A 53,990-nucleotide genomic window follows, 5' to 3' on the forward strand; every position below is an offset into this window, starting at 1 on the left:
CCACAACAGCTCGCCACAGCCCGCCGCGAATGGCCCTGCGCCGTCCCAGAGCCAAAATCGCATTGTTCACGGACGACTATCTGGTCGATGGTGCCGGTCGCGACCGAGCGCGTTCAGCTATACCTGAGCGCCTATCGCGGCGCCGACCGCGTGGGCCCGGGGGGCGGCGCGCCGGGCGAGTTCGAGAACATCACCGTGAGGGAGGTTGGCCTCGATGCCTTGCGCGCCATGGTTCTTGCAGGTGAATTGACCGACTCGAAAACCCTTGTCCTCGCCCAGGCGCTGATGCTGCGCCATCCCGGGCTGTGGGACCAGGGGAGCCCGACCAGTCACGCCTGAGGCGTCAGAGTCCGAGAAGACGGGCGAACAGGCCCTTCGGCTGGTCCATCGGCTGGATCGGACCGTAAGCAAGGAAGCGCTGATGCGCGTCGCGATGCGCGCGCGGCAGGATCGATTCGTGCGGTCGACTGGTTCGGTACACAAAGGGGGACATACTGTGCTCTCCTTCAGTTGAGTTGATTGGGACAATGCACAAACGGAGCGAAAGTGCCCGGTCCGCAGCGTTTTTAACCAAGGATATCGTCCGGATCTGAACGAAAGTGACCCGCCGGACGTGGCTCAAAGCCCCGCGCGATGCGGGTAGAGCTTGAGAAGGCTCACTTCGTCGCGGCCGATCGGCGCGGAGGCGATCGGACGGCGGGGCCGCTCGCGACGCGGCGCGGGAGCGCCGGCGCGGGCTGGCTTGGCGACGACACCGAAAAGCATGCCTGCAAGGGGTTCCATGATCGTAGGCTCCAGTTGGCTTCTGTTGCGTTGGAGGTGGAACCGCCTTGGCCCCACCGACGCTCTTCTTATGAACCGGGCGCGGCGATCGCGCTGTGACCATGGGCACCGTCGGCCTGTGATAAAGGTCACAGCCGCATTTTTCTTTCGCGCGCGTCGGCCGCGAAGCTTGGGACTGTTCGGCAAGAGGCCTTGGCAACGCCACTTTCGATCTGTCATGGGCGGCGGGTGACTTCCGCCAACGACCGTCTCGAAGCCGCACCGGCTGCGCCGCCGACCCGGGCGCTGGCCGACGCCCGCGAGGCGCTGCATGCGACCTTCGGCTTCTCCGGCTTCCGCGGCGTGCAGGAAGACGTCGTCGGCCGCGTGCTGGCGGGCCGCTCGGCACTCGCGATCATGCCGACCGGCGCGGGCAAGTCGCTCACCTACCAGCTTCCCGCGGTGATGCTCGAAGGCACCTGCGTCGTCGTCAGCCCGCTGATCGCGCTGATGCACGATCAGCTCCGCTCGGCCCGCGCCAACGGTATCCGCGCCGCCGCGCTGACCAGCGCCGACACCGACCGCGAGACGACGATCGACCTGTTCCGCGCGGGCGAGCTCGATCTGCTCTACGTCGCGCCCGAGCGCGCCAGCCAGCCGCATTTCCGCGAATTGCTGAGCCGCGCGCGGATCGCGCTCTTCGCGATCGACGAAGCGCACTGCGTTTCCGAATGGGGCCACGACTTCCGCCCCGACTACCGGCTGCTGCGTCCGCTGCTCGACGCCTTTCCCGAGGTGCCGCGCCTCGCCCTGACCGCCACCGCCGACCGCGTGACCCGCGCCGACGTTCTCACCCAGCTCGGCATTCCCGAGAACGGGCTGATCGTCGCCGGCTTCGACCGGCCCAATATCCGCTACGCCATCCGCCCGCGCGACAACGTCCTCTCGCAGCTCAGGGCGCTGCTCGCCGAGAACCCCGGCCCGGGCATCGTCTACGCACCGACCCGCGCCCGGGTGGAGCAGCTCGCCGAGAAGCTCGCCGCCGGCGGGCGGCGGGCGCTGCCCTATCACGCCGGGCTCGATCCCGAGACGCGGGCGCGCAACCAGGCGGCCTTCGTCGCCTCGGAGGACATGGTGATGGTCGCGACCGTCGCCTTCGGCATGGGCATCGACAAGCCCGACGTGCGCTTCGTCGTCCATGCGGGCATCCCCAAGTCGATCGAGGCCTATTACCAGGAGACCGGCCGCGCCGGGCGCGACGGCGATCCCGCGAGCGCGGTGATGCTATGGGGCGCGGACGACTTCGCGCGCGCGCGCCAACGGCTCGAGGCCGTCGAGGAAGCGCGGCGCGGCTCCGAACGCGCGCGGCTCGAAGGGCTCGCGGGGCTGGTCGAGACCGCCGAATGCCGCCGCAAGGTGTTGCTGTGCCACTTCGGCGAGGACCCGCCCGAGCATTGCGGCAATTGCGACAACTGCCTCGCCCCACCCAAGGTCGCCGACGTCACCGAACTCGCGCGCAAGCTGCTATCGGCGGTCTACCGCACCGGGCAGAGCTTCGGGCTGGGCCATCTCGAGAAGGTGTTGACCGGCAGCGGCGACGCGCGCGTCGCGCAGCGCGGGCACGATACGCTGTCGGTCTTCGGCATCGTCGGCGGCGAGGAGGCGCCGTTGCTGCGGCCGCTCGCGCGCGCGCTTCAGGCACGCGGCAGCCTGCTGCCGACCGAGCACGGCGGCCTCAAGCTCGGCGGCGATGCCCGCGCGATCCTCAAGGGCGAGAGCGCGGTGGCGATCGTGCTTCCGCCCGCGCGCGAAAAGCGCCGCAGGAAAGGCCAGGGCGAGGCCGCCAACCCGGTCGGCGATCCGCTGTTCGAGGCGCTGCGCGACTTGCGCCGCGAACTCGCGCAGGAGGCGGGCGTGCCGCCCTACGTCGTGTTCCACGATGCGACGCTGCGCGAGATGGCGCAGACCCGGCCCGTCTCGCTGGCCGAGATGGGCGAGATCACCGGCGTCGGCGCGCGCAAGCTGGACGCTTACGGCGACGCCTTCCTCGCGGTGGTCCGTCGGCACTGAGCGCGTGCCGGCGCGCCGCGCTCAGCCGTCGCTGCCCGCGAACCTGACAGGCACCGCGAGGCGATAGGGCAGCTCCGGCGAGGCGATCCGCGATTCGCGGCCATCCTCATGGATCAGCACGACGCGCCCCGAACCCGGCGTGGAGACGACCGCGACGACGCTGTCGACCCACTCGTGCAGCAGCGCGCGAGCGCGGGCGAGCTGGGCCGCCTCGGTGGTGGTGTTGGCCGAGATTTCGAGCTCGGCCTCGAGATCGCTGACGCGGCTCGCCGCTTCGGACAGCTTGCTTTCGGGCTCTTCATGCTCGGACATCGGGGCTCCTTTCGCGATTCGAGGTGGGCTCTTCGCGCGCCTCGCGCAAACCGCCGGGGCGATCGGCGGTTGGGGATTGCAACGCGCGCGCGCGAAGATATGATGCACAGTGTATCATTTGTTGTCGCCATGCGCCGGTCATGGCAGCGCGAATCGGGAGAGAGACCATGGCGACCGCCGCCGAACTGCCGCTCGAAAGACGCGATTATTTCACCGACCGCTCGTTGCTGGTCGATCCCTACGCCTATTTCGAGGCGATCCGCAAAGAAGGTCCGGTGCATCGCGCCGACAACGGAGTCTACTTCGTCACCGGTTTTCGGGAGGCGGTCGATATCCTGCTCGATTCCGAGCATTATTCCTCGTTCTACACCCAGCTTGGACCGATGGCGCCGTTGCCGTTCGAGCCCGAGGGCGACGACATCTCCGACCAGATCGCGGCCGCGCGTGATCCCAATTCGATGAGCGAGCTGCTCGTCGCCTACGACGGTGAACAGCACGCCAACGCCCGCGCCTTGCTCAGCCGATTGTTCATCCCCTCGCGGCTGCGCGCCAACGAGGAATTCATGTGGGCGTTCGCGGGCGAACTCGTCGACGGGGCGGTGGCGAAAGGCGGCTGCGAACTGATCAACGAGATCGCGACGCCTTACGTCACGCTCGTCATCGCCGACCTGCTCGGCGTACCGGCGGAAGACCGCGAGGCGTTCCGCAAGGTGATCGACGAGGGACCGCCGGCGGGCGATCTCGCGTCCAAGGATCAGCCCAAGGAAAGCCAGGCGCTGATGTACATGGCGCAGTTCTTCATGCGCTACGTGGCCGAACGGCGCGCGCAGCCGCGCGAGGACGTGATGAGCGAACTGTCCAACGCGAACTACCCCGACGGCACGCAGCCCGATGCGCTGGAGGTGGTGAAATCCTCGATGTTCCTGTTCGCAGCGGGGCAGGACACCAGCGCGAAACTGCTCGGCAATGCGATGCAGCGGGTCGCGCGCGACAAGGATCTGCAGGCGCGGCTGCGGGCCGACTACAAGCTCATTCCCGCCTTTCTCGAGGAGACGCTGCGGCTCGAAGGTTCGACCAAGGCGACCTTCCGGCTGGTCAAGAAGCCGACCCGGGTGGGCGGCGTCGATCTCGCGCCCGGCGATCGCGTCGTCGTCGCGCTCGCGGCGGCGAACCGCGATCCGATGCGCTGGGAGAACCCGGGGGAGTTCGAAATGGGTCGCCGCAAGATCATGGAGCACATCGGCTTCGGGCGCGGCGCGCACACCTGCCTCGGCGCTCCGCTTGCCCGGGTCGAGGTTCGCGTGATCTTCGAGCGCTTCTTCGAGAAGACGAGCGACATCTCGCTTGGCGAGGAACACCTCGGCCCCGGCGGTGTCGTCACGCTCGACTACGAGCCGAGCTTCATCATCCGCGGGCTGGAAACGCTGAACCTCAGGCTGGCGCCCGCGTGAGGTTCCGAGGCCGGATCAGTTTCCGCCGAGCGTCATGCGGTCACCGTCGATCCTTACGCCGCGTAGCTGCGCGAGGAAGGACTGGCCGAGCAGCGAAACGTCGAGCCCCTCGGGAATGATCGCGGCCTGGACCTCGCGCGCCTCGAACCCGCCGAGTTCGATCCGGTCGAGCACCACCGGCACGCCGTAGACCTCGCCGCTGGCGCCGCGTCCGATCGCGCGCAGATCGCCTTCGGACCACTGCAGGCCGATCGCGTCGGCATCCTCGCCGGTGAGCGCGACAATGCTCGCGCCGGTATCGACGAGGAACCGATAGGGCCGCGATTCGACCGAGACATCCGCGTAGAAGTGGCCATCGGGTTGCCGTTCGAGCACGGTTTCGCCGGTCAGCCAGGCCTCGCGGCTCGTCTGGCGGTGGACCGCGAACCGCTCGCCGCCAGCGGCGGGCTCGTTGGCAGCAGTCGGCGACGGGAAGCGGGAACCATCCGGGCCGCTCGATCCGGACAGATCGGGCGTCATCCAGCCGACCAGGGCGGCGCACGCCAGAAGCACGAGGATCGTCTTGGCCTTCATGGCGGCTAAGCCTATCCGCCAAGGTTTAAGCGCCCGTAAAGTCGCCGCCCGCAGGCTGCTCCCCGCCGAGATAGCCATGGTGCATCGCCGTGCCCATGAACATGGCGATGAGACCGACGACGAGCGAATCCCACACCATGATCGCCCAGACCACCGCCTCGCCCTGCCCGATCGCGAGAACGTGGTTGCCGAGATGCAGCAATTGCAGCGGCACGAAGCCCACCGCGGTCAACGCGATAATCCGCAGGCCCCGGCCCCAGCCGCCGCGATAGACGCGCGCCAGGCTCATCTCGCGATCGCCCAGAAGGCCCGCCATGGCCAGCACCATGAGCGGCAAGGTGAGGACGATCACCGCCAGCGAAAGAACGAGCACGAGCCCCGGCGGCAACCCGAAGCCCGGCGTTAGCGGCACCGAGGCCAGCGTCATCAGCACGAAGCCGACGAGCAGCGGCCGCCAGGCGATCGAAGCCATGCTCCACCACGGCCGGCGGTCGCGCCGGTTCACCCAGCATCGCGCCGCGAGGAAGGTCGCGATCATCAGTCCGGTGATCTTGAGATCGCCCCAGGCCAGCCGAGTCGCATCGCGCGAGAGCCGGTTGAAGCTGTCCGAATCGACGAACAGCCCGATCCGCACTTCCGCGACGTGTTGCGCGAACTCGGTGAGCACCGCGACGAGCGGGATCAGCGGCGCGAGGCGGAACAACTGCAGCGAATCGCGCGAGGTCGCGGCCAGGAGCCGCCCGAACCGCGCGATGCCGCTCACTCCGCCGGTTCGGCCGCCGCCAGGTCCGCCTTGCCGGCGTCGGTCATCTGCGCCTCGATCTCGGCCGCCTTGGCCTCGACGAGACCCACGATATGATCGAGCATCTCGCCGCTCTGGACGTGGTGGTCGGTCACCCCCGAAAGGTAGACCATGTGCTTGCCGTTGCCGCCGCCGGTGACGCCAATGTCGGTCTCACGCGCCTCGCCCGGTCCGTTGACGACGCAGCCGAGCACCGAGAGCGAGAGCGGCGTCTTGATGTGCTGCAAGCGCTCCTCGAGCGCGGCGACGGTGCGGATCACGTCGAAGCCCTGCCGCGCGCACGAGGGACACGAGACCACGCGCACGCCCCGTGTTCTCAGGCCGAGCGACTTGAGGATCTCGAAGCCGACGCGCACTTCTTCCTCGGGCTCGGCCGAAAGCGAGACGCGGATGGTGTCGCCGATCCCGGCCCACAGCAGGTTGCCGATGCCGAGCGCCGACTTGACGGTGCCGCCGATCAGCCCGCCCGCCTCGGTGATGCCGAGGTGCAAGGGGCAGTCGACCGCATCGGCGAGCCCTTGATAGGCCGCCACCGCGAGGAACACGTCCGAGGCCTTCACCGCCACCTTGTATTCGTGGAAGTCGTGATCCTGCAGCAGCTTGATGTGATCGAGCGCCGATTCGACCAGCGCCTCGGGGCACGGCTCGCCGTATTTCTCGAGCAGGTCCTTCTCGAGGCTGCCCGCGTTCACGCCGATGCGGATCGCGCAGCCGTTGGCCTTGGCGGCGCGCACCACTTCGGCGACCCGCTCGTCCGAGCCGATGTTGCCGGGGTTGATGCGCAGGCACGCCGCGCCCGCGTCGGCCGCTTCGAGCGCGCGCTTGTAGTGGAAATGGATGTCGGCGATCAGCGGCACTCGCGCCGCACGCGCGATCTGCCGGAACGCGGCGGTGCTCTCGACATCGGGGCACGAGACGCGGATCAGGTCCGCCCCGGCGTCCTCGCAGCGGCGGATCTGGTCGATCGTCGCCGCCGCGTCCGAAGTGGGCGTGTTGGTCATGGTCTGCACCGTGATCGGCGCGTCGCCGCCGACGGGGACGCTGCCGACCATGATCTGGCGGCTCTTGCGGCGCTCGATATCGCGCCAGGGACGAACGGAAGACATGCGCCGCCTTATAAGCGCTTGGGCGCGCACAGGGAAGGCGCGAACCGGACCTGTCTTCGCACTGCCGCGCTACCAGCTCGGCTTGTGCGGCGGGGGGCCGGGCAGCGCGGCATCCTCGACGACGAGGCGGTCGATGTGCAACTCGTCGATCCGCGCCTTCTTCACGCGCAACCGGCCGATGGCCAGCGCGCCGATCGCGACAGCGCCCATCGCCATCGCGCCCAACGCGAACGCGCCGACCGCGATGGCGCCGGTGCTCATCGCCCCCGAGGCGAGCGCGGGGATGGCGGCGGGGCGGAAGCGGACGAGTCTGTGCGGTTTCATGCTCCGCATCATACGCTGCTCGCGTGGCGCTCGAAAGGCACCATGCGCCCGCCCCTTTCGACGGACCGCCGATGCCGCCAGACGGGCGTATTTGCCCGCGCGGCAGTGCTGCGCCATGCACCGCGCATGGACATCGCGAGGGAAGCAGGCACCATGTTCTCAAGCCGATACTGCGAGTGGTTCGCGCTGCTGCTGGCCGGGACGCTGGCGCCCGCCAGCGAGTCGCTCGCCGCCGAGCCTGCTGCCTGTGCCGCACCGGCCGACCAGAGCGCCGATGCCGCGGCCTGCGAACTCGCCGCGCTGCTCGAACGGCAGTTCATCTATCCCGAGCAGGGCGCGCGCTATGCCGCCGTGCTGCGCGAAGGCGTCGCGGCGGGGCGTTATGCCGCGCTCGACAAGGCCGCCGCCGCCGAGGCGATGACGCACGATCTCCAGACGACCGCGCCCGACGGGCACCTGAGCGTGCGCCTGCGCGAGCCCGACAAGCCGGGCGGGGGATCGCAGGCCGAGGCCAAGGCGCCGTTCCCGATCCTCGAGGAGGCGGACTGGATCGCGCCGGGCATCGCCTACATGCGGATCAACGAGTTTCCCTACGACCCCGCGATCACCGCCCGGGTCGCCCAATTCATGGCCGACCATGCCGATGCGCGCGCGCTGATCTTCGATCTTCGCACGCATCACGGCGGCGGGGTCGAGCAGATGGATGCGATCCTGCCCTGGCTCTTTGCCGAGCCGACGCGTCTGGTGACGATGGAAACGAGCTGGGACGTCGAGCGCGAACTGGGCTCGCCGGTCGCCGACGTCGCCTCGATGACGCTGCTTGGCGACACCGCGATGGCCCGCCGCGAGCACTGGGTCACGCCCAATGCCGACACGCGGCTGCGCGATGCCCGGGTCTACCTGCTGACGAGCGGGCGTACTGCCTCGGCAGCCGAACACTTCGCGCTGGCCCTGAAGCGCACCGGGCGCGCCACGCTCGTCGGCGCGGCGACCGCCGGGGCCAACCACTTCGGCGGCCAGGCCGATCTGCCCGGCGGCTTCTTCGCCTTCATTCCCGTGGGCCGCACTTTCGATCCCGACACCGGCGAGGACTGGGAAGGCGACGGTGTCGCGCCCGACATCGCCGTGGCGCCCGAACTCGCGCTGGAACGCGCGCTCACCGAGCTCGGCTTCGCGCCGGAGGAAGCAAAGCGCCTGTCCGACGCGCACAAGCCGACGCTGACGATGGAGCGCCGCAAGCGCTAGAAGCGGCGGTCGCGCAAGCGTGCTGGCGAAAGCTGCAAGCCCGGCACGGCTTTTCGCCTCGCGCGGATTGGGGCATGGTCGCGCGGATGCGCGATATCGACCAGAATACCGAGGCTGACGACACCCCGCTGCTGTTCGGCCGCGTGCTCGACGGGCATGGCGGTTGCCAGCCCGTGACGTGGGATGAGGCGCGCGAGTGGCGGCCGGGAAAGCCGGGCGAAGTGCTCTGGGTGCACTTGTGCCGCAATCGCCCCGGCGTCGAGGAATGGCTGCGCGAGGAACTCAACGTCCCGGAGCCGACCGCCGAACTGCTCGTCAGCGACGAGACGCGACCGCGCGCCTTCCGCGAGGGCAAGACGATCGTCGGCACGTTGCGCGGGATCAACTTCAACCCCGGCGCCGAGCCGGAGGACATGGTCTCGATGCAGCTATGGTGCGACGGGCGCCGGCTCGTCACCTTGCGCCGCAATCCGCTGCAGACCCCGCGCGAGATCCTCGCCGACCTCGATGCCGGGCATGGCCCGACCGACGCGGGGGCGACGATCACCCAGCTCATCGAGGCGATGGTCGCGCGGATGAACCGCTCGATCGTCGACATGAACGACCACATCGACCAGCTCGAGGATCTCGATCCCGACGACGAGGACACCGAGGACATGCTCGACCGGATCTCGGTGATCCGGCGCAATTGCCTCGCGCTCAAGCGGCACATGTCGCCGCAGCACGAAGCGCTCGAACGGATATCGCGCGACGCGCCCGACTGGTTCGAGGATCACGACCGCCGCGAGATCGCCGAAACCATCGACCGCCTGCGCCGCTACCTCGACGATCTCGACATCAGCAAGGAAAGCGCGGTCGTGCTGCAGGATGACCTGCGCGCCCGCACGCTGGCGAGCAGCGAGCGCACACAATATCTGCTGACGATCGTCGCGGCCATCTTCCTGCCGCTGGGCTTCATCACCGGCCTGCTCGGCATCAACGTCGGCGGCATGCCGGGAACCGACGATGGCGATGCCTTCTGGGTCGTGGTGATACTCTGCTCGGCGATCCTCATGGTGCAGCTCTTCCTCTTCCGTAAATGGAAGTGGTTCTGAAAGAGGCGGAGCTGTCTCCGCCCCGAGCCGGTCATTCCATGCACCAGCCGTGGCTCGCGACGAGCGACTGTCCGGTGAGCGCATTGGTCTCGAAGGCAGCGAAGAACAGCGCGACTTCGGCGATGTCCTCGACCGTGGTGAATTCGGCGTCGACGGTCTGGCCGAGCATGACCCTGCTGACCACCTCGTCCTCGGAGATGCCGAGTTCCCGGGCCTGTTCGGGGATCTGCTTTTCGACCAGCGGCGTCTTGACGAAGCCGGGACAGATCACGTTGGCGCGCACGCCCTTCTTGCCGCCTTCCTTGGCGATGACGCGCGCCAGGCCCAGGAGGCCGTGCTTGGCGGTGACATAGGCGCTCTTGAGCGGGCTCGCTTCCTTCGAATGGACCGAGCCCATGAAGATCACCGAGCCCGAACCCTTGGCGTACATGTGCGGCAGACAGGCCTTCGAGGTGAGGAAGGCGCCGTCGAGATGGATCGCGAGCATCTTCTTCCAGTCGGAGAAGGCGAACTGCTCGACCGGGTTGACGATCTGGATGCCCGCGTTCGAGACCAGCACGTCCACCCCGCCCCACGCCTCGACCACCTTGGCGACGCCGGCGTTGACCGCCTCCTCGCTGGTCACGTCCATCGCGACCGCCATGGCATCGGTGCCGAACCTGGTCTTGATTTCATCGGCGGCGGCCTGCGCGGCCTCGATCTTGATGTCGGCGATCGCGACCTTGCCGCCCTCGCTCGCATATTTGTGCGCGATGGCGTTGCCGATCCCGCTCGCCGCGCCGGTGACGATGCAGGACTTGTCCTTGAGCTTCATTTCAGGTTCTCCTCAGCTTTGCGCGACATGCCCATGCCGCTGGCCGGCCAGATCGAAAGTCGCGATTTCATCGGTGACGCACGCGCGGTTCTTCCAGTCGGGGTGTTCGAGCGAAAAGCGCGCGTCGGCAAGTCCGGTTTCCCAGTGTTCGCGGACCGTCATGCGCGAGAACTCGTAGTCCTTCGAGTTCGATTCGTAGAAGTCGCAGCGATTGATGAGATGGAGGATCGCGATCGCGCCCGGCGTGCGGTTGGCGAGCAGCGCGGCGAGATCGGCGTCGTCGCGCAGCTCGTCGGGCAGCTTCTTCGCCAGCCGCCGGGCCGCCGCGCGCAGCCGCTCGATCTGCTTCGACAGGTCGGTGTTGAGCCGGGTGCGGCTCGAATAGCGGATGTCCTTCTCGCGCTGGAACACGTCGGCCAGCGTCTTGGGCACGTTGCCGCGGGCGCTGAACAAGTCGACCTGATAGATCGCCAGTTCGTCGCAAGGCCTGTGGTCGAGCACGTATTGCAGCGGCGTGTTCGAGACGAGGCCGCCGTCCCAGAACCATTCGCCGTCGATCTCGACCGGCGGGAAGCCCGGCGGCAGCGCGCCGCTCGCCATGACGTGTTCGGGACGGATTTCGCGCTGCCGGTTGTCGAAATAGGCGAAGTTGCCGGTGAGCACGTTCACCGCGCCGACGCTGAAGCGCATCGGGCCATTGTTGAGCAGGTCGAAGTCGACGAGGTCGAGGAGGGTGCGGCGCAGCGGCGTTGTGTCGTAGAGGCTCAGCGCGGAGAAATCGGCGGGCCATTCGGGCAGCACCGGCGGGAAGCGCGGCTGGAAGAACCCGGGAACGCCGACCAGCGCCGCGAGCGCCGCCGAGCTTTCGTTGAAGGCGCGCCGCGCGAAGCCGAGCGGCTCGTCGAGGCGGTACTGCAACTCGGAGGAAACCAGGTCCCAGAAAGCGCGCAGCCGCTCGACGCGACGCCCGACCGGATTGCCCGCGATGATCGCGGCGTTGATCGCGCCGATCGAGATGCCCGCGACCCATTCGGGGCGCAGGTTCTCGGCGGCGAGGGCTTCGTAGACGCCGGCCTGATAGGCTCCCAGAGCGCCGCCCCCCTGCAGCACGAGGACGTGAGTCGAGTCCGGTTCGGGATCGGTTGCGGTGGCCATGGGCCGCGATTCTCCAGCCGTTGTGCAATGCAGCAAAGATGGGCACCACGGCACGCCGATGCAAGCCCCGCGCGAACTGGCGGAAGGGACAGGCGCGCGCGCCGGACGGTCAGGCGACGGCTTCGGGCGAGGTCTCGATCGCGGCTTCGAGCAGCCGCCGCTCGAGCTCTTTCTTGCGGCTCGGCAGAGTGATCTTCTCGCCGATCAGGTCGGTGACGTAGAACGTGTCGGCGGCGCGCTCGCCGTAGCTGGTAATGTGCGCCGAGTTGATGATCAGCTTCGAATCGAACAGTACGTAGGCGAGCCGGTTGAGCAGCGCCGGGCGGTCACGCGCGTTGACCTCGATGACGGTGAAGCGGTTCGAGGCCTCGTTGTCGAAGGCGACGCGCGGCCGCACCTCGAAGGCGTCGGCGCGCGGCCGCGGATCGGGGCGGGCGACGAGCTGGTTGAGCAGCTTGACCCGGTTGGCGAGCGCGTTGCCGATCGATGAGCGAATCCGATCGAGCTGGTCGCCTTCGCGGAACGGGCGCCCGATCGGGTCCTGCACGAGGAAGTTGTCGATCGCCCTACCGCTGCGCGTGGTGTGGATGCGCGCGTCAATCACGTTGCCGCCGGCGAGATGAATGCCTCCGGCGATGCGATAGAACAGCCCGGGATGGTCCGAGGCGATCACGGTGACGAGCGTGGCGCCGCGCGCGGGGTAGTATTCGGTCGCGATCGTCAGCGGCTCGTCGTGCGCGGCCTGGTACTGCGCCAGGTTGCGCGCGATCACGTCGTCGGGCTCGGCGATCCAGTAGGCATCGTCGAGTTCCTGTTCGAAGCGGTCGACCAGCGCCTCGTCGGGACCGAGCAGCGCGCGCACCGCCGCCTTCTTGCTGGCCACCCGCCTGTCGCGGCCATGGTGGACGTGGCCGAGCCGCAGCCGCTCTTCGGTGACCGCGTAGAGTTCGCCGATGAGCTGGCGCTTCCAGCTGTTCCATGTCCCCGGCCCTACGGCGCGGATATCGACGATCGTCAGCAGCGTGAGATTGCGCAGCCGGTCGAGCGACTGGACCACCGCGGCAAAGTCGCTGATCGTCTTGAAGTCCGAAAGATCGCGCTTGAACGCGGTCGCGCTCAGGATCAGGTGCTGGCGCACCAGCCAGCTCACCAGTTCGGTCTCCTCCTCGTCGAGTCCGAAGCGCGGGCACAGCTTCCTGGCGATCTCGGCGCCGAGCACCGAATGGTCGCCGCCGCGCCCCTTGGCGATGTCGTGCAGCAGCACCGAGGCATAGAGCGCACGGCGCGAGCCGACCTTGTGGACGATCTCGTGCGCCAGCGGATGATCCTGCGCCAGTTCGCCCTTCTCGATCCGCGCGAGCAGGCCGATCGCGCGGATGGTGTGCTCGTCGACGGTGAAATGATGATACATGTCGAACTGCATCTGCGCGTTGACGCGGCCGAATTCGGTGACGAAGCGGCCGAAGACCCCCGCCTCGTTGAACGAGCGCAGCACCTTTTCGGGATCGTTGCGGCTGGTCAGGAGCTGTAGGAACAGCGCATTGGCGCGCTTGTCCTTGCGCTGGGGCTCCTTGATCAGCGCCGCGTCGCGCGAGATCAGCCGCATCGTCTCGGGATGGATCTCGAGCCCCTCGCCGTCGGCCAGAACGAAAATCTCGATCAGGCGCAGCGGGTCCTTGCGGAACCAGTCGTCCGACGGCGCCCGGATGCTCCCGCCGAAAACCTTGTAGCCCTTGAGCGTGCGCGCCTTCTGGCGGAACCCGGAAAGCAGGCCGCGCACCGGCTTTGCCGCGAACTGCTCGTCGAGCTGGGCGAGGAACACCCCGGTGAGGTTGCCGACGACTTTCGCCTGGAGGAAGAAGAACTGCATGAACCGCTCGACCGCGCTCTTGCCCGGGCGGTCGGCGTAGTTCATCCGCGCCGCCACTTCGCGCTGGAGATCGAACGTCAGCCGGTCCTCGGCGCGGTTGGTGATCGTGTGCAAATGGCAGCGTACCGCCCAGAAGAAGTTCTCGGCCCGGCGGAACGCGCGGTATTCCTTCTGCGTCAGCAGCCCCGCGCCGACCAGTTCGGAGGCGTTGTGGACGCGGTGGATGTACTTGCCGATCCAGTAGAGCGTGTGCAGGTCGCGCAGCGAACCCTTGCCTTCCTTGACATTGGGCTCGACCACGTAGCGGCTGTCGCCCATCCGCTTGTGCCGCTCTTCGCGCTCGGCGAGCTTTTCGGTGACGTACTGCCGCTCGGTGCCGGCGACGACATCGCTCCAGAAGCGCTGGCGGGCTTCCTCGTAGAGATCCTGGTCGCCCCAGACGTAGCGCCCTTCGAGCATCGCCGTACGGATCGTGAGGTCCGAGCGCGACATGCGCACCATGTCGTCGAGCGAGCGGCTCGAGTGCCCGACCTTCAGGCCGAGGTCCCACATGAAGTAGAGCATCGCCTCGATCACCTGCTCGCACCAGGGCGTGTCCTTGATCGGGGTGAGGAAGGCGATGTCGACGTCCGAGTGCGGCGCCATCTCGCCGCGCCCGTAGCCGCCCACCGCCATGATCGTGAGCCGCTCGCCCTTCGAGCGGTTGCCCGAGGGATAGACCGAGGTGACCACGTGATCGTGGATGATCCGCATGAGCTGGTCGGTGAGGAAAGCCTGCGCCTCGGCCATTTCGTGGCCCGCCGAGGGCTTCTGGAGAAGCCGGCGCGAGATTTCCTCACGGCCGTCGGCAAGCGCGCCGCGCAGCAGATCGACGATCGGCTGGCGCGCCTTCTTGCCGTGCTGTTCGATCAGGGTGGCGATGCGACCGGTCAGGTCGCGCCGGTCGATCACTTCGCGCGGGGCCCGGATGCGGATGACGCTCATGGCGGGGGTACTAGACGCTGCGGGCGGCAGAGAAAAGCCGTCGGACGCCCCCGGGCGAGAATCCGGCAGCGCGCGTGCGTATCGGGCTATGATCGCGGCGCGCGCTATGCCAGAAGGCCGCCGAAACCGCGATAGCCGCGGAATGATGCCTGTACCGATTGCGAGGGACGTCCTTGTTGATCCTATCCGCCGCGGCCGAGGCCGCCAGCAACCAGCCGATTCACTGGGTCGACCTCGGCCTCAAGAACGGAATCGACCTGGGGTTCTTCACGCTGCGCTACTATTCGCTCGCCTATCTGGCCGGCATCGTGCTCGGCTACTGGCACCTGACGCGCATGATCAAGGCACCGGGCGCGCCGCTGGCGCAGCGTCATGCCGACGACCTGTTCTTCTATTGCACGCTCGGCATCATCCTGGGCGGACGGCTCGGCTACGCGACCTTCTACGCGCCCGAGCTGTGGACCCACCCCGGCGAGCTGGTCTCGCTCTGGCACGGCGGCATGAGCTTTCACGGCGGCCTGATCGGCGTGCTGATCGCGATCGTATGGGTCTCGTGGCGAGGCGGCCTGAACTTCCTCAGGGTCAGCGACTACATCGCGGTCTGCGTGCCGTTCGGCATGATGTTCGGGCGGCTCGCCAACTTCGTCAACGGCGAGCTGTGGGGCCGCGCGACCGACGCCGCGATGCCCTTCGCGATGATCTTCCCCGACGATCCGCTGCAGCTTCCGCGCCACCCCAGCCAGCTTTACGAGGCGGGGCTCGAAGGCCTGCTGATGATCGTGATCATGCTGCTGCTGTTCTGGAAGACGCGGGCGCGGTTCCGGCCGGGGCTGCTCGTCGGCGTCTTCGCGACCGGCATCGCGATCGCGCGCTTCTGTGTCGAGTTCTTCCGCGAGCCAGACGCGCAGCTTCAGGAATTCGCAATGCGCACCGGGCTATCGATGGGACAATGGCTGACGATCCCGCTCATGGCCCTGGGCATCGCGATCGTCGTTCGCGCGCTGGTCCGCCCGCCGCTGGGGAGCGGAAAGGCCGCGCCGGCCTGACACCGCCGGGCCGGACACCGCGTCGCAAGGGGAGCTGCCGATGACCAGACACACCGAACCCCTCGCCACGGTCTTCGAGCGGCTGATCGCGAACTACGGGCCGATCAGCATCCAGCACTTCATGGACGAATCGAACGCCCGCTACTACGCCGACCGCGATCCGCTGGGCGCCGGCGGCGACTTCATCACCGCGCCCGAGATCAGCCAGATGTTCGGCGAACTGATCGGGCTGTGGCTGGCCGACATGTGGATCCGCGCGGGCCGCGAGACTCCGGTGCACTACGTCGAGCTGGGCCCGGGTCGCGGCACGCTCGCACGCGACGCGCTGCGGGCCGCGGCGCGGTACGGGCTCGAGCCGGGCGTCCACTTCGTCGAGAGTTCGACCGCGCTCAAGGACCTGCAGCTCGCCACCGTGCCGCAGGCGCACTGGCACGCGGATCTTTCGACCGTGCCGGCCTACGGCCCGCTGCTGCTCGTCGGCAACGAGTTCCTCGATGCACTGCCGATCCGCCAGCTCGTGCGCGCGGGCGGCGGCTGGCGCGAACGCATGGTCGCCTGCGAGGACGGACGCTTCGTCGCCGTCGCCGGCGACAAGCCGATGGACGCCGCCGTGCCCGAGGACCTGCGCGAGGCGCCTGAAGGGACGATCGTCGAGACCAGCCCGGCCGCGGCGGCAATCCTCTACGAAGTCGCCGGACGGCTGGCCGAACAGGGAGGCGCGGCGCTGCTGATCGACTACGGCCACGATCATCCGCGCATCGGATCGACGCTCCAGGCGCTTCGCGAGCACCAGAAGGTGGAGGCGCTGTCGATGCCCGGCGAGGCGGACCTCACCGCGCATGTCGATTTCGCCGCGCTCGCCGCGATCGCGCAGGCGCGCGGCTGCACCTGGCTCGGAACGACGACGCAGGGCCGCTTCCTGCGCGCGCTGGGGATCGAGACTCGCGCCGAAAACCTCGCGACCTTCGCGCCCGAGCATCGCGAGGCGGTGTTCTCGGCGATGGAGCGGCTGATCGGCGAGGGCCAGATGGGCGCGCTGTTCAAGGTCATGGGCCTTGCCGGGCCGAACTGGCCCGAGGGCGCGGGCTTCTAGGGCAATGGCCTCCGCCGCACGACCGATCACGCCCGACCGCACCGAAAAGGCGCTCGGCGCGCTCGCGCTCGTCATGCTGGCCTTGGTCGTCACCGCGGTGCTGCGTGGCTCGGCGGACTGGGACAGGCTGCCGCCGCAGGTCTGGGTCCACCTCGCGACGATCTGCCTGCCGCTCGCCCTGACCCCGGTGATCCTGTGGAGCCCGCGCGGGACGCGGCGCCACCGGGTGCTGGGCTACGTGTGGGCGGCATGCATGGCCGCGACCGCGATCGACAGCTTCTGGATTCGCTCGTCCGACGGGCGGCTCGGCCCGATCCACATCCTGTCCGCGACGACGCTCGTCCTGCTCGTGGTTCTCGTGGTCATGGCGCGCCGCCACGAGGTGAAGCACCACCGCTCGACCGCGCGCGGTATCATCGTCGGCGCGCTGCTGATCGCGGGTTTCTTCACCTTCCCCTTCAACCGCCTGCTCGGACGCTGGCTGCTGGGCTGATATCCGGAACTCTCACCCTCTCCCGCTCGTTGTCGCGGACGAAGGAGATTTTACCATGACCGACCGCAAGTCCGATCCCGACAGCTTCGCGCGCGCCGACCTCGCGCCCGAGGCGACCAATACCGAGCAGGCCGATGCCGCCGAACAGGCGCAGACGGTCACCGGCGATGCGCTCGACCATTCGGTTTCGTCGATGGCGCTCGAGGACAGCGAGAAGATGGGCGGCGGACTGACCGCCATCGACGCGCAGGACCTCGTCGATCACATCCACCAGATGGAGCACAGCGGCACGATCGACATGACCGCTTTTCGCGGCGAGGACACCCATGACGATCTCGAAACCCGCTACGGCCGCAGAGGCGTGCCCGACGAGGGCTACGAACGCGACGACAGCTAGGGCGCGGATTCGAGCGCTACGACAGCGTCCGGGCCGGAGGGCTCCGGCAGGGTTCCCGACGGGTTGACCATCGGCTCGGGCGGGACGTCGGCCGTCGGGTCGACCCCGCTCGCATCGTCGATCAGGAAATCGTCCTCGGCGAACTCCACCTGCGTGCCGTCCCGTTCTTCGGGCGTCGCCTCGATGGCAGGACCCGTGTCACGCGCGGCTGCCGGCGCGGCATCGGAAGCGCCGGCTCGGGTCGATACGACCCCGCTCCCGTTCGTCGCCGAGCGGACCGACGTCAGCAGCGGCCCCTCGCGCTCTTCGGTGCCGATGGCGATGGCCACGACGACGAGCACCACCACGGCGATGGCGAGCGAAAACAGCACCCGATTGCCCGATCCTGCGGTCATAGCCCGCGAAATCTAGCGGGATTTCATTAACCAAAAGTCAGCGCGGCTGACCGGATGCAGGGCCGGCATCGTCCGGCTCCGCCTCGGACTTGGCCCAGGGATTGACGTGCTCGGCCTTGGCGGGTTCCTGATGCCCCGCCAGCTTGGCCAGCGAAGCGCCGTCGTCGGTTTCGTCCTGCGACGGGACCGAACAATAGGCGGTCAGCAGCACCCCCAGCGACCAGAAGATCGCATTCCAGCGGCTGCGGAAAACGGTTGTGATCCTGGGACCAAGCATGGGGCGAACCCATAGACCGAAGAGGGTTAACCTTCGGTACCCGCCTCGCGCTTGAGTTCGTAGAGTACGTCGAGCGCCTCGCGCGGGCTGAGCGAGTCCACATCGATCGCGCAGAGCCGGTCGCGCAGCGTATCGCAGCGCTCCTCGCGGGCCTCGGCGGCGGCGGCGAACAGCGGCAGGTCGCCCAGTCCGGCAGCCAGTCCGCCGGTCTCGGCGCGTCCCTTCTCGAGCTTTTCGAGCACCGCCTTGGCCCGCGCGACGACCGCGCCGGGAACCCCGGCGAGCCGCGCCACCGCGAGCCCGTAGCTACGGTCAGCGGGACCCTCGGCAAGCTCGTGGAGCAGCACGAGATCGCCCTTCCATTCGCGCGCGCGGACGTGGTGGAGCGAGAGCGCGTCGCAGGTCTCGGCGAGCCGCGCGAGTTCGTGGTAGTGCGTCGCGAACAGGCAGCGGCAGCGGTTGCTTTCGTGCACCGCCTCGGCCACCGCCCAGGCCAGCGCGAGTCCGTCGTATGTCGAGGTGCCGCGCCCCACCTCGTCGAGGATCACGAAGCTGCGCTCGGTGGCCTGGGACAGGATCGCGGCGGTCTCGACCATCTCGACCATGAAGGTCGAACGCCCGCGCGCCAGGTTGTCGGAAGCGCCGACGCGGCTGAACAGCCGGTCGACCAGCCCGATTCGCGCCGCCTTCGCGGGCACGAAGCCGCCCGCCTGCGCCAGCAGCACGATCAGCGCGTTCTGGCGCAGGAAGGTCGACTTGCCGCCCATGTTCGGGCCGCCGATCAGCCAGAGCCGGTCGGCCCCGGACAAGCGGCAGTCGTTGGCGACGAACCGCTCGCCCTGCGCCGCCAGCGCCGCCTCGACGACCGGATGACGCCCGCCCTCGATATCGAGGCAGGCCTCATCGACGATCGCGGGCCGGGTCCACGCGCCCTCGGCGGCGCGCTCGGCCTGTCCGGCGCTGACGTCGAGCCGGGCGAGCGCGCTCGCGGTATCGGCTATGCCGCGCCGCGCGGCCACGACCGCCTCGACCAGCGCGGCGAAATGCCCTTCCTCGGCCGCCAGCGCGTGCGCGCCCGCTTCGGTGATGCGGCTCGCCTCGTCGTGCAGCTCGACCGCGTTGAAACGCATCGCGCCCGCCATGGTCTGACGATGGCTGAAGCCGCTGTCGGCCTCCATCAGCTTGTCGGCATGGCGCTGCGGCACCTCGATGAAGTAGCCGAGCACGTTGTTGTGCTTGATCTTGAGCGCCGCGACCCCGGTCTGGTCGCGGTAACGCGCCTCGAGCGCGGCGATCGCCCGCCGCGCGTTGCCCGAAGTCCTGCGCAGCTCGTCGAGCGCGGCGTCGTAACCCTCGGCGATGAAGCCGCCCTGCCCGCGCTCGGTCGGCGGCGATGGCACCAGCGCGCGCGAGAGCAGGTCGACGAGCGCGCCATGGCCCGCGAGCAGCGGCCCGAGTTCGGCGATCAGACGCGGCACGTCGCGCCCCGCGAGCCGCTCGTGCAGCCGCCGCGCACCGTCGAGGCCGTCGCGAAGCTGACCGAGATCGCGCGGGCTGCCTCGTCCCGCGACGACGCGGCCGAGCGCGCGCCCGACATCGGGCAAGGCGCGCATACCCGCGCGCAGCTCGTCGCGCAGCAGCGCCTCGTCGTGCAGCCAGCCCACCGCTTCGAGCCGCGCGACGATCGCCGGTACTTCGGTGAGCGGCGCGGCAAGATCCTCGGCAAGCTGGCGCGCGCCCGCGCCGGTGACGCAGCGATCGACCGCGTCGATCAGGCTTCCCTTGCGCCCGCCGCGCGCGCCCTCGAGGATTTCGAGGCTGGCGCGCGTCGCCTCGTCCATCGCCAGCGCCGCGCCGCCTTCGCGCGCCCGGGGCGGCAGCAGCAGCGGCAGCGCGCCGCGCCCGACGTGATCGAGATAAGCGATCAGCCCGCCCGCCGCGGCGAGCATCGCGCGCGAGAACTGGCCGAAGCCGTCGAGCGTCGCGACGCCGTGGATCTCGCGCAGCTTCGCCTCGCCCGCATCGCTCGAAAACTCGCGCGGCGGCCTGGCGATGATTTCGGGCGGGGCCGCGCCCCAGCCTTCGGGCGCGACGATCTCGCTCGCGCCGAGCCGCGCCAGGGTCGCGCCGAGCCGGTCGGGGGCGCACTCTTCCAGGTCCATCCGCCCGGTCGAGATGTCGCAGGCGGCGATGCCGCAAGTGCCGCGCACGTCGCAGACCGCCGCGAGCACGTTGGCGCGGCGCGGTTCGAGCAGCGCTTCCTCGGTCAGCGTGCCGGCGGTGACGAAGCGCACGATGTCGCGAGCCACCAGCGCCTTCGAGGCCCTGCCTTCCTTTCTGGCGCGCTCCTTGGCCTCGGCGGGCGTCTCGGTCTGCTCGGCGATGGCGACGCGGCAGCCCGCGCGGATCAGCCGGGCCAGGTAGCTCTCGGCCGAATGGACCGGCACGCCGCACATCGGGATCGGCTCGCCGCCGTGCTCGCCGCGCGTGGTGAGCGCGATGTCGAGGATCGCGGCGGCGCGCTTGGCATCCTCGAAGAACAGCTCGAAGAAGTCACCCATGCGGTAGAACAGCAGGCAGTCGCCCGCCTCTTCGCGGAGCGCGAGGTACTGCGCCATCATCGGGGTTGCGCCGCCGGCCATAGCGCTTCCTAGAGCAAGCGCGCGCCGATTCGGGAAGCGGCGGCCCTCACCTTTCCCCTACCAAGAGCGACCGACATTGGTTAGGGGCATGCGCGCTCTGGGGAGAATAGCAGTGTCCGAAGACAACAAGATCGAGTTCACCGAGCGCGAGGCGCTCTTCTATCACCAGACGATCCGTCCCGGTAAGATCGAGATCATCGCCTCCAAGCCGATGGCGAGCCAGCGCGACCTCAGCCTCGCCTATTCGCCCGGCGTCGCGGTGCCGGTGCGCGCGATCGCCGAGGATGCCAACGACGCCTTCGAATACACCGCCAAGGGCAACCTCGTGGCGGTGATCTCGAACGGCACCGCGATTCTCGGACTCGGCAATCTCGGTGCGCTCGCCGCCAAGCCGGTGATGGAAGGCAAGGCGGTGCTGTTCAAGCGCTTCGCCGACGTCGATTCGATCGATATCGAACTCAACACCGAAGACCCCGACGCCTTCATCGAGGCGGTCGCGCTGATGGAGCCGAGCTTCGGCGGCATCAACCTTGAGGATATCAAGGCGCCCGAGTGCTTCCAGATCGAGCAGGCGCTGCGCGAACGCATGAACATTCCCGTCATGCACGACGACCAGCACGGCACCGCGATCATCTCGGCCGCCGGCCTCGTCAACGCCTGCCACCTGACCGGGCGCGACTTCAAGGACGTGAAGGTCGTCGTCAACGGCGCCGGCGCCGCCGCGATCGCCTGCACCGAGCTGATCAAGGCGATGGGCGTGCGCCACGAGAACGTGACCATGTGCGATTCGAAGGGCGTGATCTGGCGCGGCCGCGAAGGGCTCGACCAGTTCAAGTCCGCGCACGCGATCGATACCGACGCGCGCACGCTGGCCGAAGCCCTGAAGGGCGCGGACATCTTCCTCGGCCTTTCGGTCAAGGGCGCGGTCACGCAGGACATGGTCAAGGGCATGGCGGACCAGCCGATCATCTTCGCCATGGCCAACCCCGACCCCGAGATCACTCCGCCCGAGGCCAAGGCCGCGCGCGCCGACGCGATCGTCGCGACCGGGCGCTCGGACTATCCGAACCAGGTCAACAACGTGCTCGGCTTCCCCTTCATCTTCCGCGGCGCGCTCGACGTGCGCGCGACCGCGATCAACGAGGAGATGAAGATCGCCGCCGCCGTCGCCATCGCCGAACTCGCGCGCGAGCAGGTCCCCGAGGAAGTCGCCGCCGCCTACGGCAAGAACCACCAGTTCGGGCTCGACTACATCATCCCCGCGCCGTTCGATCCGCGGCTGATGGAAGTCGTCCCCTCGGCCGTCGCCAAGGCGGCGATGGATACAGGCGTCGCGCGCACGCAGATCGCCGACTTCGACGCCTATCGCCACGCGTTGAAGGCGCGGCTCAACCCTACGACCTCGGTGCTCACCAACGTCTACGCGCAGGTGCGGCAGAACCCCAAGCGGATGATCTTCGCCGAGGCCGAGAACGAAGTAGTGCTGCGCGCCGCGATCCAGTATCGCGACTTCGGCTACGGCGAGCCGATCCTCGTCGGCCGCACCCAGGCCGTGCTCGACAAGTTCGCCGAACTCGGCGTCTCCGATCCCGAGAGCTATCATATCGAGAACTCGGCGGTTTCCGAGCACGTCGAGCCGATGGTCGCGATGCTGTACAAGCGCCTCCAGCGGCGCGGCTATCTGGAGCGCGACGTGCGCCGGATGGTCAACCAGGACCGCAACGTGTTCTCGTCGGGTCTGCTCAAGCTCGGCGTGGGCGATGCCATGATTACGGGCATGACGCGGCCCTTCGGCCAGTCGATGACCGAGATCCGCCGCGTGCTCGACGCCAAGGACGGCGCGCTGCCGTTCGGCATCCACATGATGGTGGGCAAGGCCCACACGGTTTTCCTCGCCGACACGACCATCAATGAGCGGCCCACGGCGGAAGACCTCACCGTCATCGCCACAGAGACCGCCGCGGTCGCCCGGCGCATGGGGCACGAGCCGCGCGTCGCGTTCCTGAGCTATTCGACCTTCGGCAATCCCGCAGGCAAGTGGCTCGAGAACATCCGCGAGGCGGTGCACATCCTCGACGAGCAGGACCCGGGCTTCGAATACGAAGGCGACGTCGCGCCCGATGCCGCGCTCAATCCCAAGGTCATGGCGCAGTACCCGTTCTCGCGCCTCACCGCGCCGGCCAACGTGCTGATCATGCCGGGGCTGCAATCGGCCAACATCTCGGCCAAGCTGCTGCGCGAGCTGGCCGGCACGACCACGATCGGGCCGATGCTGATCGGCATGGAAAAGCCGGTGCAGATCGTCCCGATGACGGCGATCGCGCCTGATGTCCTGACGCTCGCGGTGCTCGCGGCGGCGGGGATCGCGGGCTAGCGAATGGAGCTGCGCTCGTCCTGGGATCCGGACGGGCGCCGCGTGTCCCTGCCTGCGGGACCACCCGCGTACGGTCTGCGATCACGCGCGGGCTGGCGGAATATGCCCGCCCCGCCGTCCGCGATCCCGGTCAGATAGGCTTCCATCGCGGTGACGCTCTTGTCCGTCAACTGGAGAAAGACCCGGCGCGCATCCATGGAATCCGCCGTGCGCGAAAGGTAGCCGGCCTTTTCGAGAACGCCGATCCAGCGCAGTGCGGTCGCTTCGGGGACGCAGGCTGCCACGCAGGCGTCCGTAACCGAGACGGGTCGCGCCCGGCTTCGCTGCCAGTAAAGATCGAGCAGCACGTTCCAGGCGGCCTCGCCGAAGAATTCGGGCGGAAAGAACCTGGCGCGCATCTCGCGCTCTTTCCACAGACCATGCGCCAGTTCCGCCTTTGTCTGCGTCTTGTCCGGCGCGACAGGGGCCTCAAGAGCGTCGCCACGCGATTTCCTGCTTATCAGGGTCCTGATCTTCTCGAGCAAAACGAGAACCTCTCCGACCCACTCGGGCTCCGGAGCCCCTTTCCTATCCATAGCATTACTCAATGACGGGCCCGACCTCGTGATATCCATCCGCCATACGCTCCCCGGAAGATCTGGTTTGACCATCGGAAAGACATATTCCGGATGCCGCCTAAGAAAAACCACCCATGCGACCGTGTGCCGTAATGGGTCAGTAAGCAAGTTGAGAAATTATTTAGAAATCAGCAGGCAACCTTATGTGTTGTGTCGATTATCAATCCTGAATACCTCCAGGCGACGTTTTCGTCTGTTTCTTATTTATAAGGCTGTAGGCCAGAGCCGCATGGGCCGCGGAGATATAATGTCTTTCGGCACTGAGGATCGTAATCGCTCTTTCGAGCAACTTTCCAGCCGCCTCGACCCTGTCGCCACCTCGCTCCTGTGTCACGTCGAATCCATTTAACTAAAGTTAATAGACGCTTCGCAGATTTGACTAACGCACGTAAACCCGAATCGTCTCCATAACGGAGAAAGATATCCCGGTTTCGGCTCGCACGCGCCTGGCGTCGTTTCCGGTTCAGGCCACCGGTCGTCAGAACCACGCGTTCCAGATGCCGAACATGCTGGTCAGGCTCAGCACCACGCCCACCATGATGAGCATCGGCTTGGGCGGGATATGCTTGGCGCCCCAGGCACCGATCGGCGCGGCAAGGACGCCGCCGACGAGCAGGCCGAGCGTGGCGCCGGCGACATCGGCGATGCCGAGGTGCCAGATGAAGGCGATCGAGACGGTCAGCGTCAGGAAGAACTCGACGGTGTTCACCGTGCCGACCACCTTGCGCGGCTCGGCGCCCTGGATCAGCAGGTTCGAGGTGACGACCGGGCCCCAGCCGCCGCCGCCCGCCGCGTCGAGAAATCCTCCGACGAGGCCGAGCGGGGCGATGAACTTGGCCTGCTTGAGCGTCGGGGGATAGAGAATGCCGCGCACCAGCAGCCACAGGCCGATGCCGGCGAGGTAGATCAGCACGAAAGGCTTCACCACGCTCGCGTCGATCGAGGCGAGGACATAGGCCCCCAGGATGCCGCCGATCACGCCGGGTACGAGCAGCCGGAAGAACAATGTCTTGTCGATATTTCCGTGAATCAGGTGGCTGATGCCCGACATCGCGGTGGTGCAGCATTCGACGAGGTGGACGCGCTGCGAGGCGAGCGCCGGCGATACGCCGAGCACCGCGACCAGCAGCGTGTTCGAGATGACCCCGAAGGCCATGCCCAGCGCTCCGTCCACGATCTGCGCGGCGAAGCCGACAGCGATGAAGGGAAGGATCGCGGATAGGTCAAAACTGGCAAGGTCCATGCGGGTCGACTCCGAAAGGCATTTATGTCGATCGCATGGGTAGACTTTAAAAACTCAATCTCACCAGTAGATTTTTCCGCCTGTCGGCCAAGCGAATGTTTCACGCGCCGAAACGAGAGAAGGAGCGCAAGCGCGGTTGAATATGGGTATTTCCGTAGGCAGTTGGGGGCCGTCTCCCCGCAGGGCCTGCGTCACGCCTGAAAGCCGTCACCTCGCCCGGATGGCGGTGTGACGGCTCTCAGGGCTGCCTTAGCGACGCGAGGGGCTTGCGAAATCCGAAGGGCCGCGGCGGTCAGGAGCGTCTTTTGGCTGCGCTCGCAAGGACGACCGTCAAAGGTTGTATAGCGTCACCGCGTTATCCTCGAGCACGCGCTTGCGGATCTCGTGGGGATATTGGCCGAGAGTTTCGACGAGCTTGTCCTGCACGCCCGGATAGAGCGAGGTCGGGTGCGGAAAATCGGTTTCGAACATCACCTTGTCGACACCGATGTCCTCGAGCATCCTGGTCGGCGCGTAGTGCTCGAACCAGTAGCTCACCCAGAAATTCTTCGCGAAATACTCCTTGGGCCGCTTCTTGAGGCCGCGGTTGGTGAAGGTGCGGAACTCGTCGAGCTGGTGCTCCATCGCCTCGAGCCAGAAGGGCACCCAGCCCATGCCGCTTTCGATCAGACCGATCTTGATGTTCTCGTAGGCGTCGAGCAGCCCGGAGACCATGAAGTTCGCCATGGTCGCGGCGCAGCCGATGTGATGCAGCCCGGCGTGGATCGGCAGCTTCTGGTCGAAACCGAGGTTGTCCCAGATCGCCGAGTTGGCATCGAGCGAAGCGTTGAGGTGGAAGTTGAGCGGAATGCCTTGCGCCTCGCAGATCGCGAAGACGTCCGCCCAGAACGGCGAGACCTTGCCGTCAGGACCGATGTAGCCGCTCGAACTTTCGACCCGCTCGGGCCGGTCGGGAAGGGTGATCCCCTTAAGGCCCATGTCGGCGATGCGACGCATCTCCTTGTCCATGACCGCCTTGTCCCAGTAGGGCAGCGTTCCCATGCCGTTGATGCGCCCACCCGACTGGTCCATCCGCTCCTTGCAGGCATCGTTGTAGATCTCGGTTATCGCGATCGCGAGCGGCTCGTCGTCGAGGCTGAGCAGCGAGCCGACCTGGGTGACGCCGCCGTTCTGGAAGCAGATCTGCGCCCAAACGCCCATCGCGTCCATGTCCTTGAGGCGGTCGGGCACCGAATAGGAGCCGGGGTTGATCTCGTCGTAGTTCGGAAAGGCGAGGCGCCCGAGCAGCTTGTTGCCGTCCCTGGCGATGACGTTGCCGCCCATCGAACCGAAGTGCCGATCACCCACGAACCACTGGTCGGCTCCGTCGATGCGTCGCACGTGGGGCATCTTGTCCTTCATTCCGGCGGGAGCGTGGCTGGTCCACAAGTCGGCGGGCTCGGTGAAATGGGTGTCGCAATCGACGATCCGGATACCCTCGAAGAGCGGGTCGAGCCCGCGCGAGTTCGAGGCGAAGTCGACCTCGCGGATATAGCCGCCCGGCGCCCAGCCTTCCTTGAGCCAATAGCGCTGCGCGTCGTCCGCGCTCGCCTTCACGACCGTGCCTGCGTCCTGTTCGGCCATCGTCTCTCTCCCGTCGCATGTTCTCGTCTTGCGGCAAGACATTCGCGCCGCGCGCCGCGCGGAGCAAGCAGGCTTGGCGCGACGGTCAAACGCTCTGGACGCAGGGGCGGATGGTTCCGCGCCGGCTTACCCCGTCCACGCGCCATGCAGCCCTGTATTGCAAATAATTCGCATTCGCTTTATCCGCCGCTACGTATTTTGCTCGACGACTTCGAAGAACCATGATCGCCGGGTCACGATCAGGGGGATCAGCATGCAGGCGCACTCGCCGGCCGGCGACATCGAATTGCTCTATTCGGATCATGCCGATTGGCTGCGCGACTGGCTGCGGCGGCGGACGCGCTGCACGCAGCGTGCCGCGGACCTTACCCACGATACGTTCTGCCGTCTGCTCGAACGTCCGGCCCAACCGATGCCGTCGGCGCCGCGCGGCTTTCTGGCGACCGTCGCGCGGCGTCTGTTGATTGACGACATCCGGCGGCGCGAGATCGAGCGTGCGGTGCGCGACGCCTGTGCCCTGTGCGAAGCCACGCACGACGGCGTCACTCCGGAACGTATTGTCGAGGCGGTCCAGCTACTCGACGCGGTGATGCGCTTGCTGGACGCGCTGCCGGAACAGGCGCGGAAAGCCTTTCTGCTGCGCCGGATCGAGGGGCTCGAACAGAAGGAGATCGCCAGGCGGCTCGACATCTCGCTGAGCACAGTGAAGCGTCATATCGCGCTCGCCTATGCCCATTGCTACGCTCTCGCGGAACGCGGGTGATGGCCGACGCGGACGACGCCGGCGCACAGCAGACGATCGTGGCGCGAGCGGCGCAATGGGCGGCGATGATCGACGCCGGCGACATGACCTCGGCAGAGCGCGCCGAATGCGCGGCGTGGTGCGAGCGCGATCCCAGGCACAGGGACGTGCTGTCCCGCATGCTGAGCCTCCACGATCACCTGGGGCCAGGCGACACGCTCGAGAAGACCGCTTTGCGCAGGCTGCTCGACCATCGCGAGACAACCCGCCGCGTCGGCGGGGCGTTCCTTGCCGTCCTGCTCGTCCTGTCCGGCTGGCTGGTCCTGCGGCCGCAGTCCACCGACGCGCCGGTCATGGCCTATCGCACCGAGCGCGGCGAACAACGCACCATCGACCTGGATGAAGGCAGCCGCCTCACGATCGACACGGACGGCGCCGTCGACGTGGCGCTCACCAGCGAACAGCGACAGGTTCGCCTGCGCCGCGGACAGCTTTTCGCCCAGGTCAAAAAGGATGCGTCGCGTCCCTTTGTGGTGAGCACGCGGGACGGCTCCGCGACCGCGCTCGGCACCGCCTTTGCCGTCCGCCGCACCGAAGCGGCGACGATCGTGACCGTAACGCAATCGCGGGTTCGCGTTTGTCCCGCGGATGCGCCAGCGCGGGACGAGGGCTGCCGGGTCCTTGGCGCCGGACAACGCGCGAGCATGACACCGGCGGCCGTGACGCCCTTGCCGGGCATCGATCCGGAGAGCGCCCTGCTGTGGACCGAAGGATGGTTCGAGGCCGACGACGAGGATGTCGCGACCGTGCTCGCCGAGCTTGATCGCTACAGCACGCGCCCCATCCGCTTCGACGGATCGGATCTCGCAGGCCGCCGGGTGACGGGAAGCTACCCGCTCACCGACATCGATCGCGCGCTCGAAGGCCTCGCGCGCACGGCGAATCTGAATGTGCGAAAGACCGGTGACGCGATCGCGATCACCCCGCGCTGAACCGGCCGTCGTCGAGCCGATTCCCTGCCCGAATGCCCTTGGCGCAAGCCTTCAGTCCCGCTCCCCCGCATCGACCGCGGCGGTGACCGCGACGTCCATCGTCACGTTGCCGACGGTGCGCATGATGTCTGGGAGCATCTCGACAGCCACCAGCACGCCCAGCGGCCACAGCGGCACGCCCATGGCCGCCGCGATCGGGCCGGTCGAGGCGATGAAGCTGATCGTGCCGGGCAAGGAGACGGTGCCGAAGGTGGTGATGTAGGCGACCAGCACGCCCGAGGCGATCATCGCCGGCGACAGGTCGGTGCCCGCGAGCGCGGCGGCGTAGACCACCACCGCGACGTTCATCGCCGGGCTCGTCACCCGGAACAGCGTCACCGCGAGCGGCAGGACGAACTCGGCGGTGGTCGCGGAGACGCCGAGACGAGTCGCGCTCGCCAGCATCGGTGGCACGCTCGCCAGCGACGACTGCGTCGAGAGCGCGACGACCTGCGCGGGCAGGACCTCGCGCGCGAACCGCGCCGGCGACAGCCGCCCAGCGAACATCGCCACCGGATAGGCGCCGAGGAGGAACAGCGCACCGACCGAGGAGACCAGCAGGATATAGTGCGCCAGCGCGCCGATCGCCGCCGCCCCGCTCTGCGCGGTGAGCGTGAAGCCCAGACCGAACACCCCGATCGGCGCGAGCCAGAGCACCCAGCCGATGATCACCAGCATCGCGCCCATGATCGCTTCGAAGAACAGCGCCAGGTGCCTGCGCTGCGCCTCTCCGAGCCGCGAGGCGGCGAGCGCGAACAGCGCGGTGAAGACGATCACCGGCAGCATCGCGCTTTCCGAGGCGGCGGCGATCACGTTGTCGGGCACCAGCGAGGCGAAGAAGTCGCCGAGACCGGGCAGCACGGTCGGTTCGGACGGGCCCTCGACGGCGATTCCGGCGGGTGCGGGCGAGAGTTGGAGGAGCAGCGGCATCACCGTCCCACCGGCGATCGCGCTCACTGCGAGCAGGCCTGCGATCCAGCCGAGCGTGCGCCGCGCCATCGCCCCCGCCCGTGCCGCCGCCGCCGTCTCGATGATGCCGGTGAACAGCAGCGCGCAGACCAGCGGCAGGATCGTCATCTTGAGCGCCTTGAGCCACAGCGAGCCGACCGGCGTCGCCACCGAAAGCACCGCGTCGCCCGCCGCGTTCCCGCCCAGCAGCAGGCCGAGCACGAGGCCCGCGATCAGCCCCGCCAGCGTGAGCAGGCCGGGAACACGAATCTCGGGAATGCGCGTGGTACTCTCAGCCGTGGTCATGCAGGGGCCCCATTCAGTCAGGAGCGCAAGTCTAACGGCGCGGCGGGACATAGCAATTTCTCAGGATTTCTTGGTATATGCCCTGCGTATGACCAAGCAATTCTTCGGCACCGACGGGATTCGCGGCCGCACCAACGCGGAAGTGATGACCGCCGAAATCGCGATGAAGGTGGGACAAGCGGCGGGCACCCGCTTCCTGCGCGGCACGCACCGCCATCGCGCCGTGATCGGCAAGGACACGCGACTGTCGGGCTACATGCTCGAAAACGCGATGGTCGCGGGCTTCACCAGCGTCGGCATGGACGTGGTGCTGCTCGGACCGATGCCGACCCCGGCGGTGGCGCTGCTCACGCAGGAACTGCGCGCCGACGTCGGGGTGATGATCTCGGCCAGCCACAACCCTTACGAGGACAACGGCATCAAGCTGTTCGGGCCCGACGGCTTCAAGCTTTCGGACGAGGACGAACTCGCGATCGAGGCGATGCTGGGCGAGCATCTCGCGCTCGCCGATTCGGGCGAGATCGGCCGCGCGCGGCGCATCGAGGATGCGCGCGGGCGCTATATCCACGCGGTGAAACGCTCGCTCGGCAAGGACGTGCGGCTCGACGGCATGCGCATCGCGGTCGATTGCGCCAACGGCGCCGCGTACAAGGTCGCGCCGTCGGCGTTCTGGGAGCTGGGCGCGGAGATCGTCGCGCTGGGCGTCAGCCCCAACGGCAAGAACATCAACGACCGCTGCGGTTCGACCCATGTCGAGCTGCTGCAGGAGACCGTGGTCTCCTCGAGCGCCGACATCGGCATCGCGCTCGACGGCGACGCCGACCGGCTGATCGTGGTCGACGAGAAGGGCCGCACGGTCGACGGCGACCAGATCATGGCGCTGATCGGCAGCCAGTGGGCCGAGCAGGGCCGCCTCGCGGGTGGCGGCGTGGTGGCGACGGTCATGTCGAACCTCGGGCTCGAGCGGTACCTCAACGGACGCGGTCTCGAACTGGTTCGGACCAAGGTGGGCGACCGCCACGTGCTCGAGGCGATGCGCAAAGGGGGCTACAACGTCGGCGGCGAGCAGTCGGGCCACATGATCCTGCTCGACCATGCGACCACCGGCGACGGCACGATCGCGGCGCTGCAGGTGCTCGCCGCGCTGGTCCACTCGGGCAAGCGCGCCAGCGAACTGCTCCACTTGTTCGACCCGGTCCCGCAGCTCTTGCGCAACGTGCGCTTCGCCGGCGGCAAGCCGCTCGAGGCGGCAAGCGTCCAGTCCGCCATCGCCGAAGCCGAAGCCGCGCTCGAGGGCAAGGGCCGGCTGGTGATCCGCCCCTCGGGCACCGAGCCCGTCATCCGCGTGATGGCCGAGGGCGACGACGCGGGCGAAGTCGAGGCGGCGGTCGCCAGCATCTGCGCCGCGGTCGAGCAGGCGGCCGCCTGATGCTGGAAATGCGGCCCGACTGCGAACGCTGCGGCGCGGACCTGCCCGCCGAAGCGCCCGGCGCGTTCATCTGCAGTTTCGAGCGCACCTTCTGCGCCGAATGCGCCGATGCGCTCGACGATCTTTGCCCCAGTTGCGGCGGCGAACTCGTCGACCGCCCGACGCGCGCGAAGCGGCATCACGCGGCCGGCCCGCCCTCCACCGAGCGGCGCTTCAAGGCGTAGCTTCCGCCATCCGTCCCAGCCCTTGCGCGACGCTCGCCCTTCGACAAGCTCAGGGTGAGCGGGCGAGGGAAGCGCATGGCAAACGGGAGAGGGTGGCTGCGTAGCGGGAGACGGCACCGCCAATCCGGTCATCCTAACCCTGTCGAAGGGCGCTCATCCTGAGCTTGTCGAAGGATGCCTGCGCGCCCTAACACTGGTGGATGACCCAGCCGCCCCGCATCCTTTCGATCGCCGGTTCCGACAGTTCGGGCGGCGCGGGCATTCAGGCCGATATCAAGACGATCACCATGATGGGCGGCTATGCCATGACCGCGATCACCGCGATCACGGTGCAGAACACGCTCGGCGTGACCGGGGTCCAAGCCGTGTCGCCAAAGGTGGTCGCGGGGCAGATCGCGGCCTGCGTCTCGGACATCGGCGTCGATGCGGTGAAGATCGGCATGCTCGGCTCGGCCGCGATCGCCGAGGCCGTCGCCGACAGCCTCGAAGCGCTGGAGGCCCCTGTCGTGTTCGACCCGGTCATGGTCGCGACCAGCGGTTCGGTGCTCGCCGACGCGGCGACCATCGCCGCCTTCGGGCGGCTCATGGCGCTCGCCACGCTGACAACCCCCAACGTGCCCGAACTCGCGGCGCTCGGCGGCGACGGCGCGATGGCGCGACGCGGCATCGCCTATCTCGCCAAGGGCGGCGATGCCGAGGGCGACGTCGTCGAGGATCGGCTGGTGTGCCCCGGCGAGGCGCCCGTGGTCTGGCGCGCCGGGCGGATCGTCACGCGCCACAGCCACGGCACCGGCTGCACCCTGTCGAGCGCGATCGCGACCGGGCTCGGCGCCGGGCTCGCCTTGCCCGAAGCCGTCGCGCGGGCGCGCGCCTTCGTCCGCCACGCGCTGGAAGCGGCGCCGGGCTTTGGCGCCGGTCACGGCCCGATGGGGCATCAGGCGGTGCACGGCGACTGAACCTCAGCCGCAGTCGATGTCGTAGAACTGGGTCACGTGGTCCCAGCCTTCCTCGGCGGTTTCGCACCAGCGGAACAGCTCGGTGTCGTTGGGATTGATCACGCCTTCCTCGGCCATGGCCGCGAAGTTGATCACTCGCTCCCAGTATTCGCGCCCGAAGAGCAGGATCGGGATCGGCTTCATCTTGCCGGTCTGGATGAGCGTGAGCAGCTCGAGGAACTCGTCGAGCGTGCCGAAGCCGCCGGGGAACACAGCCACCGCGCGGGCGCGCAGCAGGAAGTGCATCTTGCGCAGCGCGAAGTAGTGGAACTGGAACGAGAGGCGCGGCGTCACGTAGGGGTTGGGCGCCTGCTCGTGCGGCAGGACGATGTTGAGGCCGAGCGATTCGGCGCCGACGTCGGCCGCGCCGCGATTGGCCGCCTCCATGATCGAGGGCCCGCCGCCCGAGCAGACCACGAACTGGCGCTTGCCGTCCTCGACGATCGCGCACTGGCTGGCGAAGCGCGCCAGTTTTCGGGCCTCGTCGTAGTACTTCGACTTGGCGACGAGGCGTTCGGCCACCGCCTTGCGCTCGGGCGTCGTCGCGGTTTCGAGCACGGCGTCGCAATGCTCGGGCGAGGGAATGCGCGCCGATCCGTACATCACGAGAGTCGAGCCGATGTTGGCTTCCTCGAGCAGCATCTCGGGCTTGAGCAATTCGAGCTGGAAGCGCACCGGGCGCAGTTCGTCGCGCAACAGGAAATCGGTATCGCGGAAGGCGAGCCGGTAGGCGGCGTGCGAGGTCTGCGGCGTTCCCGCCTGCTGGTCGGCGAACCCGGCCTCCTGCTCGGCCTTGTAGAAACGCCTTTGCGTGAGAGTCTTGTCTTCTTTGTCGGTCATGCGCGCTCCTTGGCGCTTCGCGCGCGGGGCGTCGAGTGCAAACGCGACAAGAAGGCTCGCCCGCCGCCGCGATTGGCGCTAGCACCGTGCCATGCCCACCCGCAGATCGACTCTCGCCGGACTTGCCGCAACGCTTGCCGCGCTCACCGCCGCGCCCGCCCTTCCCGAAACGCCGCGCCGCGTCCGGCCGCCACGGCTGCGCGAGGGCGACACGCTCGGCCTCGTCGCCCCGGCGGGCTTCGTGACCGACCGCTTCGGTGTCGAGGCGATCGAGGACACGGTGCGCGCCATGGGGCTGGTGCCGCGCACCGCCGCGCACGTCGCCGGCCGCTCGGGCTATCTCGCCGGCGACGACGCGACCCGCGCGCGCGAGCTGACCGAGATGTTCGAGGACGACGGCGTCCGCGCGGTCATGGCGGTGCGCGGCGGCTGGGGCTGCGCGCGCGTGCTGCCCTATCTCGATTTCGCCAGGATCGCGCGCCATCCCAAGCTCTACGTCGGCTTCAGCGACAACACCGCGATGCACCTCGCCTTCGCCGCGCGGACCGGAGTCGTCTCGATCCATGGACCCAACGCTTCGGCCTCGTGGCCCGAAGGGGTCTGGCAGCAGTTCCACGCGCTCGCCTTCGAGGGCGCGACGCCCACTTACACGATCTCGCAAGAGACCACCGGCGGCCTCGGCCGGCGCGAGGGCCAGGTCCGCACCTTCCACGGCGGCAAGGCGCGCGGGCGGCTGCTCGGCGGCAACCTTACCGTGCTCTCGGCGCTGGTCGGCACGCCCTACCTGCCCGATTTCAGCGGCGCGATCCTGTTCCTCGAGGATACCAACGAGGCCGAGTACCGGATCGACCGGATGATCACCCAGCTCGCGCTCGCGGGCATTCTCGGGCAAGTCGCGGGCGTCGTTTTCGGCCAATGCACCAATTGTGTCGAGCACGCCGCCGGTTACGGCAACTTCACTGTCTACGAGGTGATGGAGCAGCATTTCGCCAAGCTCGGCGTGCCCGCGTTCCAGGGCGCGCGGATCGGCCACATCGGCGATCAGGTCTCGATTCCGGTTGGAGTAGAGGCGGAGATCGACGCCGACGCCGGAACCATCCGTATGCTCGAGCCCGCCGTCAGCTAGCGTTCTCGCGCATCGTTCGACTTTGGCGGCCAGCGCCCGCCGCGTTGGCATTTTGTAAACCACGATCGCTTAGTTGACGTCGCTTCACCGACGCTGCCCTAGGATCGGAATGCTGAAGCGCGCCGAATGGCTGACCTCGCGGAGAATCCGTGCTTATGGCATGATGCTCGCGCTCGCCTTCGTCGGCATGCTGATAGCGACCTTCTTCAGGATGCAGCACGAAGGTTCGGACTTCCTCGCCTTCTGGTCGGCGGCGAAGATCCTCGCCAGCCACGGCGCCTCGGCGGTCTACGATCTCGACCTGCAGGCCCGCTATCAGACGGGCGCAGGGTTCGACGCGATGATCGCCTACGTCAATCCGCCGCCCTACCTGTTCTTCGTGGCCTGGCTCGCCCCGTTCTCGTTTCCCACGGCCTGGATCGCCTGGACCCTGGCGACGTTCCTCGTCTGGTTCGCGGTGGCGCGCAGCGAATGGAAAGGCGACCTCACCTGGCCGCTGGTGGCCTTCCCGGCCGCCTACCTTGCCGCGAGCCATGCGCAGAACGGCTTCGTCACCGGCGCCATCCTGGTGGGCGGCGTGCTCATGCTCAGGCGTTCGCCGTTCGCGGCGGGCGCGATCTTCGGTCTGCTGGTGATCAAGCCGCATCTGGCGCTGCTGGTCCCGTTCTGGCTGCTGGCGCGCCGCGAATGGAGCGCGCTCGCAGGCGGCGTGGCGGGCGCCGCCGCCTGCATCCTGCTCAGTCTCGCGGTGTTCGGCATCGCGCCGTGGCAGCACTATCCCCAATCGTTCGAGGTCAGCGCGGCGCTGATGGCCTCGGGACCCGGCGAGTTCTGGCTGCGCATGGCGACGCCCTATGCGGCGCTGCGCCAGCATGCCGATGCGGATGTCGCGATGGTCGCGCAGGCGGCGATCAGCCTGGCGGCCATCGCGCTGGTCATGATCTGCTCGGCGCGTGAGCGCGACGTCATGGCGAGCGGCGCGCTGATGCTCGCCGCAACCGCGATCGCCTCGCCTTACCTGTTCTCGTACGACCTGCCGTTCCTGGTGCTGCCGGTGTTCTGGCTGATCACCGACGGGCGGGCGCGCGGCTTCCGGCCTTACGAGAAAGTCGCCATCGCCCTGCTCTATCTCTCGCCGCTCGCCACCCGCGCGCTGGCGATCCCGATCGGCATCAACCTGATGCCCTTCGCGGCGCTGGCGATGGTGCTGCTGATCGCCTCGCGTCTGCCCGTGCGCGATGCGCTGCCGGACGGCGAGGAGCCGTGCTGGAGAACCCCGAAGCCCGCAGGCTGAGGGGCCGTCACCGCTCGCTTCCGGCCGCCAGCTCGACCACTTCCTCGGTGATCTGCTCCTGCCGCAAGCGGCGCGCATGGCCCCTGAGATCGTCGAGCTTGGCGTGGACATTGGCGCGCGCCGCGACCATCGCCCGCATCCGTGCTTCGTTTTCCGCCGCGTAGGACAGCGTCAGCGCCTCGCAGAGCTGCGCGAAGACATATTCGTCCGCGAGCCGCTCGAGCAGCGTCGCCGCCGGGAGCTGGATCAGCGGGGGCCGCGCGTGGCTGACCGGCGGGAAGCGGCCGAAATCGAACGGGAACAGGGCGACTTCGGTGACCGTCCCGGCCGCCGCGCCCGGCGCCGCGGGCACGGCGTGGACGATGGTGATCGGGCTGAGCGGGCCACGCTGCAGCCGCTCGAACAGCCGGTCGGCGAGGCGATTGGCGAGCCCGGGAAGCTGGTCGCTGTGCGTCGCCATCGCCATCGTCAGATCCGCCTCGAGGCCGCGTTCGGCAGCGCTCGCGGTCCCCCTGCTGCCGACGATGATCAGGTCCGATGCGGGCGAGCGGGCGAGCGCCGCGGCGGCGGCATCGAGGATGCGCGCGTTGAAGCTGCCGACGAAGCCCTGCTCCGCGCAGACCGCGATCACGAGCTGACGCGTCGCTGTCGCGGGGGCGGGCGCGAGGGCGGGCGGGCGTTCGGCGAGCAGCGCCAGCGCCTGGGCGATCGCCTCGCCCACGGTATCTGCATAAGTGCGAATACCCGGCAGGCGCGCCGCCGCCTCGTGCGAGCGCACCGCAGCGATCCCGCGCATCGCCGTGATCACCGCGGATAGCTGGCTCACGCTGCCGATCCGGGCTTCGACGTCGCTCAGCCGTTCAGCCATCGCCGCCCGCCTCGTCTCCCGTCGGGCCGGGGCCCGCCAGCAGCCCGCGCACCAGTTCGGCCAGCCGGGAGAGCGCCGGATCGTCGAGCTTGTCGCCGGCGTCGATGGCCTTGACCAGATCGCCGGCCCGCGCGTCGAGCGCCGGTCCGATCCGGGCGCGCAGCGGGGCGATGGCGTCGAGCGGCTGCGCGTCGAGCACGCCCGCATCGAGCGCGGCAAGCAGCGCCACCTGCTCGGCCAGACGCAGCGGCGCGAAACGCTGCTGGGCCAGTACCGCCCGGATGCGCCGTCCGCGCTCCAGCGTCGCGCGGAAGCGCCCGTCGGTCATGCCGCCGAAGCGCGTGAACATCTCGAGTTCGAGGAATTGCGCGTATTCGAGGCGGATGCGGCCCGAGACCTGGCGCAGCGCCGCCTTCTGCGTCTTGCCGCCGACCCGGCTGACCGAAAGGCCGACGTCCACCGCCGGACGCTGATCGGAGGCGAACAGCCGGGTATCGAGCACGATCTGCCCGTCGGTGATCGAGATGAGATTGGTCGGGATATAGGCGGACAGGTTGCCCGCGTCGGTCTCGGCGATCGGCAGGGCGGTGAGCGAGCCGCCGCCCAGCTCGGGCGAGAGATGCGCGGCGCGTTCGAGCAGCCGGGCATGGAGGTAGAAGACGTCGCCGGGATAGGCCTCGCGCCCCGGCGGCTCGCGCGTGAGCAGTGCCAGCTCGCGGTGAGTCGCGGCGTGCTTGGTAAGATCGTCGATCACGATCAGGGCGTGCTGGCCCTTGTCGCGGAAATGCTCGGCCATGGTCATGCCGGCGAAGGGCGCGATCCATTGCAGCCCCGGCGCCGCCGCGGCGGAGGCGACCACGAAGATGCAGCGCGACGGCGCGCCGTGGGTCCGCACGGCGTCGATCACCCGCTCGATCGCGCTCGCGCGCTGACCGACGGCGACATAGATGCACACCATGTCGCTGTGCTTCTGGTTGATGATCGCATCGACGCCGATCGCCGTCTTGCCCGTGGCCCGGTCGCCGATGATCAGTTCGCGCTGCCCGCGCCCGAGCGCGAACAGCGCGTCGACCACCAGAATGCCGGTCTCGACCGGATCGGTGACGAGCGCGCGGTCGATGATCGCCGGGGCGGGCCGCTCCACCGGCAGGTGATCCTCGGCCGTAATGGGTCCGCCGCCGTCGAGCGGGCGGCCGAGCGGATCGACGACGCGGCCGAGCAGCCCGGGACCCACCGGCACGCGCACCACCTCGCCGAGCCCGGAGACGCGCATCCCGGCTTCGATGCCCTCGGCCTCGTCGAGCAGCACGGCGCTGATCGTGTCGGCGTCGAGCGCGAGCGCCAGGCCAGTCTCGCCGTTCTCGAAGCGCAGCAGTTCGTTGAGGCACACTTCGGGCAGGCCGGAGATCGTGGCGATGCCGTCGGCGACGTGGGTGACTCGCCCGAAGGTCTCGGCGCGCGGCGCGAGATCGACGGCATCGAGCGCGGCGCGGCGCTCGGCCAGCCAGCGGACTTCGCGTTCGTCACCGGTCATGGCGGTCGAGCCCGGCAAGGATGCGCGCGAGATCGTCGCGCAGATTGGCGTTCACTTCGACGCTGGCGCTCGTGAACCTGAGGCCGGCGATGAGATCGGGATCGACCTCGGTCTTGAGTGCCACCTCGCGGCCCAGCGCCTCGGCGATAGCGGCGTGGCAAGCCGCCAGATCGGCCTCACCGAGCGGCCGCGCCGAGACCAGCACGGGCGCGTCGTCGCCCGCCCCGATCGCCTCGCGCGCCGCGTCGGGCAAGCCGGCGAGAGCCTGGACGAGACCGCCCAGGAACGCGCTCAGCGGCAGGCGCGCCCCCGGCTGCGCCAGCAGCCGGGCCGCGATGTCAGTGGCCAGCACGCTCGCGCGATGGCCGATCCGCGCATCGGCGTCGTCCTGCATCCTGCCGATCCGGTCCTCCGCGTCGGCGATATGCGCCTGTGCCTCCTGCCGGGCCTTGTCCAGAATCGCCTCGCGCTGGGCCTCGGCGTCCTTCTGCGCCGCCGCGATGATCCCGGCCCGCTCGGCATCGGCGGCGGCGCGCGCCGCCACAGCGGCGGCCTTGGCTGCCTCCGCCTCGTCGCGCGCGGCCCGGGCGCTATCGAGCAGGCGGTCGGTATCGGCCTGGCGCCGCGCGACCATCGCCGCCATCGGCCGGAACAGGAAGCGGGCGAGGAGCCACAGCAGCACCAGCAGATTGACGGTCTGCAGGCCGAGCGTCCACCAGTCGATTTGCATCGGGCGCCGGTCCCGTCGCTATTGCACGAAGGGATTGGCGAAGAGCACCAGCAGCGCGACGACGAGACAGTAGATCGCCATGGTCTCGATCATGGCGAGGCCGACGAACAGGGTGCGCGAGATGGTGCCAGCCGCTTCCGGCTGGCGCGCGATCGCGTCCATCGCCGCCGCCACCGCGCGGCCTTCGCCGATACCCGGCCCCAGCGCGCCGAACGAGACCGCGATCGCGGCCGAGAGGATCGAGATTTCCTCGACTGTCATGGATTGCTCCGTGCTTGTGAAGGGTCTGGCGCGGCTGCCGGGGCGCGGGCCGCCTGGCCCTCGCTGACCGCCGAGCCGATGAAGACGCAGGCAAGAATGGCGAAGATATAGGCCTGCACCGCACCGGTCAGAAGGTCCAGCGCCATCAGCGGGATCGGCACCAGCAACCCCGCCAGCGACAAGACGATGCCGATCACGAACACGCCGCTCATGATGTTGCCGAACAGGCGCACGAACAGCGAGAAGGTGCGCGTGATCTGCTCGACCAGATTGAGCGGGATCATCACCCAGCTCGGCTGCGCGAACGTCTTGAGATAGCCGACGAGGCCGTTGCAGCGCACGCCGTGGTAGAGCGTCGCCGCGAAGACGATGAGCGCAAGCGCCGCGTCGGTCTCGACATGGGCGGTCGGCGGCTCCACCCCGGGAATGAGCGAGGACCAGTCGGCGATGAAGATGAACAGGAAGATCGTGCCGATCAGCGCGCGATAGGGCGCCGGGTCGGCACGGACGACCTCGCCGATCTGCTGGTCGATCGCGCCGGTGACCAGCTCGACCGTCGCCTGGATCTTGCCCGGACGCAGCTTCAGCCGGCGCGTGAGCACGATCGAGAACAGGCTCATCAGCGCCATGATGATCCAGGTCGCGATCACCGGCTGGGTGATCGGCACCGGTCCCAGGTGGAAGACCGGCGCGATGGCCAGGGGCGAATCGATCATGGTTCCCGGCCCACCCGGTGCATGACCATGAACCGCCCGACCAGCACCCCCGCCGCGCCGCACAGCAGGTAGAGCGCGCCCAGCCGGGCCAGCACGAAGAGCACCGCGACCATCACCGCCATGCGCGCGACCTGGATCAGCACCGCGCGGACCGGGTGCCCCTCAAGATAGCCCAGGCTGACCGAATGCAGCGTCGCGAAATGGACATAGCCAAGGCCGGTGCAGCCGATCAGCGCCAGCAGCAGATAGAAGAACGAGAAGGGATCGAGCGCGGTCATAGTCTGCGGTGCATCCAGCGCCAGGCGGTGGTGAAGCCGAGCCCGGCGCCGATCATCAGCGCCGGAGCGGAAAAGAAGATGCCGGTGCCGAAACGATGGTCGATCCAGCGCCCGAGCGCCAGCGCCGCCAGCATGGGCAGCACCACCATCCAGCCGAGCACGCCGATCTGCCCCAGCCGCACGCCGAGCGAGGGCTCCGGGTCGGCGCCCGCCTGCTCCTCGCGGCGGCGCGCGCGGCGGGCGGCGCTCGCCATGGGATCGGGGCCTTGGTCGCTCATTGCGTGCCGTCCGGGAAGATGCCGCGCACGTCGGCGGGCTCGCCACCGGGCAGCAGGTAGTGCATGAGCTGGCGGATCGCGCGCGCGTGGAGCTGCGCCTGCGCGGTGCGGGCCTTGCGGTCCTCGTCCTCTTCGGCCGCGCCGGCGGAAACGATCCGGTCCTCCAGCTCCTCCAGCCGATTGCCGAGCATGGCCCGGCGGCAGGCGATGGCGAGCCGATGGCCGCCGGTCAGGCTCAGGACGCCGCCGCGCACGGCGCAATAGTGCGTCTCGCCGTCCGCGTCGCGCCAGCGCACGATCGAGGCGGGCAGCACCGTGAGCAGGTCGGCATGCCCCGGCAGGATGCCGAAGCTGCCGGATTCGTCGCTGGCGCGCACGGCGCGCACGTCGTCGCTGTCGACCACGGCGGTGCCCGGCGTGGCGATGGTGAGGTGCAGCGAACCGCTCATGCCGCCTGCGTCCCGCCCGCGGCCCCCGCGTTTCGCGCGGCGGTTTCCTTGGCGCGGGCTTCCTCGAGCGTGCCGACCATGAACAGCGAGCTTTCCGCCCAGTCGTCGCATTCGCCGTCGAGGATGGCGCGGCAACCGGCGATCGTATCGGCAATGCTCACCGACTTGCCCGGCGTGCCGGTGAAGGCCTCGGTCACGGTGAACGGTTGTGTCAGGAAGCGCTGCAGGCGCCGCGCCCGCTCGACCATGCGGCGGTCCTGCGCGCCCAGCTCTTCCATGCCGAGCAGCGAGATCACGTCCTGCAGTTCGCGATAGTGCTCGATCATCCGGCGCACGTCGGTCGCCATGCGGGCATGGTCCTCGCCCACGATCAGCGGATCGAGCAGCACCGAGGACGAGGCGATCGGATCGATCGCGGGATACATCCCCTCGGCGGCCATCTGGCGCGACAGCACCACCATCGAATCGACGTGGGCGGCAATGGTCGTCACCGCCGGATCGGTGAAGTCGTCGGCGGGCACGTAGACCGCCTGGATCGCGGTGATCGCCGCGTCGCCGACCGAGGCGATGCGTTCCTGCAAGGCCGCCACCTCGCTGGCCAGGGTGGGCTGGTAGCCGACGCGCGAGGGCAGCCGCGCGAGCAGGCCCGAGACCTCCGCGCCCGCCTGGACGAAGCGGAAGATGTTGTCCATCAGCAGCAGGACGTTGCGTTGCTGCGCGTCGCGGAAGTATTCAGCGACGGTCAGCGCCGTCATCGGCACGCGCCAGCGCGCCCCGGGCGGCTCGTTCATCTGCCCGTAGACGAGCACGGTGCGGTCGAGCACGCCCGATTCGCGCATGTCGAGCAGCATCTCGTGGCCCTCGCGCGAGCGTTCGCCGATGCCCGCGAAAACCGATATGCCGCGATAGCCCGCGACCATGGCGTGGATCAGCTCCATCACGAGCACGGTCTTGCCGACGCCCGCGCCGCCGAACATCGCCGCCTTGCCGCCCTGCGCCATCGGCGTCAGCAGGTCGATCACCTTGATTCCGGTGCGAAACAGGTCGGTGGCGCCGTTCTGCGCGGCAAGCGCCGGCGGCGCGCGGTGGATCGGCCAGCGCGGCGTGTCGGGCGCGAGCGCGGGGCCCTTGTCCCCCAGCTCGCCGGTGACCGTCAGCAGCCGCCCCAGCACCGATTCGCCGACGGGGGTGGTGACGGCGCCGCCCGCCGCCTCGGCCTCGCTGCCGCGGCTCAGGCCGGTGGTCGGTTCGAGCGCGATGCAGCGCACCGAGGAGGCGTCGAGATGGGCCTGGACCTCGGCGACGATGGTATCGCCCCCGCGCGTCCGAACGGTCACGGCTTCGTCGATCGCCGGCAGCGTCCCGCCTTCGAACGCGACATCGAGCGCCGCGCCGCGCACCGCGGTGACAGTTCCTCGAGCCGATGATTTGTCAGTGCCAGGCGGCATCAAGACGCTCCGTTTCACCGCACCCGCGTGGTGCGGCGGTCCGCCCCCGGCTGTCAACCACCAAGGCCGCGATCGTGCCGCATGTCGCGCTCCCGCCGGTCGACGTTCGTGCCGGCGACGCAGCGCAGCGCGAGGCGCAACGGACGGCAACGCAAATCGCCGCAGCCGAAGGTCAAATCCCGAGAAAAACCTGGATGCCCCGCGAGGATTCGAACCTCGATTGACGGAGTCAGAGTCCGTAGTCTTACCTTTAGACGACGGGGCAAGAGCGGGCCCCTCTATGCGCGGGATCGATTCGGGTCAAGACGCACTGGACTTGCCGGTTCGATTGCAGCGCGTTAGCATCCGGATCAGGTGTCCGCAGCGGCGGACGATACGACGAAGTAGAGAACGAGAAATATGGCGGAGCAAGATCCGCCGGCGGAAGCGGCCCTTGGGCCCGACAGTGCACAAGCCAGGCCGGACTCGCGGCCCGGCGGCGGAGAACGGTCTAGGCCCGGTTCCGCTGGCAACGCCGGCGGCCAGCCCGGAAACGGGGGGCTGGACGAACAGTCGCGCAGGAAGAAGGGGCATCCCAACGGCGGGGGCAGACAGTCCTACGCCGCGATCGACCTCGGCACCAACAACTGCCGCCTGCTGATCGCGCGCCCCTCGGGCGAGAACTTCACCGTGATCGACGCGTTCAGCCGCGTGGTCCGGCTCGGCGAAGGCATCGCGCAGACCGGCAAGCTTTCCGAGCAGGCGATGGACAGGACGATGGCGGCGCTGCAGGTCTGCGCCGACAAGCTGCGCCGACGCAACGTCTTCCTCGCGCGCTCGGTCGCGACCGAAGCCTGCCGCCGGGCCGCGAACGGCCCCCAATTCATCGAACGCGTGCGCAGGGAGACGGGCATCGCGCTCGACATCATCAGCGCGCGCGAGGAGGCGCGGCTGGCGGTGCTGGGCTGCCACGTCCTGCTCGAACAGGGCCGCGGCCCGGCGATGATCTTCGATATCGGCGGCGGCTCGACCGAACTGGTGCTGATCGAGAGCACCGACACCGTGCCGCGCATCCTCGACTGGCAGTCCGTGCCCTGGGGCGTGGTCTCGCTCACCGAGACCTGCGGCAAGGAAGGCGCGAGCCTTGAGGAACGGCGCGATCGCTACCGCCACATGCATTCGCTGGTAAGCGAGAGCTTCGCGGCCTTCGCGCAGCGCACCGAATCGGCGCGCGCCACGGCCAGCAGGGACGGCGGCCTTCGCCTGCTCGGCACCAGTGGCACCGTCACCACGCTGGCGAGCCTGCATCTCGAGCTGCCGCAGTACGACCGCCGCGCGGTCGACGGGCTGATCGTCCCCGCCAATTCGATGCGCGACATCAGCACGCGGCTGTCCTCGATGTCGATCGCCGAGCGCCGCGAAGTCAATTGCATCGGACGCGAGCGGGCGGACCTCGTCGTCGCCGGCTGCGCGATTCTCGAATCGATCCTCGACTTGTGGCCCGCGGCGCGGCTCGGCGTCGCCGACCGGGGGATTCGCGAGGGCATCCTGCGCAGCCTGATCACCTCGCACGGCCACGGCGAGCGGCTCCATGCTGGTGGTCGCGACATCGGGATCGAACGGCGATGAGCCGTTCGGGACGCGATCCGGGCGAGCGCCTGCGCAGCGCCAAAAAGCGCTCGACCAGTTCGGCGCGCTGGCTGACGCGCCAGCTCAACGATCCCTACGTCAAGCAGGCCAAGGCCGACGGCTATCGCAGCCGCGCCGCCTACAAGCTGATCGAGCTCGACGAGAAGTTCGCGATCCTCAAGGGCGTGAAGCGCGCGGTCGACCTCGGCATCGCGCCCGGCGGCTGGAGCCAGGTGCTGCGCAAGCACAACCCGTCGGCGCGGATCGTCGGCATCGACCTGCTGCCGACCGAGCCGATCGAGGGCGTCACCATCTTCCAGATGGACTTCATGGCCGACGAAGCGCCCGAAGCACTGGAACAGGCGCTGGAAGGCCCGCCCGACCTCGTCCTGTCCGACATGGCCGCCAACACCGTCGGCCACAAGCAGACCGATCACCTACGAACGATGGGTCTGGTGGAAACGGCGGCGGACTTCGCGATCCGGACGCTCGCGCCGGGCGGGGCCTTCGTCGCCAAGGTCCTGGCGGGCGGCACCGACGCCACGCTGCTGACCCTGCTCAAGCGCCACTTCGCCAGCGTCAAGCACGCCAAGCCGCCCGCGAGCCGCAAGGGATCGTCGGAATGGTATGTCGTCGCGAAAGGCTTCAAGGGGCGCTAGGCCGCCTCTCGCATGTCGAGAGGGGCTGGCAGCCTGTCGGCGCGCGCGGCCTCGGCCGGGCTTAGTTCTGCCCGGCGTTGCCGACCGCCGCGTTTTCGGCGCCGGCGGGAAGTTCCTGAGTCATCGCCCCAGCCTCGGCGGCACCTTCGGGCTCGATACCGGCGGTGGCGGCCGCTTCGCCCTCGGCGCCTTCGGCCGCCGCATCGCCTGCCTCGGCCGCTTCGGGCGCGGGCGGGGCGGGGAGCGGCAGGTTGGAGCCCTGCGAATTGAGGTAGAGCATCAGGTTGGCGCGGTCTTCGGGCTTCGACAGACCGGCGAAGGTCATCTTGGTGCCGGGGGCAAAGGCCTTGGGACTCTTCAGCCACTCGTTGAGATTGTCGAAGTTCCAGGTACCGCCCACGCTCTTCAGCGCATCGGAGAACGCGAAGCCGCCCGCGCCCTGGCCGATGGCCTCGCCGAGCACGCCGTGCAGGTTCGGGCCGATGCCGTTCGCGCCGCCCGCATTGATCGTGTGGCACGACGCGCACTTGGCGAAGATCGACTCGCCCTTGGCCGCGTCGCCTTCCGCGAGCAGAGTCGCGACCGGAATTTCCTTGGCGCCGCCCTCTTCCTCGACGCCCTCGATCTCATAGCCCATCTCGTGCGGGCGATGCGGCTTGTCGGCGGAGAAATAGTGGTGGCTGAGGCTGGTCAGACCCAATCCGACGATGCCCGAAAATAGAACCCATCCCGCGATAGTGTTGAAACGGTCGTCCATCTTTGCGTTTCCCGCCCGGATTTTTTGCCCCTGAAGATGGCTGGCCTCTAGTGTCGCCGACCGTCAAGCGCAAGAGCCATTGCGGTTTTCCCTGCGGCGGCTTAAGCGCCGCTGCCGTCATGCATTCCTTTCCCGAACCCGCCCTGGCGCGCGTCGCCCAGATGACCGAGGCGGCCGCGGCCGATCCGGCGCGCGCGATCGCGTTTCAGGGCGCGCCCGGCTGCAACTCGCACCGCGCCGCCTGCGAATACGCGCCCGATTGCGTGCCGCTGCCGTGCTTCAGTTTCGAGGACGCGCTCGACGCGGTGAAGGAAGGCCGTGCCGACCGGGCGATGATTCCGATCGAGAATTCGGAGAACGGCCGCGTCGCCGACATCCATTTCCTGCTCCCCGAAAGCGGGCTCTCGATCATCGGCGAGCACTTCCTCGAGATCCGCTACGCCATCATGGGGCTTACCGAGGGACCGTTCGAGGCCGCCTACAGCCATCCCCAGGCGCTCGGCCAGACACGCCACTACCTGCGCGAGCGGGGGATCACGCCGATGTCCTACGCCGACACGGCGGGCGCGGCGGCCTTCGTCAAGGAGCAGGGCGACCCGCGCGCCTGCGCGGTCTCGCCCGCGCTCGCCGCCGACCTCTACGACCTCAAGATCGTCGAGGACAACGTCGCCGATGCCGACGACAACACGACGCGCTTCGTCGTGCTCGCGCGCGATCCGCTCGACGTCGCCGTGCTCGCCGGTCGCCCGGCCATGACGACCTTCATCTTCGAGGTGAAGAACATTCCCGCCGCGCTCTACAAGGCGCTGGGCGGCTTTGCCACCAACGGCGTCAACATGACCAAGCTCGAAAGCTACCAGGTCGGCGCGAGCTTCGCCGCGTCCACGTTCTATGCCGATATCGAAGGCGCACCGGGGGACCAGCGGGTCGATCAGGCGATGGCGGAACTGGCGTTCCACTGCAAGTACGTGCGCCTGCTCGGCAGCTATGCGCAGGCGCGCAAGCGCGGCTGACGGCGAGCCCCGCCGGGCGTGCCCTCGCACTGGCGCTTGCGCGGCCCCTCGGGCCATGCCACCTAGGCGCTCGTGACGCTGGAGGGCCCACAGATCGCGGGATCGACTGCAGCACGGGACGCGGCTCGGGACTGGGCGGCGGTCCGGGCCTCCGAGGCGATCCAGTATGCCCCGCTCCCGCCCGCCAAGCCGCCCGAGCCGCCTGCCTGGCTGAAATGGCTCAACGATTTGCTCGAAAGCGTGTTCGGCCCCATCGGCCGGCTGCTCGGCACTTCGGCTGACGCGGTGAAATACGGCTTGCTGGCGATCGCTGTGATCGTGGTGCTGGTGGCGCTGTGGCGGCTGGTGCTGTCGCCGCTGCTCGACAAGTGGCGCGCGGCCGGCGACGAGGCCGGCGACTGGACGCCCGGCGCGCACGCCGCCGCGGCGCTGCTCGACGAGGCCGACCGGCTGGCCGCCGAGGGACGCTACGGCGAGGCCACTCACCTGCTCCTGCATCGCAGCGTCGAGCATATCGCCGAGACGCGGCCCGAATGGCTGCTGCCGGCCAGCACCGCGCGCGAAATCGCCACGTTCCCGATGCTGTCCGAGCAGGCGCGCGTCGCCTTCGCGGTGATCGCGACGCGGGTCGAGCGCTGCGCCTTCGCCCTGCGCGATCTCGACGCCGATGACTGGCACGCCGCGCGCGAGGCCTATTCGCGGTTCGCGCTCGCCGGATTCGCCGCGTGAGCGCGAACGCCTCGCCTTTCTCGCGGCGTGCGGCGCTGCTGCTGGTGGGCTTCGGCGCGCTGGCGTTCCTGGCGGTGCTCTGGCTGCTCGCGACCGACATCGGCGGCGGCTCGACCAACGATGGCGGCGCCCATGCGGGCGGACGCGGCCTCAACGGCTATGCCGCGCTCGCCGACCTTGCCGAACGGCGCGGCTTCCCCGTGCGCCGCTCGCGCAGCGAGGCCGCGTTCGAGCAGCCCGGACTGCTCGTGCTGACGCCGCCGCACTACGCCGATCCGCAAGCGATCGACCGGACGATCCGCAACCACCGCCTCCATGGCCCGACCGTCTTGGTCCTGCCCAAGTGGCTCGCGTTCCCGGCGGTGCCGCAGTTGACCGACGGCAAGGCCAGGAAGGGCTGGGTCATGCTCTCCGGCTTCGGCAAGGCCGGCTGGGCCGACGAGATCGCGGCTATCGGCGCGCTCGACGCCGAGGTGGAGAAAGTCGCGCAGGGGGAGGCCGGATGGAAGGGCTTCGGACGAGCCGGACGCCTGCCCGATGCCCGCGCCGTCCAGACCGTGTCGAGCGGCAGGATCGCGGCGATGGTGCGCGATGCGCGCGGCCAGACGCTCGTCGGCTATCTCGACGACCGCACCGCCACGTCCGATCTCGAAGCCGCCGCGGGGCGTGAACCCGAAAGCAAGCCCCCGGCGTTCGACGGCGGATTTCCGGTCATCATCGTTGCCGAGCCGGACCTGCTCGACAACTGGGGCATGGCCGACGAGACCCGCGCGATGGCCGCGCTCTCGCTGCTGCGCGCGGCGACCGGGGGCGAGCGCATGCCGGTGGTGTTCGACCTCACCTTCAACGGACTTGGCCGCTCGGCGAACCTGCTCACTCTCGCCTTCACGCCGCCGTTCCTGGCGGCGACGCTGTGCCTGCTCATGGCCGCGCTGGTCGTCGCCTGGCGGGCCTTCGCGCGGTTCGGCCCGCCGCTCGCGCCCGAGCGCGCGATCGCTTTCGGCAAGCGCGCGCTGGTCGCCAACACCGCCGGGCTGATGGTGCGCGCGCGCCGCTTCCACCTGCTGGGGCGGCCCTATGTCGAACGCGCGCGCGAGCGGCTGGTGAGCGCGCTCGCGCTGCCGCGCCATCTCGATCCCGCCGCCGCCGATGCCGCGATCGATCGCGCCGCGACCGCGCGCGGCGAGGACGAGCACGCGTTCACGTCGGCCGCCGGACGCCTGCTGAGCGCCCGCGATCCACATCATCTCGTGCGCGCCGCGCTCGACCTCCATGCCCTCGAAAGGAAGCTCATCCGATGACTGACACCGCACCGGCTGGCCCCGCACCGCTCGGCCCCGCACCGCTCGGCATCGCCGAAGTGGGCCGTTTCGCGGAGGCGATTCGCGGCGAGATCGCCAAGGCCATCGTCGGCCAGGCCGAGACCGTCGACAGCCTGCTGATCGCGTTGCTTTCGCGCGGGCACGTCCTGCTCGAAGGCCCGCCGGGGACCGCCAAGACCTTCCTCGCGCAATGCTTCGCCGCGACGCTGGGGCTCGACTTCAACCGCATCCAGTTCACCCCCGACCTTATGCCCGGCGACATCCTCGGCTCGAACCTGTTCAATTTCCAGACGAGCCAGTTCACGCTCACGCGCGGGCCGATCTTCTGCGACCTGCTGCTCGCCGACGAGATCAACCGCACGCCGCCCAAGACACAGGCGGCGCTGCTCGAGGCGATGCAGGAGCGCCGGGTCACGCTCGACGGCGCGCCGCACGCGCTGCCCGAGCATTTCCTGGTCGTCGCGACGCAGAACCCGATCGAGAGCCAGGGCGTCTACCCGCTGCCCGAAGCGCAGCTCGACCGCTTCCTGTTCAAGCTGCTGATGCCCTATCCCAGCCTCGAGGAAGAGCGCGCGATCGTCACCCGCTTCGGCGAGCGCAAGGGCCTGCCCGACCCGGAGGCGCTGGGCATCGCGCGCGTCGCCGACGCCGCCACGCTCGCCGCCGCGGTGGCGACGGTGGGAGGCGTGACGCTGGCCGAAAGCGTGGTCGACTACATCGTGCGGCTGGTGCGCGCCACGCGCGAGAGCCCCGATCTTTCGAGCGGCGCGAGCCCGCGCGCGGCAGTGCTGCTCGCTGGCGCCGCTCGCGCCCGCGCTGCGCTTGACGGGCGCGACTACGTGGTGCCCGACGACGTGAAGGCGCTGGCGGTCGCGGTGCTGCGCCACCGCCTGCTGCTGAGCCCCGCCGCCGAAATCGAGGGCAAGCAGGTCGAGGCGCTGGTGGCGCAAATGGTCGAGCAGACCGAGGCGCCGCGCTAGGCGATGGCGCGGCGGCTCGCCCTCGTCCCGACGATCCGCGCCGCGGTCCTGCTCGCGCTCGCGGCCCCGGTCGCGCTGCTGCTCGGAGCGGTCGCGCCCGGCGCCTGGATCGCGGCGCCTGCGCTATGCGCGGTGCTGCTCGGGCTGATCCTGCTCGACGCCCTGCTCGCCGGCTCCTGCGAGGCGTTCCACATCGTCGTGCCGGGTGATGTCGAGGTCGGCGCGCCCGAAACGATCGTGGCGCAGGCGCAGTTCGCGCGCGGGCGACGCTCGCGGGCCGAGGCGGTGATCGCCTGCGATCCGCGCCTCGCGCCCGGCGGCCGGCTGGCGCTCGCGACGGTGCTCGCGAAAGGCTCCGCACGGGGTGAGCGCGAGGTCCGGCCGAACCGGCGGGGCACCGCGCGGATCGCGCGCGCCTGGCTGCGCTGGGACGGGCCGCTCGGCCTCGGCGCGCGCCAGATCGCGCGCGAGCCGGACATCGAGGTGCGCATCTGGCCCAACGTCGGCGACGTGCGCTCGCCCGCGCTGCAAACCTACCTACGCGATGCCCAGTTCGGCCTGATCGCCCGCCGGATTCGCGGCGAAGGCACCCAGTTCGAAGCGCTCGCCGAATACCAGCCGGGCATGGACCGCCGCCGCATCGACTGGAAGGCCTCGGCCCGTCACCTCCACCTCTACGCCAAGGAAAACGAGACGGAGCGCAACAACCAGATCGTCTTCGCCTTCGACTGCGGGCAGGCGATGTGCGAGCCGATCGCGGGCATGCCCCGGCTCGACCGCGCGGTGACCGCGGCGCTGACCACCGCGTACGTCGCGCTCAAGGGCGGCGACCGCGTCTCGCTGTTCGGCTTTGCCGCGAGGCCGCTGCTGTCGAGCCCCTTCGTTGCCGCCCCGCGCGACTTCCACCGCCTCCAGCGCGCCGCCGCGAGCCTCGATTACCGCAGCGAGGAGCCCAATTTCACCCTCGCGCTCGCCTCGCTCGCCGGGCAATTGCAGCGCCGCTCGCTGGTGGTGGTGTTCTCCGATTTCACCGATCCCACCAGCGCCGAACTGATGATCGAATCGGTCTCGCGGCTGGTCTCGCGTCATCTGGTGCTGTTCGTGACCATGGTCGACGAGGAACTCGAGGCGATCTCGGCGGAGCGGCCGGGCGACATCTCGGCGCTGTCGATGGCGGTCTCGGCCGACCTGCTGCTGCGCCAGCGGGCGCTCGTCACCCGCCGGCTGCGCCAGCTCGGGGTCGACGTGATCGAGGCGCCGCACCATCTTGTCGGCACGCGGCTGATCGACGCCTACCTCGCGATCAAGCGGTCGGGAGCGCTGGGATGAGCGCGGCCGAACCGATCGACGCGATCCGCGCCGCGGCGCTGCGCTCCGACCGCTTCCGGCTCGAGCGCGAGGCCGACTGGCAGCGGCTCGAACATATCGTCACGCAGATGGAAAAGGGCCGGCTGCGGCGCATTTCCGACGAAGACCTGCTCGCCCTGCCCGGACTTTACCGCACTGTCGCCTCGAGCCTGTCGATCGCGCGCGAGACCTCGCTCGACGCGGCGACGCTCGCCTATCTCGAAGCGCTGGTGAAGCGCGCCTGGTTCGTCGTCTACGGCCCGCGCTCGTCGCTCGGCGCCTGGCTGCGCGGCTTTCTCGGCGGCGGCTGGAGCCGCGCGGTCCGCGCGATCGGGTTCGACATTCTCGTCGCGCTCGCGGTCATGGTGGCGGGCACCGTGGTCGGCTGGCTGCTCGTCGCGAGCGACACCGAGTGGTTCTACACGCTCGTGCCCACCCAGTTCGCCGACGCGCGCGTGCCCGGCGCCAGCGCCGAGGCGCTGCGCGGCACGCTGTTCGGCCAGAGCGAACGCGGCGGCCTGAGCGTGTTCGCCGCCTACCTGTTCAGCAACAACGCGCAGGTCTCGATCCTGGCCTTCGCGCTCGGCTTCGCCTTCGGGCTCCCCTCGCTGCTGCTGCTGGTCAAGAACATGGCGGTGCTCGGCGCCATGCTCTGGCTCTACCACGGCGCGGGGCTCACGCTGGACTTCGCCGCATGGATCGCGGTCCACGGCACGACCGAACTCTTCGCGATCCTGCTCGCGGGCGGAGCGGGGCTCCACATCGGGCGATCCATGGCCTTTCCCGGCGCGCGGCCGGTGCTCCAGGCGGCTGCGGAGGCGGGCCGCCGGGCCGCGCTGGTGATGACCGGCGTGGTGCTGATGCTGGTCGTCGCGGCCGTGCTCGAGGGTTATGCCCGCCAGCTCGTCGACAACACCGGCGGGCGCCTCGCGATCGGCGGGACCATGCTGGCCTTGTGGATCGCCTACTTCCTCGCCGTAGGGCGGCGGCGCGACGAAGTCCGGGCATGAGCACGGCGGCGATCACCTCGCACGGCGCGCACGCGCACGAGCACGCGCGCGCGCGCGTCCTCGTCACTCCCGAGGGCGTGAGCCTGCCCTTCGTCATCGCCAGCCGCAGTTCGCGCGCCGGAGCGCTGATTCTCGATCTGGTGATCATTCTCGTGCTGATGGTGGCGACCACCGTCGCGCTGGTGTCGATCGCGGGCGGCACCGCCGCGATCGCGCGGTCGGTGACCGAAAGCGGCGGCGCGGCGCAGGTCTTCGAATTCCTGATCGTCGCGTGGATCGTGGCGATGTTCCTGTTTCGCAACGCCTATTTCCTGTTCTTCGAGCTCGGACCACGCGGCGCGACGCCCGGCAAGCGGATCGCCGGCATCCGCATCGCCGCGCGCGACGGCGGGCGGCTGAGCGCGGAAATGGTGATCGCGCGCAACCTGCTGCGCGATATCGAGCTGTTCCTGCCGCTGGTGTTCCTCGCCTCGGCCGGAGCCGAAAGCGGCCCCGCCTGGATCGCCGCGACCGCGTGGATCCTCGTCTTTCCGCTGTTCCCGCTGTTCAATCGCGACCGGCTGCGCGCGGGCGATATTGTGGCCGGAACCTGGGTGGTCGAAGCGCCGCGTCACAAGCTCGAGGCGGCGATGACGGTCCTGCCGCAAGCGGGAAAGCAGACCGAGGCTGGCCGCGGCTATCGCTTCACCGACGCGGAACTCGCAGTCTACGGCGAGTACGAATTGCAAACGCTCGAGCGCGTGCTGCGCCAGCATCGCGCCGATGCGATCGTGCCGATTCATGAGGCGATCGCCAACAAGATCGGCCGGCAGGACGGCACCGGCGACGAACGCGCTTTCCTCGAAGCCTATTACACACAATTGCGCGCGCGGCTGGAAAGCGGCATGCGGATGGGCCGGCGCAAGGCCGACAAGTTCGCGGAGGAGCCATGAACCCCGATCGCCTCGGTACCGGTTCGCGCGGGCCCGATTCGCTGCGGATCGTCCGCGACGATCTCGCGGGAGCCGAAATCCTCGCGCTGCTGCAGTTCCATCTCGACGAGATGCACCGCTGGTCGCCCGCCGAGAGCGTCCACGCGATGCCCGCCGAGCGGCTGCGCCAGCGCGACGTGACGTTCTTCTCCGCCTGGGATGGAGACGTGCTCGCGGGCTGCGGCGCGATCAGGCACCTCGACGCGGCGCACGGCGAGATCAAGTCGATGCGCGCCGCCCCCGACTATCGCGGCAAGGGCGTGGGCAAGGCGATCCTGCTTCATCTCCTCGCCGAGGCACGGGCGCGCGGCTATACGCGCGTGAGCCTCGAGACCGGTCGGCCCGAACCGTTCATGCCCGCGCAGGCGCTCTATCGCGCGCACGGCTTCACCGAATGCGCGCCCTTCGCCGACTACGTGCTCGACGGTTTCAGCATCTGCATGACGCGCGCGCTCTGACCGCGCGGACGGGTGCCGGGGGCGACCACGGCAAACCCCCGAAGGATCGCCGTCGCCGCCCCCGGCTGGGCTGACTACTTCGCCCAGGTATACTGGCGGAACAGCATGCTGCCCGAAAGGTGGCGGTATTCGGCGCGCTTGCCCGAAGCGGCCTGAAGCTGCTCTTCGGTGGCCTTGGCATGGGCGAGGTAGGCCGCGTCGCGCTTCTTCGATTCCTCGGGCGATGCGAACGATGGGAACCAGGTGACGAGATAGACGTCGGGTTCGCCGTCGCGGGGGAACTCGTTGATCCAGATCTGATAGTCGCTGATCCAGCCCTGCGACTTGGCGAAATCCTGCGAACTGCGCCACATCCCGGCGAGATGGTTGGCGTATTCCAGCGAATGGCCGTCGTCGATCGTGATCATGCTGACGTCGACATAGCTGGCCGGATCGATCGGCCAGGCGCTCTGCGCCGAAGCGGTCGTGGGAGCCGCGAATGCAAGCGCGGCGGCGGCGGCAAGGATGCGTGCTGTTTTCATGGCCCTGTCCCCTGTTCGGTTCAGTCACCTAGGCTGAATACACAGATGACACGCCATCCTCGCCCGGTGACGATCAATATAAACGGCATTTTTATTCGGGATGACCTCTGGAGGTTGAGCAATTACGATTAGTGAGTAAAATTAAAACTTCAAAAAATTGGTCGGTCGTGAATAGTTTGCACGATATCATTAGTATAATCGCCCTGTCGGCATCTATCGAAGGCGACAATCGCGCCTGCGGGATGCTCCAACCGGGATTGACGCGCGGCCCCGCGCGATCGAAGAGACGGGCGATGAACCTGAGACACGCCCGGCCCGATGATGCCGCCGCGCTCGCCGCGTTCGGCAGCGACGCC

General features: G+C 68.8%; 56 protein-coding genes, 1 tRNA gene and 1 pseudogene (1 of these 58 running past the window's edge). 28 read left to right on the top strand and 30 right to left on the bottom strand.

Features of this window, described 5'->3' with window-relative positions; all coding sequences use genetic code 11:
• Positions 1–339 (top strand): annotated as a pseudogene (locus B2G71_RS15530) (hypothetical protein); the annotation flags it as partial.
• Between the two features lie 4 nt (positions 340–343).
• Here the strand turns inward: B2G71_RS15530 and B2G71_RS24140 are convergent.
• Entirely contained in the window at positions 344–493 is a 150-nt protein-coding gene (locus B2G71_RS24140; protein ID WP_168176377.1) for a hypothetical protein, read from the bottom strand.
• A gap of 125 nt (positions 494–618) precedes the next feature.
• Entirely contained in the window at positions 619–783 is a 165-nt protein-coding gene (locus B2G71_RS24145; RefSeq protein ID WP_168176378.1) for a hypothetical protein, read from the bottom strand.
• A gap of 285 nt (positions 784–1,068) precedes the next feature.
• Here B2G71_RS24145 and recQ point away from each other — a divergent pair, with 285 nt between their 5' ends.
• Complete coding sequence (gene recQ / locus B2G71_RS15535; protein ID WP_098107655.1) at positions 1,069–2,832, top strand: DNA helicase RecQ; 1,764 nt, start codon at positions 1,069–1,071, stop codon at positions 2,830–2,832.
• Positions 2,833–2,853: 21 nt separating this feature from the next.
• Here recQ and B2G71_RS15540 read toward each other — a convergent pair whose 3' ends face one another.
• Positions 2,854–3,144 carry a hypothetical protein gene (locus tag B2G71_RS15540; RefSeq protein WP_098107418.1) on the bottom strand — a complete coding sequence of 97 codons (291 nt, stop codon included), beginning with the start codon at positions 3,142–3,144 and terminating at the stop codon, positions 2,854–2,856.
• A 167-nt stretch (positions 3,145–3,311) separates the two neighbouring features.
• On the opposite strand from B2G71_RS15540, the gene B2G71_RS15545 reads away from it, so the two are divergent.
• Complete coding sequence (locus B2G71_RS15545) at positions 3,312–4,595, top strand: cytochrome P450 (protein WP_098107419.1); 1,284 nt, start codon at positions 3,312–3,314, stop codon at positions 4,593–4,595.
• Positions 4,596–4,610: 15 nt separating this feature from the next.
• Here the strand turns inward: B2G71_RS15545 and B2G71_RS15550 are convergent, their stop codons facing one another.
• The 4 genes from B2G71_RS15550 to B2G71_RS15565 all read right to left on the bottom strand — a co-directional run bounded on the left by B2G71_RS15550 (position 4,611) and on the right by B2G71_RS15565 (position 7,400).
• Complete coding sequence (locus B2G71_RS15550) at positions 4,611–5,168, bottom strand: TIGR02281 family clan AA aspartic protease (protein WP_098107421.1); 558 nt, start codon at positions 5,166–5,168, stop codon at positions 4,611–4,613.
• 25 nt (positions 5,169–5,193) lie between these two features.
• Positions 5,194–5,931, bottom strand: a complete 738-nt coding sequence (locus B2G71_RS15555; RefSeq protein ID WP_098107422.1) for a hypothetical protein — start codon at positions 5,929–5,931, stop codon at positions 5,194–5,196.
• Positions 5,928–7,076: a flavodoxin-dependent (E)-4-hydroxy-3-methylbut-2-enyl-diphosphate synthase gene (gene ispG / locus B2G71_RS15560; RefSeq protein WP_098107424.1), complete on the bottom strand. Its 1,149-nt coding sequence runs from the start codon at positions 7,074–7,076 to the stop codon at positions 5,928–5,930. The genes B2G71_RS15555 and ispG overlap by 4 nt, the downstream gene beginning before the upstream one ends.
• 69 nt (positions 7,077–7,145) lie before the next feature.
• Positions 7,146–7,400 carry a hypothetical protein gene (locus B2G71_RS15565; protein WP_098107656.1) on the bottom strand — a complete coding sequence of 85 codons (255 nt, stop codon included), beginning with the start codon at positions 7,398–7,400 and terminating at the stop codon, positions 7,146–7,148.
• Between the two features lie 153 nt (positions 7,401–7,553).
• Between B2G71_RS15565 and B2G71_RS15570 the strand changes: the two genes are divergently transcribed.
• Positions 7,554–8,645, top strand: a complete 1,092-nt coding sequence (locus B2G71_RS15570) for a S41 family peptidase (RefSeq protein ID WP_168176379.1) — start codon at positions 7,554–7,556, stop codon at positions 8,643–8,645.
• 74 nt (positions 8,646–8,719) lie between these two features.
• Positions 8,720–9,739 carry a zinc transporter ZntB gene (locus B2G71_RS15575; RefSeq protein WP_240530180.1) on the top strand — a complete coding sequence of 340 codons (1,020 nt, stop codon included), beginning with the start codon at positions 8,720–8,722 and terminating at the stop codon, positions 9,737–9,739.
• A gap of 31 nt (positions 9,740–9,770) precedes the next feature.
• Here B2G71_RS15575 and B2G71_RS15580 read toward each other — a convergent pair whose 3' ends face one another.
• The 3 genes from B2G71_RS15580 to B2G71_RS15590 form a co-directional block, all read right to left on the bottom strand.
• A complete protein-coding gene (locus B2G71_RS15580; RefSeq protein ID WP_098107427.1) occupies positions 9,771–10,553 on the bottom strand; it encodes a 3-hydroxybutyrate dehydrogenase in 783 nt (260 codons plus the stop codon).
• A 12-nt stretch (positions 10,554–10,565) separates the two neighbouring features.
• Positions 10,566–11,708, bottom strand: coding sequence for a patatin-like phospholipase family protein (locus B2G71_RS15585; protein WP_098107428.1), 1,143 nt, complete (start codon positions 11,706–11,708; stop codon positions 10,566–10,568).
• Positions 11,709–11,817: 109 nt separating this feature from the next.
• The gene (locus B2G71_RS15590) at positions 11,818–14,562 is read right to left on the bottom strand and encodes a [protein-PII] uridylyltransferase (RefSeq protein WP_098107430.1); all 2,745 of its coding nucleotides are present in this window, start codon (positions 14,560–14,562) and stop codon (positions 11,818–11,820) included.
• Positions 14,563–14,741: 179 nt separating this feature from the next.
• Between B2G71_RS15590 and lgt the strand changes: the two genes are divergently transcribed.
• Genes lgt through B2G71_RS15610 form a run of 4 tightly spaced genes read left to right on the top strand, consistent with a single transcriptional unit; the run spans position 14,742 to position 17,591 of the window.
• Positions 14,742–15,608, top strand: a complete 867-nt coding sequence (gene lgt / locus B2G71_RS15595; RefSeq protein WP_098107660.1) for a prolipoprotein diacylglyceryl transferase — start codon at positions 14,742–14,744, stop codon at positions 15,606–15,608.
• A gap of 40 nt (positions 15,609–15,648) precedes the next feature.
• A complete protein-coding gene (locus tag B2G71_RS15600; RefSeq protein ID WP_098107431.1) occupies positions 15,649–16,701 on the top strand; it encodes an SAM-dependent methyltransferase in 1,053 nt (350 codons plus the stop codon).
• A 4-nt stretch (positions 16,702–16,705) separates the two neighbouring features.
• On the top strand, positions 16,706–17,194 hold the full coding sequence (locus B2G71_RS15605; RefSeq protein WP_098107433.1) for a hypothetical protein: 489 nt from the start codon (positions 16,706–16,708) through the stop codon (positions 17,192–17,194).
• 55 nt (positions 17,195–17,249) lie between these two features.
• Positions 17,250–17,591 (top strand): hypothetical protein, encoded by a 342-nt coding sequence (locus B2G71_RS15610; RefSeq protein WP_098107434.1) that lies wholly within the window; start codon positions 17,250–17,252, stop codon positions 17,589–17,591.
• Here B2G71_RS15610 and B2G71_RS15615 read toward each other — a convergent pair.
• The 3 genes from B2G71_RS15615 to mutS are packed head-to-tail and all read right to left on the bottom strand — an operon-like array spanning position 17,588 to position 20,905.
• The gene (locus tag B2G71_RS15615) at positions 17,588–17,986 is read right to left on the bottom strand and encodes a hypothetical protein (protein ID WP_098107436.1); all 399 of its coding nucleotides are present in this window, start codon (positions 17,984–17,986) and stop codon (positions 17,588–17,590) included. The genes B2G71_RS15610 and B2G71_RS15615 overlap by 4 nt on opposite strands.
• Before the next feature lie 37 nt (positions 17,987–18,023).
• Complete coding sequence (locus tag B2G71_RS15620) at positions 18,024–18,263, bottom strand: hypothetical protein (RefSeq protein ID WP_098107437.1); 240 nt, start codon at positions 18,261–18,263, stop codon at positions 18,024–18,026.
• 26 nt (positions 18,264–18,289) lie between these two features.
• A complete protein-coding gene (gene mutS / locus B2G71_RS15625; RefSeq protein ID WP_206049424.1) occupies positions 18,290–20,905 on the bottom strand; it encodes a DNA mismatch repair protein MutS in 2,616 nt (871 codons plus the stop codon).
• A 112-nt stretch (positions 20,906–21,017) separates the two neighbouring features.
• On the opposite strand from mutS, the gene B2G71_RS15630 reads away from it, so the two are divergent.
• A complete protein-coding gene (locus B2G71_RS15630; RefSeq protein WP_098107439.1) occupies positions 21,018–23,279 on the top strand; it encodes an NADP-dependent malic enzyme in 2,262 nt (753 codons plus the stop codon).
• On the opposite strand, the gene B2G71_RS15635 is transcribed toward B2G71_RS15630, so the two are convergent.
• The 3 genes from B2G71_RS15635 to B2G71_RS15645 all read right to left on the bottom strand — a co-directional run bounded on the left by B2G71_RS15635 (position 23,276) and on the right by B2G71_RS15645 (position 26,762).
• Complete coding sequence (locus B2G71_RS15635; protein WP_098107440.1) at positions 23,276–23,854, bottom strand: winged helix DNA-binding protein; 579 nt, start codon at positions 23,852–23,854, stop codon at positions 23,276–23,278. The two genes, B2G71_RS15630 and B2G71_RS15635, sit on opposite strands and share 4 nt — an antisense overlap.
• A 520-nt stretch (positions 23,855–24,374) precedes the next feature.
• Positions 24,375–25,139: a sulfite exporter TauE/SafE family protein gene (locus B2G71_RS15640; RefSeq protein ID WP_098107441.1), complete on the bottom strand. Its 765-nt coding sequence runs from the start codon at positions 25,137–25,139 to the stop codon at positions 24,375–24,377.
• A 330-nt stretch (positions 25,140–25,469) separates the two neighbouring features.
• On the bottom strand, positions 25,470–26,762 hold the full coding sequence (locus B2G71_RS15645) for an amidohydrolase family protein (RefSeq protein WP_098107443.1): 1,293 nt from the start codon (positions 26,760–26,762) through the stop codon (positions 25,470–25,472).
• A gap of 28 nt (positions 26,763–26,790) precedes the next feature.
• On the opposite strand from B2G71_RS15645, the gene B2G71_RS15650 reads away from it, so the two are divergent.
• Both B2G71_RS15650 and B2G71_RS15655 read left to right on the top strand, forming a co-directional pair.
• On the top strand, positions 26,791–27,525 hold the full coding sequence (locus B2G71_RS15650) for a sigma-70 family RNA polymerase sigma factor (protein WP_240530181.1): 735 nt from the start codon (positions 26,791–26,793) through the stop codon (positions 27,523–27,525).
• Positions 27,525–28,496 carry a FecR family protein gene (locus B2G71_RS15655; RefSeq protein ID WP_098107446.1) on the top strand — a complete coding sequence of 324 codons (972 nt, stop codon included), beginning with the start codon at positions 27,525–27,527 and terminating at the stop codon, positions 28,494–28,496. The genes B2G71_RS15650 and B2G71_RS15655 overlap by 1 nt, the downstream gene beginning before the upstream one ends.
• A gap of 51 nt (positions 28,497–28,547) precedes the next feature.
• Here the strand turns inward: B2G71_RS15655 and B2G71_RS15660 are convergent, their stop codons facing one another.
• The gene (locus B2G71_RS15660) at positions 28,548–29,789 is read right to left on the bottom strand and encodes a cation:dicarboxylase symporter family transporter (RefSeq protein ID WP_098107448.1); all 1,242 of its coding nucleotides are present in this window, start codon (positions 29,787–29,789) and stop codon (positions 28,548–28,550) included.
• 88 nt (positions 29,790–29,877) lie between these two features.
• Here B2G71_RS15660 and glmM point away from each other — a divergent pair, with 88 nt between their 5' ends.
• The 3 genes from glmM to thiD all read left to right on the top strand — a co-directional run bounded on the left by glmM (position 29,878) and on the right by thiD (position 32,398).
• Positions 29,878–31,218, top strand: a complete 1,341-nt coding sequence (gene glmM / locus B2G71_RS15665) for a phosphoglucosamine mutase (RefSeq protein ID WP_098107449.1) — start codon at positions 29,878–29,880, stop codon at positions 31,216–31,218.
• On the top strand, positions 31,218–31,442 hold the full coding sequence (locus B2G71_RS15670; protein ID WP_098107451.1) for a DUF1272 domain-containing protein: 225 nt from the start codon (positions 31,218–31,220) through the stop codon (positions 31,440–31,442). Before glmM ends, B2G71_RS15670 begins: the two co-directional genes overlap by 1 nt.
• Positions 31,443–31,642: 200 nt before the next feature.
• Positions 31,643–32,398, top strand: a complete 756-nt coding sequence (gene thiD / locus B2G71_RS15675; protein WP_098107452.1) for a bifunctional hydroxymethylpyrimidine kinase/phosphomethylpyrimidine kinase — start codon at positions 31,643–31,645, stop codon at positions 32,396–32,398.
• 3 nt (positions 32,399–32,401) lie between these two features.
• Here the strand turns inward: thiD and B2G71_RS15680 are convergent, their stop codons facing one another.
• The gene (locus B2G71_RS15680) at positions 32,402–33,277 is read right to left on the bottom strand and encodes an LOG family protein (protein ID WP_098107454.1); all 876 of its coding nucleotides are present in this window, start codon (positions 33,275–33,277) and stop codon (positions 32,402–32,404) included.
• Positions 33,278–33,368: 91 nt separating this feature from the next.
• Between B2G71_RS15680 and B2G71_RS15685 the strand changes: the two genes are divergently transcribed.
• Positions 33,369–34,403, top strand: coding sequence for an LD-carboxypeptidase (locus B2G71_RS15685; protein ID WP_098107455.1), 1,035 nt, complete (start codon positions 33,369–33,371; stop codon positions 34,401–34,403).
• A gap of 109 nt (positions 34,404–34,512) precedes the next feature.
• Positions 34,513–35,697 carry a glycosyltransferase family 87 protein gene (locus tag B2G71_RS15690; protein WP_098107457.1) on the top strand — a complete coding sequence of 395 codons (1,185 nt, stop codon included), beginning with the start codon at positions 34,513–34,515 and terminating at the stop codon, positions 35,695–35,697.
• 7 nt (positions 35,698–35,704) lie between these two features.
• On the opposite strand, the gene B2G71_RS15695 is transcribed toward B2G71_RS15690, so the two are convergent.
• The 10 genes from B2G71_RS15695 to B2G71_RS15740 form a co-directional block, all read right to left on the bottom strand.
• A complete protein-coding gene (locus B2G71_RS15695; RefSeq protein ID WP_098107459.1) occupies positions 35,705–36,565 on the bottom strand; it encodes a FoF1 ATP synthase subunit gamma in 861 nt (286 codons plus the stop codon).
• Positions 36,558–38,099 carry a F0F1 ATP synthase subunit alpha gene (locus B2G71_RS15700; RefSeq protein WP_098107460.1) on the bottom strand — a complete coding sequence of 514 codons (1,542 nt, stop codon included), beginning with the start codon at positions 38,097–38,099 and terminating at the stop codon, positions 36,558–36,560. Before B2G71_RS15700 ends, B2G71_RS15695 begins: the two co-directional genes overlap by 8 nt.
• A complete protein-coding gene (locus tag B2G71_RS15705; protein WP_098107462.1) occupies positions 38,089–38,829 on the bottom strand; it encodes a F0F1 ATP synthase subunit delta in 741 nt (246 codons plus the stop codon). Before B2G71_RS15705 ends, B2G71_RS15700 begins: the two co-directional genes overlap by 11 nt.
• Positions 38,830–38,847: 18 nt before the next feature.
• Positions 38,848–39,090 (bottom strand): F0F1 ATP synthase subunit C, encoded by a 243-nt coding sequence (locus B2G71_RS15710; protein ID WP_098107464.1) that lies wholly within the window; start codon positions 39,088–39,090, stop codon positions 38,848–38,850.
• Positions 39,087–39,806, bottom strand: a complete 720-nt coding sequence (locus B2G71_RS15715) for a F0F1 ATP synthase subunit A (protein ID WP_098107466.1) — start codon at positions 39,804–39,806, stop codon at positions 39,087–39,089. Before B2G71_RS15715 ends, B2G71_RS15710 begins: the two co-directional genes overlap by 4 nt.
• Positions 39,803–40,084: an ATP synthase subunit I gene (locus tag B2G71_RS15720; RefSeq protein ID WP_098107467.1), complete on the bottom strand. Its 282-nt coding sequence runs from the start codon at positions 40,082–40,084 to the stop codon at positions 39,803–39,805. The genes B2G71_RS15715 and B2G71_RS15720 overlap by 4 nt, the downstream gene beginning before the upstream one ends.
• The gene (locus tag B2G71_RS15725; protein ID WP_206049426.1) at positions 40,081–40,362 is read right to left on the bottom strand and encodes an AtpZ/AtpI family protein; all 282 of its coding nucleotides are present in this window, start codon (positions 40,360–40,362) and stop codon (positions 40,081–40,083) included. The genes B2G71_RS15720 and B2G71_RS15725 overlap by 4 nt, the downstream gene beginning before the upstream one ends.
• On the bottom strand, positions 40,359–40,811 hold the full coding sequence (locus B2G71_RS15730) for a F0F1 ATP synthase subunit epsilon (protein ID WP_098107469.1): 453 nt from the start codon (positions 40,809–40,811) through the stop codon (positions 40,359–40,361). Before B2G71_RS15730 ends, B2G71_RS15725 begins: the two co-directional genes overlap by 4 nt.
• Positions 40,808–42,259, bottom strand: a complete 1,452-nt coding sequence (atpD, locus tag B2G71_RS15735) for a F0F1 ATP synthase subunit beta (protein WP_098107471.1) — start codon at positions 42,257–42,259, stop codon at positions 40,808–40,810. The genes B2G71_RS15730 and atpD overlap by 4 nt, the downstream gene beginning before the upstream one ends.
• Positions 42,260–42,450: 191 nt before the next feature.
• A tRNA-Gln gene (locus B2G71_RS15740) sits at positions 42,451–42,524 on the bottom strand.
• A 134-nt stretch (positions 42,525–42,658) separates the two neighbouring features.
• Here B2G71_RS15740 and B2G71_RS15745 point away from each other — a divergent pair.
• Together B2G71_RS15745 and B2G71_RS15750 are read left to right on the top strand one after the other, a co-directional pair.
• A complete protein-coding gene (locus B2G71_RS15745) occupies positions 42,659–43,867 on the top strand; it encodes a Ppx/GppA phosphatase family protein (RefSeq protein ID WP_098107473.1) in 1,209 nt (402 codons plus the stop codon).
• Positions 43,864–44,526 carry an RlmE family RNA methyltransferase gene (locus B2G71_RS15750; protein ID WP_098107474.1) on the top strand — a complete coding sequence of 221 codons (663 nt, stop codon included), beginning with the start codon at positions 43,864–43,866 and terminating at the stop codon, positions 44,524–44,526. The genes B2G71_RS15745 and B2G71_RS15750 overlap by 4 nt, the downstream gene beginning before the upstream one ends.
• Before the next feature lie 61 nt (positions 44,527–44,587).
• Here the strand turns inward: B2G71_RS15750 and B2G71_RS15755 are convergent, their stop codons facing one another.
• The gene (locus tag B2G71_RS15755) at positions 44,588–45,283 is read right to left on the bottom strand and encodes a cytochrome c family protein (RefSeq protein ID WP_098107475.1); all 696 of its coding nucleotides are present in this window, start codon (positions 45,281–45,283) and stop codon (positions 44,588–44,590) included.
• Between the two features lie 119 nt (positions 45,284–45,402).
• Between B2G71_RS15755 and B2G71_RS15760 the strand changes: the two genes are divergently transcribed.
• The 8 genes from B2G71_RS15760 (at position 45,403) to B2G71_RS15795 (ending at position 53,113) form a co-directional block, all read left to right on the top strand.
• On the top strand, positions 45,403–46,296 hold the full coding sequence (locus B2G71_RS15760; RefSeq protein WP_098107664.1) for a prephenate dehydratase: 894 nt from the start codon (positions 45,403–45,405) through the stop codon (positions 46,294–46,296).
• 72 nt (positions 46,297–46,368) lie between these two features.
• Positions 46,369–47,025 (top strand): hypothetical protein, encoded by a 657-nt coding sequence (locus B2G71_RS15765; protein ID WP_240530182.1) that lies wholly within the window; start codon positions 46,369–46,371, stop codon positions 47,023–47,025.
• Positions 47,022–48,326, top strand: a complete 1,305-nt coding sequence (locus B2G71_RS15770) for a DUF4350 domain-containing protein (protein ID WP_240530183.1) — start codon at positions 47,022–47,024, stop codon at positions 48,324–48,326. Before B2G71_RS15765 ends, B2G71_RS15770 begins: the two co-directional genes overlap by 4 nt.
• Positions 48,323–49,327, top strand: a complete 1,005-nt coding sequence (locus B2G71_RS15775; RefSeq protein WP_098107479.1) for a MoxR family ATPase — start codon at positions 48,323–48,325, stop codon at positions 49,325–49,327. The genes B2G71_RS15770 and B2G71_RS15775 overlap by 4 nt, the downstream gene beginning before the upstream one ends.
• 3 nt (positions 49,328–49,330) lie before the next feature.
• Positions 49,331–50,656, top strand: coding sequence for a DUF58 domain-containing protein (locus tag B2G71_RS15780; RefSeq protein ID WP_098107480.1), 1,326 nt, complete (start codon positions 49,331–49,333; stop codon positions 50,654–50,656).
• Complete coding sequence (locus B2G71_RS15785; protein ID WP_098107482.1) at positions 50,653–51,684, top strand: stage II sporulation protein M; 1,032 nt, start codon at positions 50,653–50,655, stop codon at positions 51,682–51,684. The genes B2G71_RS15780 and B2G71_RS15785 overlap by 4 nt, the downstream gene beginning before the upstream one ends.
• Positions 51,681–52,616, top strand: a complete 936-nt coding sequence (locus tag B2G71_RS15790) for an RDD family protein (protein ID WP_098107484.1) — start codon at positions 51,681–51,683, stop codon at positions 52,614–52,616. The genes B2G71_RS15785 and B2G71_RS15790 overlap by 4 nt, the downstream gene beginning before the upstream one ends.
• Positions 52,613–53,113: a GNAT family N-acetyltransferase gene (locus B2G71_RS15795; RefSeq protein ID WP_098107486.1), complete on the top strand. Its 501-nt coding sequence runs from the start codon at positions 52,613–52,615 to the stop codon at positions 53,111–53,113. The genes B2G71_RS15790 and B2G71_RS15795 overlap by 4 nt, the downstream gene beginning before the upstream one ends.
• Positions 53,114–53,187: 74 nt before the next feature.
• Here the strand turns inward: B2G71_RS15795 and B2G71_RS15800 are convergent, their stop codons facing one another.
• Positions 53,188–53,634, bottom strand: coding sequence for a hypothetical protein (locus B2G71_RS15800; protein WP_098107488.1), 447 nt, complete (start codon positions 53,632–53,634; stop codon positions 53,188–53,190).
• A 293-nt stretch (positions 53,635–53,927) separates the two neighbouring features.
• Here B2G71_RS15800 and B2G71_RS15805 point away from each other — a divergent pair, with 293 nt between their 5' ends.
• On the top strand, positions 53,928–53,990 hold the beginning of the coding sequence (locus B2G71_RS15805) for a GNAT family N-acetyltransferase (RefSeq protein WP_098107490.1). It continues 453 nt past the right edge of the window; the window shows 63 of its 516 coding nt (coding positions 1–63); the start codon lies at positions 53,928–53,930; the stop codon falls past the right edge of the window.

Origin of the sequence: Novosphingobium sp. PC22D, from assembly GCF_002556635.1 — a bacterium.
Classification (GTDB): Bacteria; Pseudomonadota; Alphaproteobacteria; order Sphingomonadales; family Sphingomonadaceae; genus Novosphingobium.

Excerpts from the sequence above, each read along its gene's own strand:
- B2G71_RS15755 (WP_098107475.1), bottom strand. The coding sequence starts at position 45,283 with ATGGACGACCGTTTCAACACTATCGCGGGATGGGTTCTATTTTCGGGC.
- B2G71_RS15730 (WP_098107469.1), bottom strand. The coding sequence starts at position 40,811 with ATGAGCGGTTCGCTGCACCTCACCATCGCCACGCCGGGCACCGCCGTG.
- B2G71_RS15585 (WP_098107428.1), bottom strand. The coding sequence starts at position 11,708 with ATGGCCACCGCAACCGATCCCGAACCGGACTCGACTCACGTCCTCGTG.
- B2G71_RS15750 (WP_098107474.1), top strand. The coding sequence starts at position 43,864 with ATGAGCCGTTCGGGACGCGATCCGGGCGAGCGCCTGCGCAGCGCCAAA.
- B2G71_RS15645 (WP_098107443.1), bottom strand. The coding sequence starts at position 26,762 with ATGGCCGAACAGGACGCAGGCACGGTCGTGAAGGCGAGCGCGGACGAC.
- atpD (WP_098107471.1), bottom strand. The coding sequence starts at position 42,259 with ATGCCGCCTGGCACTGACAAATCATCGGCTCGAGGAACTGTCACCGCG.
- B2G71_RS15620 (WP_098107437.1), bottom strand. The coding sequence starts at position 18,263 with ATGCTTGGTCCCAGGATCACAACCGTTTTCCGCAGCCGCTGGAATGCG.
- B2G71_RS15685 (WP_098107455.1), top strand. The coding sequence starts at position 33,369 with ATGCCCACCCGCAGATCGACTCTCGCCGGACTTGCCGCAACGCTTGCC.
- mutS (WP_206049424.1), bottom strand. The coding sequence starts at position 20,905 with ATGGCCGGCGGCGCAACCCCGATGATGGCGCAGTACCTCGCGCTCCGC.
- B2G71_RS15720 (WP_098107467.1), bottom strand. The coding sequence starts at position 40,084 with ATGACCGCGCTCGATCCCTTCTCGTTCTTCTATCTGCTGCTGGCGCTG.
- B2G71_RS15540 (WP_098107418.1), bottom strand. The coding sequence starts at position 3,144 with ATGTCCGAGCATGAAGAGCCCGAAAGCAAGCTGTCCGAAGCGGCGAGC.
- B2G71_RS15745 (WP_098107473.1), top strand. The coding sequence starts at position 42,659 with ATGGCGGAGCAAGATCCGCCGGCGGAAGCGGCCCTTGGGCCCGACAGT.
- thiD (WP_098107452.1), top strand. The coding sequence starts at position 31,643 with ATGACCCAGCCGCCCCGCATCCTTTCGATCGCCGGTTCCGACAGTTCG.
- B2G71_RS15695 (WP_098107459.1), bottom strand. The coding sequence starts at position 36,565 with ATGGCTGAACGGCTGAGCGACGTCGAAGCCCGGATCGGCAGCGTGAGC.
- ispG (WP_098107424.1), bottom strand. The coding sequence starts at position 7,076 with ATGTCTTCCGTTCGTCCCTGGCGCGATATCGAGCGCCGCAAGAGCCGC.
- B2G71_RS15570 (WP_168176379.1), top strand. The coding sequence starts at position 7,554 with ATGTTCTCAAGCCGATACTGCGAGTGGTTCGCGCTGCTGCTGGCCGGG.
- B2G71_RS15545 (WP_098107419.1), top strand. The coding sequence starts at position 3,312 with ATGGCGACCGCCGCCGAACTGCCGCTCGAAAGACGCGATTATTTCACC.
- B2G71_RS15795 (WP_098107486.1), top strand. The coding sequence starts at position 52,613 with ATGAACCCCGATCGCCTCGGTACCGGTTCGCGCGGGCCCGATTCGCTG.
- B2G71_RS15610 (WP_098107434.1), top strand. The coding sequence starts at position 17,250 with ATGACCGACCGCAAGTCCGATCCCGACAGCTTCGCGCGCGCCGACCTC.
- B2G71_RS15725 (WP_206049426.1), bottom strand. The coding sequence starts at position 40,362 with ATGAGCGACCAAGGCCCCGATCCCATGGCGAGCGCCGCCCGCCGCGCG.
- B2G71_RS15605 (WP_098107433.1), top strand. The coding sequence starts at position 16,706 with ATGGCCTCCGCCGCACGACCGATCACGCCCGACCGCACCGAAAAGGCG.
- B2G71_RS15615 (WP_098107436.1), bottom strand. The coding sequence starts at position 17,986 with ATGACCGCAGGATCGGGCAATCGGGTGCTGTTTTCGCTCGCCATCGCC.
- B2G71_RS15580 (WP_098107427.1), bottom strand. The coding sequence starts at position 10,553 with ATGAAGCTCAAGGACAAGTCCTGCATCGTCACCGGCGCGGCGAGCGGG.
- B2G71_RS15670 (WP_098107451.1), top strand. The coding sequence starts at position 31,218 with ATGCTGGAAATGCGGCCCGACTGCGAACGCTGCGGCGCGGACCTGCCC.
- B2G71_RS15700 (WP_098107460.1), bottom strand. The coding sequence starts at position 38,099 with ATGACCGGTGACGAACGCGAAGTCCGCTGGCTGGCCGAGCGCCGCGCC.
- B2G71_RS15760 (WP_098107664.1), top strand. The coding sequence starts at position 45,403 with ATGCATTCCTTTCCCGAACCCGCCCTGGCGCGCGTCGCCCAGATGACC.
- B2G71_RS15600 (WP_098107431.1), top strand. The coding sequence starts at position 15,649 with ATGACCAGACACACCGAACCCCTCGCCACGGTCTTCGAGCGGCTGATC.
- glmM (WP_098107449.1), top strand. The coding sequence starts at position 29,878 with ATGACCAAGCAATTCTTCGGCACCGACGGGATTCGCGGCCGCACCAAC.
- B2G71_RS24140 (WP_168176377.1), bottom strand. The coding sequence starts at position 493 with ATGTCCCCCTTTGTGTACCGAACCAGTCGACCGCACGAATCGATCCTG.
- B2G71_RS15715 (WP_098107466.1), bottom strand. The coding sequence starts at position 39,806 with ATGATCGATTCGCCCCTGGCCATCGCGCCGGTCTTCCACCTGGGACCG.
- B2G71_RS15635 (WP_098107440.1), bottom strand. The coding sequence starts at position 23,854 with ATGGATAGGAAAGGGGCTCCGGAGCCCGAGTGGGTCGGAGAGGTTCTC.
- B2G71_RS15590 (WP_098107430.1), bottom strand. The coding sequence starts at position 14,562 with ATGAGCGTCATCCGCATCCGGGCCCCGCGCGAAGTGATCGACCGGCGC.
- B2G71_RS15785 (WP_098107482.1), top strand. The coding sequence starts at position 50,653 with ATGAGCGCGGCCGAACCGATCGACGCGATCCGCGCCGCGGCGCTGCGC.
- B2G71_RS15775 (WP_098107479.1), top strand. The coding sequence starts at position 48,323 with ATGACTGACACCGCACCGGCTGGCCCCGCACCGCTCGGCCCCGCACCG.
- B2G71_RS15800 (WP_098107488.1), bottom strand. The coding sequence starts at position 53,634 with ATGAAAACAGCACGCATCCTTGCCGCCGCCGCCGCGCTTGCATTCGCG.
- B2G71_RS15655 (WP_098107446.1), top strand. The coding sequence starts at position 27,525 with ATGGCCGACGCGGACGACGCCGGCGCACAGCAGACGATCGTGGCGCGA.
- B2G71_RS15640 (WP_098107441.1), bottom strand. The coding sequence starts at position 25,139 with ATGGACCTTGCCAGTTTTGACCTATCCGCGATCCTTCCCTTCATCGCT.
- B2G71_RS15565 (WP_098107656.1), bottom strand. The coding sequence starts at position 7,400 with ATGAAACCGCACAGACTCGTCCGCTTCCGCCCCGCCGCCATCCCCGCG.
- B2G71_RS15705 (WP_098107462.1), bottom strand. The coding sequence starts at position 38,829 with ATGCAAATCGACTGGTGGACGCTCGGCCTGCAGACCGTCAATCTGCTG.
- B2G71_RS15550 (WP_098107421.1), bottom strand. The coding sequence starts at position 5,168 with ATGAAGGCCAAGACGATCCTCGTGCTTCTGGCGTGCGCCGCCCTGGTC.
- B2G71_RS15690 (WP_098107457.1), top strand. The coding sequence starts at position 34,513 with ATGCTGAAGCGCGCCGAATGGCTGACCTCGCGGAGAATCCGTGCTTAT.
- B2G71_RS15660 (WP_098107448.1), bottom strand. The coding sequence starts at position 29,789 with ATGACCACGGCTGAGAGTACCACGCGCATTCCCGAGATTCGTGTTCCC.
- B2G71_RS15790 (WP_098107484.1), top strand. The coding sequence starts at position 51,681 with ATGAGCACGGCGGCGATCACCTCGCACGGCGCGCACGCGCACGAGCAC.
- B2G71_RS15575 (WP_240530180.1), top strand. The coding sequence starts at position 8,720 with ATGGTCGCGCGGATGCGCGATATCGACCAGAATACCGAGGCTGACGAC.
- B2G71_RS15680 (WP_098107454.1), bottom strand. The coding sequence starts at position 33,277 with ATGACCGACAAAGAAGACAAGACTCTCACGCAAAGGCGTTTCTACAAG.
- B2G71_RS15710 (WP_098107464.1), bottom strand. The coding sequence starts at position 39,090 with ATGACAGTCGAGGAAATCTCGATCCTCTCGGCCGCGATCGCGGTCTCG.
- B2G71_RS24145 (WP_168176378.1), bottom strand. The coding sequence starts at position 783 with ATGGAACCCCTTGCAGGCATGCTTTTCGGTGTCGTCGCCAAGCCAGCC.
- B2G71_RS15780 (WP_098107480.1), top strand. The coding sequence starts at position 49,331 with ATGGCGCGGCGGCTCGCCCTCGTCCCGACGATCCGCGCCGCGGTCCTG.